Below are 56878 nucleotides of genomic sequence, written 5' to 3'. Positions count from 1 at the left end.
AACGGCAGGGGAGCGTAAAGTTACGTTTACCGGGGCGGTCGTATGAGAACCGAACCGTTGCGTATTGCCGTATTCGCCTCGGGAGGTGGAAGTAACTTCCAAGCGATTGTGGATGCGGCAGCAGCAGGCCGGCTCGATGCGCGCATCGAGCTTTTGGTCTGTGACCGGCCAAATGCAGGGGTAGTTGAACGGGCCAAGCAGGCCGGCGTGCCTGTTCATACGTTTCGTCCGAAGGACTACGATTCGCGCGAAACGTATGAGCGGGAAATTTTGACGATGTTACAGCAAAAGCAAGTCGAGCTTGTCGTTCTTGCAGGGTATATGCGCATTGTTACGAATGTTCTGGTGGACGCGTATTGGGGACGCATGCTGAATATTCACCCTTCGCTGCTGCCGTCGTTCCCGGGGCTCGATGCCGTAGGACAGGCGCTGCGGCACGGGGTCAAGGTGACCGGCGTAACCGTTCATCTTGTCGACGGGGGCCTCGACAGCGGACCGATTTTGGCGCAGCGCGCCCTGGACATTGAACCTGGCGATACGGAGACTTCCGTCGCCGAGCGAATCCATCGAATCGAACACCGATTGTACCCGGAAGTGATACAGGGGATTGCCACGGGAAGCATCCGTTTGGAGGATGCCGCCAACAAATCTAAGGAGGACGGGACCGCACCATGAGCCAAACGACGAATCAAACGCAAGTATTGGAGCTCCGTTACGGAATGAACCCGCATCAAAAGCAAGCGAAGCTGATCGGGGAAGGGACGCTGCCGATCAAAGTAGTGAACGGCGACCCCGGCTTCATCAATCTGCTGGATGCTTTTAACGGCTTCCAGCTCGCTCGGGAGCTGCGCCGCGCAACGGGGCTGCCTGCCGCTGCCTCGTTCAAGCATGTAAGCCCGGCCGGAGCAGCCGTAGCTGCGCCGTTGACGCCCGAGCTGAAGAAGGCTTACTTCGTGGAAGGCTTGGAGCTGTCGCCACTGGCTACCGCTTATGCACGGGCCCGCGGCGCCGACCGCATGTCCTCGTTCGGCGATGCCGCCGCGCTCAGCGATATTGTGGACGCCTCGACCGCACAGCTGTTGAAGCGTGAAGTATCCGACCTGGTCGTGGCCCCGGGATATACCGACGAAGCGCTGGAAATTCTCCGCGCCAAGAAAAACGGCGGCTACCTGATTCTCCAAATTGATCCGGATTACGTTCCGAATCCGGTCGAAACCCGTACGCTGTTCGGCATGATGCTGCAGCAGGAGCGCAATGACGCCGTCATCGACGAAACGGCGCTGGAACGCATCGTGACGGACAACAAAGAGCTTCCGGAGAACGCGAAGCGCGATCTTCTCATTGCGCTCGTGACGTTGAAATATACGCAATCCAACTCGATCTGCTACACGCTGGACGGTCAAACGATCGGGATCGGCGCCGGCCAGCAATCGCGCATTCACTGTACCCGTCTGGCCGGAGACAAGGCGGACCGCTGGTTCCTTCGCCAGCATCCGACGGCGCTGAACATGGCTTTCCGTCAAGGGCTTTCCCGCGCGGAGCAAAACAACGCCATCGATCTGTGGCTGGAAGAAGAGCTCACGCCAGTGGAGCAGGCGGCTTGGGAAGCTTGCTTCGAGCAAGTGCCGGCGCGTCTGACGCGTGAAGAGAAGCGCGCATGGTTAAGCAAGCTGCAGGGCGTTTCCTACGGCTCCGATGCCTTCCTGCCGTTCCGCGACAATCTGGACCGTGCCAGCCGCAGCGGCGTTAAGTACGTCGTGCAGGCAGGCAGCTCGATGCGCGACGAGGAAGTCGTGAAAGCGGCCAACGATTATGGCATGGTGATGGCTTATTCGGGAGTTCGTTTGTTCCACCATTAAGAAACGAAGCAGGCATTGCTCCGTAATGTCCTGAGCTTGTTCAGAAACCCGCTACGCGTATAAAATTCTCAACATACGCCGGTGGGGTATATCCCTCCAGCCGCTCTTGAAACCCGCGAACTTGATTAGAATTAGCTGTATTTTCGCGGGTTTCAAAGGCGGACGTAAACTCTTACGGAATATACCCCACCTCTATTTTGTCTGAGATTTTCTACTCAAGGGTTTCTCAACACTCTGCAGGCATTACTACGTACTGTCCTAAGCCTATGCTTACGAAGTGAACATTGCTACGCAATGTTCTGAGGAGGAATATTCAAGTGTCGACGAACAGAGCCGCGCAAGCGGAGCAATATTTTCAAAGTTTGCGGGAAAATGCCTACCCGGGCCGCGGCATCGTGATCGGGCAAACGCCGGACGGTACCCGACTCGTCCAGGTGTACTGGATCATGGGGCGCAGCGAAAACAGCCGCAACCGCGTATTTATCCAGGAGGCCAACGGATTTGTCCGCACCGAAGCGAAGGACCCGGCGAAGCTCACCGATCCGTCGCTCATCATCTACTACCCGGTGAAGCACGCGAACGGCGCGCATATCGTCACGAACGGCGATCAGACCGATACGATTCATGAGGCGCTGCTTTCCGGCAGCACGTTCGAAGCCGCGCTGGCCACCCGGACGTACGAGCCGGACGCGCCCAATTTTACGCCGCGAATCAGCGGTTTGATCGATGTGAACGACGGACAATTTGCCTATAAGCTGTCGATCCTGAAATCGAGCGGCAATACGGAGGATCAGACTCTTCGTCATACGTATACGTACGAGAAGGCGCTGCCGGGCTACGGTCACTGCATCCATACGTATGCGGGCGACGGGAACCCGCTGCCTTCGTTCCAGGGCGAACCGGCGCTTGTCCCGATTGCCAGCGACGACGTCGGGCAGATCGCGGATGCCTATTGGCAGGCGCTCAACAACGAGAACCGCATCTCGCTGCTCGTCAAAACGGTACGGATCGGAAGCGGAGAAACCGAGCTGCTGATCGTCAACAAAGAATAGGAGGAGCCTCAACGTGCGGATACTGGTTGTAGGCGGCGGCGGCCGCGAGCATGCGATATGCTGGGCGCTGAAGAAGAGCCCCAAAGTCACGGAGCTGTACTGTGCGCCGGGGAACGGGGGCATCGCATCGGTTGCCGAATGCGTCCCGATTCAAGTAAACCAATTCGAGGAAATTGCGCAGTTTGCGATCGACCATACGATCGATTTGGTCGTCATCGGTCCGGACGATCCGCTGTCCGAAGGCATCGTCGATCACTTGGAAGCGAAGGGGCTGACTGTGTTCGGACCCCGCCAAAATGCGGCGATTATCGAAGGCAGCAAAGTGTTCACCAAGCAGCTGCTGAGAAAATACAACATCCCGACGGCCGCTTACGAATCGTTCGAGCGGCACGAGGACGCGGTCGCTTATCTGCGCCAGCAACAAGCGCCTATCGTGATTAAAGCGGACGGCCTCGCGGCAGGCAAAGGGGTCGTCGTGGCGCAGACGCTGGACGAAGCGGAAAAAGCGCTGCACGACATTATGGTCGCCAAAGTGTTCGGCGAATCCGGCAACCAAGTCGTGATCGAGGAGTTCCTTACCGGCCAGGAAATGTCGATTCTCTCGTTCGTCGACGGCGAAACGGTATGCCCGATGGTTCCTGCACAGGACCATAAGGCGGTTTATGATAACGACAAAGGACCGAATACCGGCGGTATGGGCACCTACAGCCCGCTGCCGCACATCCCGCAAGCCGTGATTGACGAATCGATCGAGACGATCATTAAGCCGACGGCCAAAGCGATGGTTGCCGAAGGGCGGCCGTTCCGCGGTGTCCTGTTTGCCGGTCTGATGCTGACGCCGAACGGACCGAAGACGATCGAGTTCAACGCCCGCTTCGGCGATCCCGAGACGCAGGTCGTGCTGCCGCGGTTGAAAACGGATTTACTGGACATTTTCCTCGCCGCAGTCAATGGAAGGCTGGATCAAATGGAGATCGAGTGGAGCGAGGAAGCTGCCGTTTGCGTCATTTTGGCGTCTGAAGGCTATCCGGCTTCGTATCCGAAAGGACTTCCGATCGAAGGCTTGGAGGACGTGCAAAATTCGATCGTATTCCACGCGGGAACGGCCATCAAGGACGGTGGAGTCGTGACCAACGGCGGCCGCGTGCTGGGCGTAACTGCGCTTGGCCGCGATATTGCCGAGGCCCGCGCCAAAGCGTATGCGGATGCCGATCGCATCCGTTTCCAAGGCAAGCACAATCGTACGGACATTGCGAAGAAAGCGCTCGTGTAAAATACGAACCGGGGTAAGGAAGCGATTCCTTTGCCCCGGTTTTTTGCGTGCGGCGAAGCCTTGTCTACTTACGTCCGCTTCCTTTAATCATGATTTTGTCCCAATTTCGATAAACATAAAAAACAGCCCCTATCGCTCCGACGACCAATATCCCCGATAACCAATAGTTATGTACGTAATAGGAAAAAGCGCGCAAGGCTATTCCTCCCTGTATATTTTCGAATTAGTATTCCCTGATCGCGGAAAAATAAAGCGCCTGACTCCTTTTTACAGGAGAGGCGCTTATTCGGTATCTTTATTACTTCCCGGCAACCGCGAGCTTTGGAGCTGCCAGAGGCTGCTTGCCTCTGCCAAAAGGAACGACCATCGGTGTGCCGAACAGCGGGTCCTCGACGACTCGCGATTCCAGATCGAACACGCTGCGAATCAAGTCTTCGTTGACGATATCCTGCGGTCGGCCTTCGGCCCAGACTTTACGGTCTTTGATGGCTACGATGTTATGTGCATAACGGCAGGCAAGGTTAATGTCATGAAGCACCATGACGATGGTGCGCTGCTCGCTTTCGTTCAGTTCGTACAGCAGATCGAGCACTTCGATTTGGTGCGCCAGATCGAGGTACGTCGTCGGTTCGTCAAGCAGAATCGTCGGCGTGCCTTGAGCCAGCGTCATGGCGATCCAGGCCCGCTGCCGCTGGCCGCCGGACAAGGAATCGACCGTCCGCTCGGCCAGCGGCTTCATGTGGGTCAGCTCAAGCGCGCGCTGCACCATGGCTTCGTCTTCCTTGGACCACTGCTGGAGCCAGCTTTGATACGGGTAGCGGCCTTGCTTGACAAGCTGCAGCACTGTCAAGCCTTCCGGAGCTGCCGGGCCTTGCGGAAGAATCGCCATGCGTCTGGCGACTTCCTTGGTGGACATCGTCGCAATGTTGCTGCCGTCGAGCACCACTTGTCCGCTTTGCGGCTTGAGCAGCCGGGCCAGAGAGCGGAGCAGGGTCGATTTGCCGCAGCCGTTGCCGCCGATAAACACCGTTATTTTACCTTTCGGAATTTTGATGTTCAGCTCTTGAAAAATGCACGTATCCCCATAACAGAGGCACAGGTCGTTCGATTGGATGGCAGTCATAAAATCTTCTCCTTCGGTCTCGAAGCCCGCCGATAATCAGACATGGCGCAGACGGAACGGTGTCGACAGTTTGGTCGATTAGGCCGTTCCGCTTGGCATAGGCCGGGCTTCTCTGTTTTACATGGTGTCCGTGACAAGGCTTCGCATCGATATCGACAGGTTACTAACGAAATTAACGGTTGCGGCTGCGGTACAGCAAATAGACAAAGAACGGCGCGCCGATGCAGGCGGTAAATACGCCGGCAGGAATATCGAGCGGCGCAAATAGCGTCCGGCCGGCGAGGTCGGACAGCAGCAGCACGAGCGCTCCGATGAGTGCGGATACCGGCACCAGCGCGCCGAAGGCCGGGCCTACGAGCTTGCGGGCCATATGCGGCGCCATCAAGCCGATGAAGCCGATCGCTCCGCCGAACGCTACGGCGGCTCCGCCCAAGGCGACGCTGAGCAGCAGCAGCAGGAACCGCTGGCGCTGGACGGCGCTGCCTACGCTGCGGGCGACCTCTTCGCCGAGCTCCTGGATATTGACATGCCGCGAATAGACGATAATCAGCGGAAGCAGCACAATAAACCAAGGCAGCAGCGGCGTAACGGATTTCTCCCAAGATACGCCGTAAATGCTTCCGGTCATGAAGGTAAGCGATTGGTTCGCAAGAACGACGGGACCGGAGATTAGCATCATATACGAAATCGAGCTCATCGCCGCCGCGAAGCCGATGCCGATCAGCACGAGCCGGAGCGGGGTAACGCCGTCTCCTTTCCATGAAAGGGCATAGACGACGAACGTAGCGATGAAGGCGCCGGCGATGGCGAATACCGGCAGCAGATGAATCGTAATTTTATCCGAGAAAAAGAAAAAGAACGAGACGGCCCCTAGCGTTCCGCCGCCGGTCATGCCAACCGTGTCGGGCGAAGCCAGCGAGTTGCGCACGACGCCTTGCAGAATGGCACCGGCTACCGCGAGCGACGCTCCGACGAGCACGGCCATCAATATCCGCGGCAACCGAAGCGAGCGGACGATCATTTCGCTCGAATCGTCTCCGAAGCCGAAGACCGAACGCACGACTTCGCCGGGCGGGATGTAGACGCTACCGATGCCGGTGCTGAGAATGATGACGGCAATCGTGATAAAGAGCAGCAGGAACGTGACGGCTAGCGCTCTTTTACTGACAAGATACGAGAAAGCTTTTCCGCGGACGGCAAAGTATCGGCTGGATTGACGGCTCATGACAGCTGCCCTCCTCTGCGCGCAATATACACGAAGAAGGGGACGCCGATCAGGGCGGTCGTGACGCCGACGGGAACTTCCTTCGGCATGGCGATGAACCGCGCCCCGATGTCGGCGCTAACCAGCAGCAGCGCGCCAAGCACCGCGCAGTAAGGAATCAGCCAGCGGTGGTCGATGCCTACCAGATAGCGGACGATATGCGGCACGATGATGCCGACGAATACGACCGGCCCCGCTACGGATACGGCGCCGCCGGCCAGCAGTACGATAACGACGGCCGCCGCGGCTTTGACTAGCAGGGTGCGTTGGCCGAGCCCTTTGGCGACGTCCTCGCCCATCGCCAGCACGTTGATTTGCGGCGAGAGGAGCAGGGCTCCTACTAAGGCTGCGAGCATATAAGGCAGAACCGCGTTAAGCATCTCCATCGTCCGTCCGGCTACCGAGCCGACGAGCCAGAACAGCACTTGATCGAACGCTTTGCCGCTGCCGAGCAGGATGCCTTGGGTCAGCGACGCGAAGAAGGCGGTGACGGCCGATCCGGCGAGCGTAATCTTGATCGGGGTCAGGCCGTCGCGCCCGATCGAACCGAGAAAGTAAACGCCCCCGGCGCTGACGGCCGCCCCCAGAAACGCGATCCAGGTGTACCGGGTCATGCCCGAGACGTCGAACAGGGCAACGGATAAAACAATGGCAAACGCCGCTCCGGCATTGACGCCGAAAATACTCGGCGATGCGAGCGGATTGCGGGTAATGGCTTGCATCAGCGCGCCGGCTACGGCGAGGCCTGCGCCAACCGCGGCGGCGATGAGTGCCCGGGGCACGCGCGCCGTCTGGATAATAATGTGCTCGTTGGAGCCGTCAAACTGCGTATAGGACGCGATAACGCGGTCCCAAGAATAATAGTTAAGGCCGAACATGACGCTGGCCGCCATAGCCAGAGCGAGCAGCACGAGAGCTGCGATCAGGCCGATAATTTTGGAAGAGCGACGATGAAGTGGATTGCGCATAAAAAGATAGCCTGCTTCCTGTCTTAACCTATAGTATAAACCCTTTATTTCATTGTATGAGAACCATTATCAACTGTCAATGAATCTGAGAATCATTATCATAAAATAGTTGACAAGTAAGCCGATGCTCAGTAATATTAACCAAGTAAATGATAATGATTATCAATTGTTTACGGCATTCGCAAAGATAATGAAGACATCAAGAACAACCAGAGATCAGGAGGTCCCACATGTTTTCCCTTAATCGGTCATTTCGTCTGAAATCGGCGGCGCTGCTCGCCGTCGTCTTATTATTATCCGTCTGGCTGACGGCCTGCGGGCAGAAACCGGCAGCGCAGCCGGATACCAAACCCGGAAAAGCTGCAGCACCGGCCCAAGCGGACGGTAAGCGCAAAGTCAAGCATGCCATGGGCGAAGCCGAGGTTCCGGCCAACCCGCAGAAGGTCGTCATTTTGACCAACGAAGGGACGGAGGCGCTGCTCGCGCTCGGCGTAAAGCCGATCGGCGCAGTGCAGTCGTACACCGGCAATCCGTGGTTCGATCATATCAAAGCCGACATGGAAGGCGTTAAAGCGGTCGGCGGCGAGCAGCAGCCGAATCTGGAGCTGATCGCATCGCTCAAGCCGGATCTCATCATCGGCAACAAAATGCGCCACGAAAAAATTTACGACCAGCTCAAAGCCATCGCGCCGACCGTTTATTCGGAAACGCTGCGCGGCGAATGGAAGGATAACTTCAAACTGTACGCCGAAGCCTTGAACAAAAAAGCCGAGGGCGAGAAGATCATCGCCGCCTTCGACAAGCGGATCGAGGACTTCAAACAAAAAGCCGGCAGCAAGCTGAGCGAGAAAGTGGCCGTTGTCCGCTTCATGGGCGGCAAAACCCGTTATTACTACGGCAATATGTTTACCGGCGTGATCTTTAAGCAAATCGGCATTGCCCGCTCCGATGCCAAGAACGACGAGAAGGCGTTCGAGGACATTACGAAAGAACGGCTGACGGAGCTTGAAGCCGCCGACCGGGTCATTTATTTCACTTATGAGACCGGCGACGGCAAAGGAACCAAGCAGGAAGAGGAATGGATGAACGATCCGCTCTGGAAAAACTTGAAGGTCGTCAAGAACAATAAAGTGTTCAAAGTGGACGATGTCATTTGGAATACGGCGGGCGGCGTGAAAGCTGCCAACCTGATGCTGGACGGCTTGTACAAAATGTATGACGTGAAGCCTTAAGCACCCATAGCAACACCCGGACCGGCCGTCGAAGCAGACGGCCGGCTTTTTTGCATTCTGTAATTTATTGGTGCTATCCCCTTGGAAGTTCGTGTATAATGATGTCGAATATGTGGGGCAGGAGGAGCAACCAATGATTTCATTTGAAAGGCCGATGGGGATCGGTGCGATTTTGGACAGGAGCTTTCAGATCTACCGCAAGCATTTTACGGTGACGTTCCTGCTGATGCTGCTGTTTTTCGGCCCGATTTATCTTTTGCAAAACTTAGTGCTCTTCGATGTGAGCAGCGTTTCGCTCCTTCCGGAATCCGGGGAAACGATTGCCGATTCGCTTGACCGCTTCGCCGAAGCCAGCGGATCAGGCGACGAACTGCGTATAGGGTTGCTATTGTTTTCATTCTTGCTGATGCCATTATACATGCTGGCAGTGTTTCCGGCAGCGGTCTCGTCGCAGCTTCACCTGGTCCGTGCCGCGGCCGATGGAGCTTCCGTGGGCTTCAAGGAGCTGTTGAGAAGCTCATTTTCCCGTTATTGGCCGATAATAGGCAATACGCTGCTGTTCGGATTGATTCTCATGGGCGTGTATATGGCGGTCTCTATCGTTGTTGTGTTCGGGGTAATCATTGTTCTCGTAGTAACCGTGGGAATCGGCACCGGCATTACCGAGATCGGTTCCGACCCGTTCGGCAGCAGCATCGTGCTGGTTGTTTTGCTGGTTTTCTTGTATTTGTTTGTCGCGCTGCTGATGATGGCAGGGATCGGTTTTTTCGCCATCCGTTTCGGCTTTTATTTGCCGGTTATAGCGCTGGAGGGCGCCCCTTCGTCGTTAGGCCGGAGCTGGCGGCTGACCAGAGGGAACTTTTGGCGTATATTCGGTATTTACTTCGTCTTGTCGATCATTTACGGCGTCTTTATGATGGGGACTTATGCGCTGTTGATCGCGGTATTCAAATTGTCTCTGCTCGGCCAATTGATTTATATCGTGCTGACGCTGCTGATCACGCCGATCTATTTGATCCCTTATGCGGTGACGTACTTCGACTTGCGGGTGCGCAACGAGGGAGCCGATCTGGAGCAGATGCTTGCCGCCGGTCAGTCGTACGGGACATACAGCGGTCAGCCGGGAGAGGCGGGATATACGGGCGGTTCAACGCAACCCGGCGGCTCTGCCTATGCTGCGGAAGCCGGGGCAGGGCATGCTGTAGAGCCTGTGCAGACAGATAGGTTTGCGCAGGCTGTAGGGGCAGAGCGACCGGATAGGACGGCCCAAGCTGCTGCGGGAACCGTGCAAACGGACGAAGCGGCACGAGAGGCGGCAGCGGGGCACACGAGCGGAGCTCAGCAGGATCGGGCCGGATCTGTCGGGGAAGCCGTTCGCGCTCCGGGAATGAATACGTCTGACGGACAGGAAGACGGAAGTCCCGTGAACCCGTCGCCGGGACGCGAGTCTGCCGACGCCAACGGTTCGAAGGAGCCGGAGAAGAAAGATGAATAGCGACGATTGGAAAGCGGACAAAAAGCAGCTGGAAAGCATTCTGGAACGCGACGAGTATACGGCGTATTTGCAGGGCGACGGGCGGAACCCCGTCCTCGAGTGGCTGGAGCGGATGTGGCGGAAGGTGCTGGACTTGTTCCCGGACGTGTCCGCTCCGCCCGGTACCCCGAAGGTGCTCGCCTACGTCCTGCTCGGCATCCTGCTTGCCGTCCTTGTGGCGGCCATCGTTTGGCTGGTACGCAGTCTGATCCTTCTTCGCCGCAGCCGACGGCGCAGCGTGTTCCGCAGCGCCGCAGAGCTGGACCGCTCCTTCGCCGCATTGCTCCGGGAAGCGGAGGAATGCGCGGCGGAGGGCAACTATCCGGAGGCGGTGCGCCGGACGTTTCTGGCGATGCTTCTGCTGATGGACGAACGCGAATGGGTGCGGGCGGAGCGGTGGAAGACGAACCGCGAATATGCCGAGGAGTTGTACGAGCGGCAGCCGAGCGCGGTCGAGTCGTTCAAGCAGGCCGCTTCTTTGTTCGAGCTCGTCTATTACGGAGGCGGCACGGCGGGAGCGCACGAATACGGACGGATGACCGAGCTGTTGGCGCCGTACCGGCGGGAGGAGGCGGGCTATGCTTAAGCGGAACAAGCTGCAGATCGCTTTGGCGGTCAGCGTCGTCGCCTTTCTGCTGTTCGGATACGTTCTGGTAAAGCCCGATCTGCCGGATCTTCCCCCGTATTTGTCAACGTCCGCTGATCGTGACGGCACCAAAGCCGTGTTCACGCTGCTGAAGGAGCAGGGCGTACCCGTCAAGGCGTGGAAGCAGCCTTGGCGCTCGCTGCCAAGCGGGGGGCGCCAAAAGCTGATCGTCATTCAGCCTTATGCGCCACTGGCCGCCAAGGAATGGGAAGAGATCCGCACATGGGTAAGCGCGGGCAACGAGCTTGTGCTGTTCGATGACGCTCCGACAGATTTGGAGGCGTTCCCCCTCACGAGGACGGGACAGGCCGAATCGGGCCCAGCGGCGATCACCGACTTGACGAAGCAGTCGGGCGCAGGACATAGCGGGAAGGTCGCCTCCGCCTATCGTCTGAAGGAAGCGCCGGGCATGAAGCCGCTGCTGAAGGATGCGCGCGGCATTATTGCCGGACGCGCCGCGGTCGGACAGGGCAGCGTTACGCTGCTTCTCGTCCCGGACTGGATGCAGAACGATAGCATTTTGGAGCATTCGCATTTTGAGCTGATCCGGCCGTATCTGCAGACAAGCCCGGAGACCGGGGCGCTGTGGTTCGACGAGTATCATCACGGGCTTTACGAAAAACCGGGCCTGCTTGCGGTATATCCCGGCTGGCTGCTCGCCGTGCTGCTGCAGCTGACCCTGGGAGCGCTGCTGTGGCTCTGGATGAAGGGCGTGCGCTTCGGACCGGCTTACACGCCGCGCGAATGGACGGTCCGGCGCGGGGACGAGACGCTGCTCGCCGCCGCAGGGTGGTACGAGCGGCGCGGCCTGGCGCGGGAAGCGCTGGCGCATCAAGCGAGATATGTCCGCGGCCTCATGCGCGAGCGGTGGGGCGTACGCCTCGATGCGACCGTCACGCAGGCGCTTGCGGCGGCCAAGCCGCATTTAAGCAAGGAGGAGTTGGAGCAGCTCGCGGCGCTGATGCGAAGTTGGCAGGCCGCCGAGGAAGCGGCGGGCTATTCGCCGAAGCAGTTCGAGAAAGACAGCCGGATGGCCGATGGCGTGATCCGTAGACTGGAGAGGGAGTGAGCCGATTGCAGCAGTTGCTGGAACAGATGGAGAAGAGCGTGATCGGACAGCGGCACAATATACGTCTGCTGCTGACCGCTTTTTTGGCCGGGGGGCATGTGTTGCTGGAAGGAGTTCCCGGGCTAGGAAAAACGAAAATGGTACGCACGCTTGCCGAATTGACGGACGGTTCGTTCAGCCGGGTGCAGTTCACGCCCGATATGATGCCGAGCGATATTACCGGCAGCGTGATTTTCAATATGAAAGACAACGAATTCCAGACGGTGCGCGGCCCGGTCTTTACGAACCTGCTGCTGGCCGATGAGATTAACCGTACGCCTCCGAAAACGCAAGCCGCTCTGCTGGAAGCGATGGAGGAACGGCAGGTGACGATTCAGGGCACAACGTACCGTCTGCCCGATCCGTTCTTCGTCATCGCGACGCAGAACCCGGTGGAGTACGAAGGCACGTACCCGCTGCCTGAAGCGCAGTTGGACCGCTTTTTATTCAAACTGACCGTATCGTACCCGAATATGGAGTCGGAGCTTGCGATTTTAAAAGAACACGTTCCTTTCTTCGCCGCTGCGGAGAGGAAGGAGAACGCCGTGTTCTCGCTGGATCGTCTGAAGCAGCTTCGTGCGGAGCTGCAAGAGGTAGTCGTACAGGATAGTCTGATCGAATATATTGCCGTGATCGTCCGCAAAACCCGCGAAGACAAGCGGCTCTTGCTCGGCGCGAGCCCGCGGGCGGGGATTGCGCTCATGACAGCGGCCCGCGCCTGGGCGCTGCTGGACGGACGCAGCTTTGTCACGCCGGACGATATCAAGACCGTAGCCGTTCCGGCGCTGCGGCACCGTCTGCTGCTGACGCCGCAGGTTGAATTGGAGGGAGAGACCGGTGACCACTTCATCCAGGAAACGCTGGCGACGATTCCGGTCCCTCGCTGACGCGATTGAGAAGCGGCTGATCGTGCCGACGCCGCGCATGGCCCTGCTGACAGGCGCCGGAGCGGTTCTAGTAGGCGTGGGCTTTGCCGCCGGGAACGGGGCCGGAGCCGCCGTGCAGTGGCTGGTTTGCGGCGTACTGCTCGGTCTGAGCGCGCTCGATCTGTCGCTGCTTCCAAGGCGGCGCAGCTTGCGCGTCAGCCGCAGCCTGCCCGAACAGGCCGATATCGGGAGCCCGTTCGAGGTGACGGTGCGCGCGGAAGCCCCGCAGCTGATGTCGTTGAAGCTGACGGTCGCCGACGACCTGCCGCAGACGTTCCGTTCCCCGGCAGAGCCGTTGACGATGGCCTGGGAAGGGAAAACGGCGGAAATCCGCTACACGACGCAGGGCCGCGAGCGGGGAGAATATCGTTTTCGCTCGGTATGGCTCCGCCTGAGAGGGCGGATCGGGTTGTGGGAGAAGCAGGCGCGCGTGGAGCTGGAGCAGACGATCCGCATTTATCCCGATATGTCGGCGGTCCGCGGCATCTTATCTTCGATGCAAAATCAGCTGACGCTGGAAGGAAGGCGGATTTACCGGAAGGAGCGGTCCGGATCGGAGTTCCACGCGATTCGCGAATACGTCCCCGACGACGACCCGCGGTTCGTCAACTGGAGAGCGTCGGCGCGGTCCCGCACGCTGATGACGAACGTGTTCCGCCCCGAACGGGGCAAGGTCGTCACGATCCTGCTGGACTGCGGACGGATGATGGGGATTGAACTGGACGGCCGGACCAAGCTGGACGTGTCGCTCGAAGCGGCGCTGGCGCTGGCCGCCGTAGCGCTCAAGCAAGGGGATAAGGTGGGGCTGCTCGCCTTCTCGAGCCGGGTGAAAACGTATGTGCCGCCGGGCAGCGGACTTCTCCATCTGCAGACGCTGACGGCGGCGGTCTACAACCTGCAGAGCGATTTTGTGGAGGCGAGCTACAGCACGGCCCTGCAGCATTTGCTGCGCGTGCAAAAGAAGCGGAGCCTGACCGTCCTGTTCTCCGATATGGACAATTATATGTTCGAGGAGGGGTTGCGTCCGCTGCTGATGCGGCTGAAGCGCCAGCATCGGATTTTGCTGCTCGGGCTGCGGGATGAAGTGCTGCAGCGTTGGGCTTCGACCGAGACGGCGGGCAGGCGCCAGGCTTATGTGAAAAGCGTGGCGCACAAGTTCGCCGTCGACCGGCAAACGGTCGCTGCCGAGATGGCGGCCGGCGGGATCGACATCGTGGACGTTCCCGTCGGGCAGCTGGCTTGGACGGCGGTCAACCGGTATCTGGATCTTAAATCGAACGATTCGATATAGATTTCGGGGAGGAGAAGAGGTCCGCCGTCGTCGTCCCGGCTTCGTCCTTCGGGACGGCGCCTTCGGCCGCAAGTCGCTTATGCCTGCGTTCGTTCAAACGGCCGTAAGCGACATACAGCGCCAGGGCAATCAGTGTGGCGCCCGCGACGATATACTTCGTTTCCAGCGACAAGCCGGAAGGCGTAATATAGCCTTCGATCATCCCGGCGATGACGAACAGCGGAATCGTGCCGACCATCAGGAGCGCCGATTCCTTGACGGAGCGCAGAAGCATATATTTTCGCGTATACGGCCCGGGATTGATCATCCGGTAGCCCATATACAAGCCGGAGCCTCCGGCAATGAAGATGGCGGTCAGCTCGATGACGCCGTGCGGCAAAATGTACGCCCAGAACACGTAGCTTTTGCCGGACTGCCAAAAGACGGCGGTTAACGCGCCGATCAGGATGCCGTTGTAGAACAGCACGTAGACCGTCAGCAGCCCGAAAGTGATGCCGCTCACGAACGCAAGAACGGCGACCCGGATGTTGTTGGTCATGATGGATGTAGACATGACGGCGCTCTGCACTTCGCCGTGGTTTTTGCCCACCGCATCGGGATTGATGCCGTCGGCCATCTCGGGGGATACGAGCGCATACAAATTCAGCGGGTCCTGCCAGACGGCGGCGAAGCCGGACAGCGCTCCGACCATAAACAGCAGAAACGCCAGCGCAATGAACCGTCTGCGTTCCAGCACGTAGCCGATAAACCGGCGCTTGAAAAAATCGCCGAGCCGATGGGACGTTTTCCACTGTTCGGCATGCAGGGCATGGTGTGCCCGGGCTACGAGCTGATTGAGATAAAGCCCGATCTCGTCGCCGGGGTAGTACGTTTGCGCATAGGCCAGGTGAGCCGAGGCCGTTCGGTACAAGAAGGTCAACCGGTCGACCTGTGGCGCCTGCACCGTGCGACGTTTTTTCTCGAATAAGGCCAGCAATCCGTCGAGCTCGGTCCATACGGGCTTATGCTCGCGGATAAAACGCTGAATGTTCATGGGGTGGGACGATCTCCTTCCGTCTCTCGAATAGTTCAATATTACCACAAAAATGGAAAGAAGGAGCGGGGAAATGAACGAGGTGAATATCAGGGAAGCGTCGATCGTGACGCCGGAGCATGTCCGGCTCCAGTTTCGGACGGCGGGCATCGGCAGCCGGACAGCCGCTCAGCTCATAGACAATCTGCTGCTGCTGGCAGCCTTCGGGGCCATCAGCCTGCTGGTCGGTCTGATCCTGATGCTGCTGGACATCGGCCTGGACGATGCGCTTGGGGAATATGCGGCCGCTTTCCTGATCGTGCTTAGCTTTATATTGATCGGCTGCTACTACGCGTTGGCGGAATATTATATGGGCGGGCAAACGTTCGGCAAAAAATGGCTGGGCCTGCGCGTCATTCAGGAGAACGGCCAGCCGGTTACGCTGCTGTCGGCGATCATCCGCAACTTTTTCCGGTTGATCGATTTTCTGCCGTCCTTTTATTTTGTCGGCATGCTGTGGATGTTCTTCCATCCGATGGACAAACGGATCGGCGACCTGGCCGCAGGCACGCTCGTCATCCGGGATATGCAGCATGAGCGGCTCATCCTGCGCAAGCGGACCCGGAAGTGGCTGGACAAGAATCGCATTCGCCTGCCGTATGAGCTCAAGCTGTCCGAAACGTTCCGCTGCCGGATCGAGCGGGAAGATTGGCTGCTGCTGTCCACGTTCGTGGAACGCCTGCCTTCGTTGGATAAGTTCAAGCGCGAGGAGCTCTCCAGGCAGGTTGCCGAGCGGCTCGGAACCAAGCTGGAGCTGGAACGGGAGCTGTATGCGGCCCAGTCGACGGCTTTTTTGATCGAGCTTTACGTGCAGTTGTCGGAGGAATGGACGCTGTAAGCGAGGCGGGAAGTTTTTTTGCGTAGGGATGAATAAGGATGAAAAGGAGCATGCATACTAAAATGGGCTAAAGAAGAACCCAACCATTTCCAGAAAGCATGCCAAGGAGGAATTCCATCCATGTTCAACGCTACGCAGCAATTGAACCAATGCCAGCAAATGATTCAACAATTGATCCAGCAAACGGATCAAGCGAGCGCGAATTACCAGCGTCTGCTCCAGCAAGAGCAGCAAAATGCGCAGCAGCTGCAAATTTTGTCGCAGCGCGAGCAGCATGCGGTGCAAGTGATCCAAACGGCGCTGCAAGGCCACCAAACGGCGGTACAGCAAATGCAGCAAATGGCGCAAATCTGCAATCAGCTGGAGCAAACGGCCGCACAGTTGAATCAAGCAAGCTTTCAATCGCAGCAAAATCAAAACTTCGCCCGCGGCAATTTCTATCAATAATCGGGCGTAAGCGGACAGAGCCGATTTCCGGGAAGGGGCGGCTCTGTTTTTGTCGTTCGGGGAACGGTGCATAAGCGGATTTGACAAAAGTAACTGTTATTATTATAATTACAGTAAGCGAACGGAGAGAAGGGAGCCGCCCGGTGAACAGCGAATTTACGATTGCCGTCCACAGCCTCGTGCTGCTCGCCTATCGGCCGGATCATATGGCTACCAGCGATATGATCGCCCACAATGTGGATACGCATCCGGCCCGTGTACGCAAGGTGATGGGCTGTCTGCGCAAGCAGGGGTATGTGACGACGAAGGAAGGCAGCGGCGGAGGATTTGCGTTAAACTGCCGGCCGGACGAGGTCACGCTTGCCGAGATTTACCGCGCCACGTCGTTCGGTTCGATTAAGCCGTCCTGGTGCTCGGGGAATGTGGAGGAGGACTGCCTCGTCGCTTGCAATATGACCGAGGTGATGGATCATATATTCACGGAGGCCGAGGAGCAGATGCTGACGTACCTCCAGCGGCTGACGATTCAAGACGTGCTGGAACGCGTCCTCGCGAAGCAGCAGAGAAAGAGCTAATTTTTTTTAACGCAACTGTTATCAAAATAGTTTCAGTCGTTTCAGAGGCTTCATAACCGTTTAATGGTGTTAAAAAGGGAGGGTGATCAACATGGCAGCTGCAAATCATGGGCTGATTCGGGAAGGCGACTGGGTTAGCGGGACTTCCTGGAAGGACGAAAGATTTATCGGATACGTCGAATGGACGGATGGAAATGGCGCGCTGCGGGTTCGGATTACGCAATGCGACCGCGCCGAAGCGGTAGGCTTTGTGACGGAGGCCCGGCAGTCGAAAGTAACCCGGCTGCCCGAGCCCGACGGACTGCCTGCGGACGAAGCGGCACTGCACGACCTGATCGAGCTGGCGCTGCAGACCCGGGATCAGGCATGGTTTGAAGAATTGAGCGCCATGCTGCCCTCGGCGTCCGCGCAAGCGGCGGGAGGGCGGAAGCCGAGCCTTCCCGGACCGAGCGGGTGGAAGGCCCCGGCCTCCCGGTTTCCGTTCGGATTCAATATGGAAAATCTGCGTTAAACCTAAAAATTAAACGAAGGAGTGGTTGAGATGGCTATTGTCAATGTCAAAGATGCGGAGTTTAAGGATACGATTCAAGAAGGTGTCGTGCTGGTCGATTTCTGGGCGCCTTGGTGCGGTCCTTGCAAAATGATCGCCCCTATCCTTGAGGAGCTGAACGGCAAGCTCGGCGATTCGGTGAAGATCGCGAAGGTGAACGTGGACGACAATCCGGAAACGGCCGGACAATACGGCGTGATGAGCATTCCGACGCTGAAGCTGTTCAAAAACGGCGTCGAGGTCGGTACGCAAGTAGGCGTCCGTCCGCTGACGGAGCTGGAGTCTTGGGTGCAAGCGCAGCTGTAATGGTAACGATAAAAAGGCCCCTTCGGAAAAACGAGGGGCCTTTTGAGCTTGGTGAGAAGCAATAGAGTGTACGAGTGGGTGGGGTATCTACTTTCGGTCGCTCTTGTCTGCAGGAAATTTTTATTGGAAGCCGCTTAGCAGCGGGTATTTCCCGCAGACAAAGGCGATCGCTATCGCTCCTCCAGTAGATACCCCACCTACGTATGTTTCTCTATTTAAGACAAAAACCTCTTTTCAACACCTTGAGGCCCCTTCGAAAACAAGGGGCCTTTTGCTTTAGCTGGAGCCCCGATCTAGTCTTCCGAGTCGTCTCCGTAAATAAATCGCTCGACCTGTTGCAGCTTTTCTTCCGAGAGCGGGCCTGCGTTATCGAACGGGAGAATCGATGAGGCCGGCAGCTTCCACCGGACTTCCCGAACCGCAAGGGAGCGGCTGAATTCGCTCCAGTTCTCCAGCTTCCATGCATCCAGGGCTAAGCCTCTATCCCGGATGCGCCCCCGGTAATGCTGCTCGCCGGGAAGCGATACGAGGATCGCTTTGACATCCACGTCGTGCAGCGACGCGCCGATCCGCTGCAGTTCTTTCTCCGGCCATACCGGATCTTCGAGCTCCCGGGTAAACGGGCCGATGACGAAGGCGTTCACGCCGAGGTCCACATTCTCCAGGGCGGCGTCCATCGTGATGCGGTAGCCCAGATCCCGGCAGCGTATTTTGTAAACGTCGGAATCGCGGTCGTTCGGGTCAAGCCCGGAGAGGGTCATAATCGCCTCCGATGCGGGGCGGGACAAGGTGTCCATATCGAATAAGGCCGCATGGCGTCTGCGGGCCAGGGCTTTGGCCAAGGTCGTCTTGCCCGCGCCGGCGGGACCCAGGAAAAATACGAGCTTGCGCATGTCATGCCTCCTGTCCGTCCGATGTCATGCCTTGCAGTCCTGATCCTTCTGCAATCTATGGTATCATAAAAACGGAAGGCAACGGTAACGGCCGATTGTCTTTAACAAGATACGGATTATTTAGGGTGCAATTGGCGTAGCATTCAAATAAATGGAATTTTGGGGATACAGGGTTTACGAAACGATGCGCTTATACTATAATAAAAATCACAAGTAAACAGTTTTGCTGTGAGAAGATGAGAACAGCCATCGTCCAAAGTGGAGCTTTCCACATTTCGGATCATGGCTGTTTTTTGTCTTATCCTGGAAAGGAGGGGCTCTTCATGCAAGGGCTCGGGTGCAAAACTTATTGACCTATGATCAATTTAAACGGGGAAGTCTTTCTTTAAAGCGAATGTTTGAAAGGGTTTACAAAACAAAACATAATGCCGGGAGGTAGGCCGATGACTCCGTTTATGGGAGAATTGCTGGGGACGATGCTTTTAATTTTATTCGGCGATGGGGTATGTGCCGGAGTGAGTCTGAACAAATCCAAAGCGCAAAATTCGGGCTGGATTGTCATTGCGATGGGCTGGGGGCTCGCGCTCGCCATTGCGATTTTTGCGGTCGGCCGGATCAGCGGCGCGCACTTGAATCCCGCCTTTACCGTCGGGCTGGCCATGGCCGGACAATTCCCTTGGGAGAAGGTCCCGTCCTATATTGCCGCGCAGTTCATCGGGGCGTTTTTGGGAGCGTGTCTCGTATGGCTGCAGTACTTGCCGCACTGGAAAGCGACCGAGGATACCGGGGCGAAGCTCGGAACCTTCGCGACAGGACCTGCCATCCGCAGCCCGTTCGCGAACCTGATCAGCGAAGTGCTGGCTACGTTTATTCTGTTTGTCTGCATTTTGGCGATCGGCGCCAACAAATTTACGGACGGCTTGAACCCGTTTGTCGTCGGCTTCCTGCTGGTCGGCGTCGGTCTTTCGTTCGGAGGAACGACCGGCTACGCGATGAATCCGGCCCGCGACCTAGGTCCGCGCATCGCGCATGCGGTGCTGCCGCTCGGGAAGAAGGGATCTTCGGACTGGGGCTATGCCTGGATTCCGATCGTCGGTCCGCTGGTCGGCGGTTCGCTCGGAACGCTATTTTATTATGCGGTTTTCGGAAGCTGACGCATAGGCTACATGTATATCCAACATTTTAACTATACAGGAGGGCATCATCATGGATAAAAAATATGTGCTTGCGCTCGATCAAGGAACGACCAGCTCGCGCGCCATTTTGTTCGATCATAACGGCAGTATCGTCGGCTCCGCGCAAAAAGAATTTACGCAAATTTATCCCAAGGCCGGGTGGGTCGAGCATGACGCGATGGAAATTTGGGGAACGCAAAGCGGTGTTGCGCGCGAGGTGCTGGAAAAGGTAGGCGTACGCCCGCAGGAAATAGCCTCGATCGGAATTACCAACCAGCGGGAGACGGCGGTCATCTGGGACAAAAATACGGGAAGACCGATTCACAACGCCATCGTCTGGCAGGATCGCAGAACGGCCGAATTTTGCGACGAGCTGAAGGAGAGAGGCTTGGAGTCTTACATCCGTGAGAACACGGGGCTCGTTGTAGACGCTTACTTCTCCGGAACGAAAATCAAGTGGATGCTGGACCACGTCGAAGGGGCGAGGGAAAAGGCGAACCGCGGAGAGCTGCTGTTCGGCACCGTCGATACTTGGCTCATCTGGAATTTGACGCGGGGGAAAGTGCACGCGACGGATTACACGAACGCATCCCGTACGATGCTCTATAACATCAAGCAGCTCTGCTGGGACGAAAAGCTGCTGCAGGAACTGGACATTCCGCATTCGATGCTGCCGGAGGTCAAGCCGTCGGTAAGCGTATACGGCTCCACCGATCCGCATACGTTCGGCGGCGCGGAAATCCCGATTGCTGGCGTGGCGGGAGACCAGCACGCGGCGCTGTTCGGACAAACGTGCTTCGAATCGGGGATGGCGAAAAACACGTATGGCACCGGCTGCTTCATGCTGATGAATACCGGCACGAAGGCCGTCGAATCGAAATCCGGGCTGCTGACGACGATCGCCTGGGGCATGGACGGCAAGGTGGAATACGCGCTGGAAGGAAGCATCTTTATCGCCGGTGCGGCAGTCCAATGGCTGCGCGACGGGCTGAAGCTGTTCGACTCGGCGTCGGATTCCGAGTATTACGCGAGCAAAGTGAAGGACACGGACGGGGTCTATGTCGTGCCGGCCTTCGCGGGACTCGGGGCGCCATATTGGGATATGTACGCCAGAGGCGCGATTTTCGGCTTGACGCGCGGAACGAAGAAGGAGCATCTCATCCGGGCTACGCTGAATTCGCTGGCCTACCAAACGAAAGACGTATTAGGGGCAATGGAGATCGATTCCGGCCTGAAGCTGCAATCGCTGCGGGTCGACGGCGGGGCGACCGCAAACAACCTGCTGATGCAATTCCAGGCGGACATTCTCGGGGTTGCCGTACAAAGACCGCAAATTACCGAAACGACTGCGCTTGGCGCCGCTTACATGGCGGGAATCGCCATCGGCTTCTGGGATAAAGCGGAAATCGCGGCGCGCGCCGGTTCGGACACCGTATTCGAGCCGGGCATCGACGAACCGACCCGTGCGAAATTGTACCGGGGCTGGAAAAAAGCCGTGGATCGTACGATGCTGTGGGAGAAAGACGAAGAATAAGCAGTGACCGGGCCGTGTTGTGGCATCCTTCTTCAGGAGAAGGGCCGCAGCACGGTTTCGCTTGTTTTCCGGTCCCCGACGGGGTATGTTAAAAAGGATCGTAACGTCTGCACTTGAAGAGAATTCCTATTTTTATCGAAGGAGGATTTTATGTTGAAGCCGAACACCATGATTCCCGCTGTCCGGGGATTCAAAGAATTGGAGAAGGCGCTCGCTTCGCCGCACGAAGTTATTTTTTTGTTGGAGGGGGAATTGATCCAATTACAAAGCATCGTAGGGGCGGTCAAGCAAGCGAACAAAAAAATATACCTTCATTTGGAGATGGTGAAAGGGATTAAAGATGACGAGGCTTCGATTCATTTTTTATCCAAGGTGATTAAAATCGACGGGATCATCAGCACCCGGACGTCTTGCCTGCTCCACGCCAAAAAATACGGACTGAGCGCCATTCAGCGCGGCTTCATTATCGACTCCCACTCGATCCGCACGATTATTAATTCGGCCGCTCAAGTGAAGCCGGACTATATCGAGATTTTACCGAGCTTCTCTTATCCCAAACTCAACTTGATCAAAAACGAAACGGGGCTCGATATCATTTTGGGCGGATTCGTCGAAAAGAAGGAGGAGCTGCCCGTTCTGTTCAACGCCGGCGCGATTGCCGTATCGACCAGCCGGATCGAGCTCTGGAGCTGAGTAGAATTGGCGCCTCTCCGTCAGCGGATGAATACGATATAACAGATCTGGCGTTCCGGAGCAGCTCATCGAAAAGGAGAATGATGCGCGAATGTACCCGTCCTTTTTTCTCGCTCATGGCCTGCCGACACTTGTGACGGAGCCGCATAGCTATTCCCGTTTCTTGAAAGCGCTCGGGGCGCAGCTGCCGAAGCCCGCAGGGATTGTCGTATTCAGCGCCCATTGGGAAAGCGAAGTGCAGACGATCGGCGCGGCGGCCGAGCCGGATACGCTGCACGATTTTTTCGGGTTTCCGGAGAAGCTGTACGGTATGTCTTATCCGGCGAAAGGGAATATTTTGCTCGCGATGGGCGTTCGACGGCTGCTCGATGCCGAAGGGATCGCCTGCGCGCTGGACGATACCCGGGGACTCGATCACGGCGTATGGACGCTGCTCTCGCTCATGCATCCCGCGGCGGACGTGCCTGTCGTCCATCTGTCCGTGAATCCGCTGTTGGTACCGGAAGAGCAGTACCGGATCGGCCGGGCGCTCCAGGCTTTGCGCAGCGAGGGGATCATGATCGTCGGCAGCGGCGGAACGGTGCATCATCTTGGCAGATTGCATTGGCAGGACGATGCCGCCGAGCTGTGGGCGAAGCAATTCGACGCCTGGCTGTACGACCGGATTACGGTATGGGATTCGGATGCCTTGTTCGATTACGAGCGGCGTGCGCCGCATGCTTCTCTCGCCGTGCCGACGGCAGAGCACTTCGCGCCTTTGCTGATTGCGATGGGCGCGGCAGACCGCGGCCGGAGAGCGAAGCTGCTGTACCAGAAATATCAGTACGGAACGCTCAGTCTCGGCGCGTGGATGTTTAGTTAGTCTATTCGTGCGCCGAATGAATCAGAAACGATACTTCGCCGCTGTTCGTATGAATTACATAGTTGGCCCCGAGCCCTTTATAAATCAAGCGCGGATGATTCGATTGCGTAATGACATACAGCGGTTCCGAGGTCCAGGTGCGGCAAATGCGGATATAGCGGCAGCACAGGGTCAGGCTGTTCTCGAACAAAAACACTTTGCCGACAGGCCATTCGGGGACGAGCCACGTATTCTCCTCGTTCGTATCCACCATCACAATTCGCTCGGCCCCAAGCTCCTGCAGCCGGGTCTGTTCGGCTTTGTTGTTGACGATGACCGCAAACGGAATGCTGCCGAATTTGAGCTGCCGGATAAACGCTTCCCCGGGCTTATTGGGGGCTGAGACCAAAATAGTTTGCTGTTCCTGTTCCATGATTTTCTCCTCCTAAGGGATATGAGGAGAGAAGGCAATACGAAAGAAGCCTGCGGGGATAGACGAGCTCCGCCGCGGCTTCCTAAGGCACGGAACAAGCCGTGTCCTACGCGTGAAAAGCGATGCCTCTCTCGACTGCGCTGACGAGGTTAGCTGACGGGTTCGGGCGGTGAGAGTCGCCCTACTCTGGCGCATGTGCGGTATGCGCGATTGAGATTCACCCCAATGCGATGGGCGGCACGGCTCTCAGTGTGCGCCGTATCGCTTGTTTTGGTTCCCCCGCTTTCCTGGTAAGGAAATTAAGCGATGTGATTGGATTTTCGAATCAACTTGAGTCGTATCATACGCCTGCGATTTAGCCGGTGTAAAGAAACGCCGCAGCGCGTATTCGGCCTTAGGATATATTTGGAAGGAGAAAGGTGATGCCGATCTCCTTTATTCTGCATGAATCTCTGTATTTCTTCGATTTTCTTGAAAAAGGTGAAAAGCGACGAATTGCGCAGCTTTTGTATCGATAATCAATGCCGGCTCTATATGAATCCGTTTTCACATGCCAAAAAAGCGAAAAGCTCAAAAATAGCGTGCGGTTTCGGATTTTACTTTGCGCGTCGACCGGCGTATGATTCTTGTCAACAACTTGATATTCCAAACCAAACGCTGAATTCCCGAACCGGGAAGCGGGGGAACCAATCGAAACCGCCGATGAGAAGGACGGTTTCATGGGGTGAATCCTTTCGCGCTTGTTTTGCAAGCGCTGGGGTAGGGCACTCTCAAGCCCGAATCCGACAGCTAACCTCGTAAGCGGATTGAGAGAGAACGACGATCGTGCCTCTGCAGCCTGTGTGAATTCCTGTGCTAGAAGCCCGAGAGTAGAGTTTCTCTGCTCTTGGGCTTCTTTTTGTTTTTTTATTGTCCCAAAATACCCCATTTGTATCAGAAAAAGGAGAAATTGTTCATGTTGAAATTAAGCGATCCCCTGCCCGAAGTTAACGAAGGTATCTTGTCGACGAGCCGGATCGGGCTTATTGAGGTCTACCGGTTCGATTGCCGGCTGATTGAGGCCCGCATCGCGGGCAATTGCCGCGACTGCAACTGCGGACTGCTGAAGCTGTCCTCCCACGGCGTGAACGGATGGTCGGAATATATCGTGCCGAACACGCAGCCGTACGCCGATATCGTGCGGTGGACTTCGGTCTTTCTGAAGCTGAAGGGACTGTCCGTTTGCGAAGCCGTCAGCTACGTTCGGAGTCATGCCGCGGCGTGGGGACCAATGCGCACGGACATCGCGGAAGTCGCTCTGGCCGATTTGACCGCGCAGCTGCTTAACCCGTCGGCGGGACATGCTCATGAGGGGACCGCCTTCGAGCGCTCGCGCTTGATCGACCGTTCGCAAGCCTACTGCTCATTCTGAGATCGTGCTCGACCGCACGGGCAAAATGATCGTGAAGGTCGTCCCGGCTCCCTTCTCGCTGTGCACTTCGGTTCGACCGCCCATGCTTCCGATAATGCCGAGCGCGACCATGGTACCGATGCCGGTGCCTTTTTCTTTGGTCGTATAAAACGGGGTGCCGAGCCGGTCGATCTCCGCCTGGGTCATGCCGATGCCTTGATCCGCTATTTCAATCAACAGCTTTCTCTGCCTCCGGTACGCTTTGATTTCCAAGGTTCCCCCGTCGGGCATCGCTTCAATGCCGTTCTTGACAATGTTGATCAGCGACTGGCTGAGCCGGGAAGCATCGGCCTTGAGCTGAAGGCCCTGCTCGATGGAGCTGGCCATGCTGACCGTATTCATGAGCGCGTAAGGGGACATCAATTCGATGATTTGCTTCAGCAACGGCTCCAATTGGATAAGCTGGATCGAATCGGTTTTCGGCTTGGCAATCGCCAAATAATCCGATATGATCGCCTGGGCCCGCTCCAATTCGGTGATCATCACACGCAAGTAATCGGGTTTGGCTTCTTCCGCAATCTGATTTTTGCCCATCAATTGCAAAAAGCCGCTGACAACGGTGAGCGGATTGCGGATTTCATGGGCGAACGAGGCGGCGAGCTCTCCGACAAGATACATTTTTTCTGCGCGCTCCACTTCTTTGCGCAGCTTCATTTTTTCATAAATTCCCTCCACAATGAAAAGCGACATGGCCATCGTGAAGGTCGTGACAAGGATTAAGTACATCAGAAACCAACTGATGAGAAGGTCTTCCCTTCCGGTGCGCAAGCTGGAGAACACGACGGCTGTAAGTGCCCAGACGAGGGTTAAACCGGTGCCGTGGAGGATGCGCTTGATTTTGCGCTGGGCGGGTCGAAAGGGACCGAAGATGATCATCAGCGGAAACACAATCGCGTACACGATCACCGCTGTCACCATCCCTTCTCCGCCGAGCAGCGACCGGAAGCCGAGATAAGCGATGGAAATATAAAGCAGGTTGCGGTGACCACCGTACAAGTAGCAAAGCAGAATCGGCACATAGCGGAGGTCGAAAATATGCCCGGAAACCAGGTGAATCGGAAAAGCCATGCACATCGCCATTGCTACGATGGAGAACAGGAGCAGAAACCACCGGCTGGTGCGTTCCGGCCTGTCTTTGTCGAGACAAACGATTTGATAAAAAAAGATAGATAGAATAATAATAAAGGTGTTCAGCAGCAGGGGAAGAACTTCAATCATAAGACACCTCCTGATGGCGATGGACTATCGAAACCGCAAACGTAATCTTCTGATCCAACCGATCGTTACGATTTCGGACAACGGCGGCATCGTAAATGGTTATTTTCGACAATTTTTCCTTTTTCCCTGCTGTGATTTGTTTGGAGATTCGGAGGTCGTTGGAAACCTTTGGGAAGAAAATGCGTTAAATATATTGAAAAGCGCCGATTTTTCGTCTTTTTGCGCGAAATCGCTTCTAAATCAAGCCTCGCTAGAATACAGATTACTAGAGGACATGCAGATGAGGTGACGTGTATGAAACGAAGAGGATGGAGAAGATGGAGCCGGTTCTGGCGGCGGGGGAGGCTCGCGCTGCTGGCGGGCTGCCTCGCCATGACGGCGGCGGGCTGCAGTCTGACGGGCGGCGGGCAGCCGGACAAGCCCGTCGCTGCGCCGGTCGAGTCGGAGAAGCCCGTTGCGGACCCGCCGCCGACGCTACCGGTTCAGCCGCCGACCTATCAGGCGCCGCTGACCGGGATGATGCTGCCGCAGCCCAGCGACGCCCGGCCGGTGATGGTCATGATCAATAACCATCCCGCGGCGCGGCCGCAAAGCGGGCTGACGCAGGCGGACGTTTTGTTCGAAGTGTTGGCCGAAGGCGAAGTGACGCGGCTCGTGGCGCTGTTCCAGAGCAGCGCGTTCGCGGAGCCGATCGGTCCGGTGCGCAGCATTCGGCCGTATTTTATCGATATCGGCAAAAGCTTCGGGGCCATCCAGGTGCATGCGGGCGGCAGTCCGGATGCGTACGAGCAGCTTCGGAAAGAGAAGATCGCCGATCTGGACGAGATTACGAATGCCGGGCCTTATTTCTGGCGGGAGAAGTCGCGGAAAGCTCCGCACAACCTGTATACGAATCTGGAGAACATCCGTACAGGCGCGCAAAAGCGGGGGCTGGACGAGCAAGGCCCGACGGGAACGGTATACGCCTTTGCGAAAAACGAAGCGGAAGCGGTCGGGACGATGGGGACGACGGCGCAGGATGCGCCCAAGGTAGACATTACCTTTCTGTGGAAAAGCTATGTCGTCTCTTACGAATATGATCCGGCCGGCGGCAAGTACCAACGCTCGATCAACGGCAGCAAGCATACCGATCTTAACAACGATCAGCCGCTGAGCGCTTCCAATGTGGTCGTGATGGGCACCGATCACAAGGTGCTGGACAAGGAAGGCCGCCTCGACGTTCGGCTGACCGGCAAAGGTCCCGCGCTGCTGTTCCAGCAGGGCAAGGTGAAGTCGCTGGAGTGGAGGCGGGATAAGGCGAACGATCCGGTCCGCTATTACGAGCAAGGTCGCGAAGCCGCGTTCCGGCCGGGGCAGACGCACATTATGATCGTACCGCTGAACCCGTCGTTTGAGAGCCACGTGACGTATGGCGCCTCCGGCGGCGGCTCGGGAAAGCCGGACCCCGCTTAGCGGGGCCGGAATGGACGTTACAGCAGTGCCGGTTTCTCCAGAAGGACGCGCCAATCGTCAATTTGCAGCGATTGCAGCGCCCCGTCCGTGCCTTCGTCGGCCTGCACGGAAAAGTATTCGCGTCCGGAAGCGGGGCCGCCAAGGATAAACTGCTCGACCAGCCGCGCCTGATCCTCCGTATCGGCGGTCCGCCGCACCCAGGACGGAAAAGCGTGCCGCTTGCGGCCCATTTGCTCGTGAACGACGCGCAGTCCGGACGCTTCTGCAAGCGCCTTCCATTCGTGGACCGGCAAGCAGCGGACGTGGCTTGGGTCGCGCATCGCCTCGAAGCGGTTCATGAAAGCGGCCAAGGCGTCGTCCTCCGGGGCGACGTTGTCGATGAACATAAACCGTCCGCCGGGCTTTAGCACGCGCGCTGCTTCCTGGATAAAGAGCGAGGGGTTCGGGAAATGATGCGCAGCGATCCGGCAGGCGACTGCATCGAAGGCGGCGTCCAGAAACGGCAACTGCTCCGCATCCGCGACGGTGTACAGAATGTTATCGCATCCCCGGCCCGCCAGGTGAGCGGCCGCCGCGGCCAGCATGGGCCGGGTCAAATCGGTCGCGACAACGTACCGGACACAGGGAGAAAGCTTCCCGGCCGCATGGCCTCCACCGGTCGCGATATCGAGCACCCGCCACTCGGGGCGGGGTTCGAGCCACTGAAGCATTATCTCAAGGTCGTCTCCTTGCGCGTGTCCCTCGCTGGCCACATATTTCTCCGCATGCTTGCCGAATTGCTCCTGAACGCGTGCTTTAACGCTCCGATCCTGATCCATCGTCATCCCTCCTTTTATTTCATTTGATGAAACTTAATATCATATAATGAAATTTGATGGCTTTATTTTATCATAAACCGGTCAGAAGACAAGAGGAGCTGCGCTCTGGGGGCCGTTACGCGCCAAATGACGGGCAAGCGTCCGATAAACGAGAGGCGAGCCGCCGGTGCGGACACCAAACGGCTCTTGAGAGAAGCAATCTGCGGATCGACCTTGCGGCATCCATCGTTCACAACCTGACGGAAGCCGGCGTATTATGCTTCTTGCGATATATCACAGCTCCGTAAAAAGCCCGGTGCGTCACTCGGAAGATCGAGGCTTGCGCACCGCCTTTGCCAGAAGCGAGGCGTAATATTCAGCGCCTTCGGCGTTCAAATGGACGCCGTCGGCAGCGAAGAAGGAAGCTTTGCCCGCGCTTGCGGCATGCCAATCGACGAGCGTCGTGTTGGCGAAGCGGTCGGAGGCTTCCTTCAGCATGTCGTTCACCGTACCTTCCCATGGACGGGGAACGCGCGTATTTACCAGCACGATTTGCCTGGCATCAGCCAAGGAGTGCAGCAGCGATTCCAGCTGTTTCTTGGAGAACGCTCCGTTCGTGCCCAGCTCGATGATGATCCGGGAGCCGAGCTTTCCTTTCGACCGGAGACGGTCAGCGACCTCCTGCGCCTGAGCCAATTGTCTTCCGACCTTGCCGTCGATGACGATACCGGGCAGCTGCTTCTCCAGCTGCGCAGCGGTGCCGAGCAGAACCGAATCTCCGATCGCGGTAACCCCTGTCCCCGCTTCTTCTTCAGGAGCGGCCTCCGGGGTAACGGGAGGGGCGGTTTCAGCAACGGCTTCGGCGGCTTCATCCGTCTTCGGACCCGACGCTTCCGTCACCGTGCCCGTCCCGTTTCCTTGATCCGGCTGGGGCGCCGGTGCTGGGGCGGGCACAGCGATCCCTTCACTTCCCTCGGCCAAGGCATTGGTAACGGTGGGGGGCTGCGGGCTTTCTCCCAGGCAGGAAGCGCAGATGAACAAAATGAGCAGCGCCGATACGATCCATCGCATGTCTGGCTGGGGGAGCCGTTTCCGGTACCGGCCGAACAGCTGCGCTCCCCAAGCTTTCACACCTCTCCGACGAATAGGCTCCTCCACGAATTTCCAAGATAAAGCCGCAAGTCCGATGGTAGCGGTCAGCTGCAGGGCGGCGCGCGCCAAGCTGATTCCGTCGCTGCCGCTTGGCGGACCGGTCAGAACGATAACGGGATAATGCCACAAATAAATGCCGTACGATCGTACGCCGAGCCAGCGCAGCGGTTGACAGCCCAGGATGCGTCCGAGCTGGCCGGACGGGTGGGCAAGCGCCGCTACCGTGACTGCCACCGCCAGAGACAACAGTACAAATCCGCCCTGATATAAGAAAGCGTCGTACTGGCCGCTTCGGACGATCATCAGCAGAACGGCGAACAGTCCAGCCGTCCCAGCCGAATCCACGATCCGCCTGACGCGGACAGATGTGCCGGTGGAGAGCTTTCCGCTCGGCCAGACGACCGCGAGCGCGGCTCCGATCAGCAGGCCGAAGGCTCTGGTGTCGGTTCCGTAATAAATCCGGCTCGGATCGGTGCCGGGCTCGTATAGCAGCGCCATGGCGGCCGCCGAAGCGGCTGCGCCGACCAGCATGGCTCCGGCAAGCCAGCCCCGCCGGGGCTGCAAGCGCAGCCCGAGTGCCAAAAGCAAGGGCCACAGCAAATAAAACTGCTCCTCCACCGCAAGCGACCAGAAATGGCCGAGCGGGGAAGGGGGGCCGAGGCTTTCGAAATAAGATACCTCGCGGTACACCAGCCACCAGTTGCTGACATAGGCCAGTGCCGCCAGGAAGTCTCCCTGAAGCGCCGGCAGCCGGGAGCGGTCGACCAGCCATATCCACGCCGCAACCGCCGAGAGGAGGACCAGCATGGCCGGAAGCAGCCGCCGGAAGCGCCGCAGCCAGAAGCTTTTCAGATTCAGCCGTCCTTCTCTCCGCCATTCGGCGATCAATAAATCCGTAATCAGATAACCGGACAGGACGAAAAATATCCCGACACCGAGCAGCCCGCCGGGCGCCCACCCGGGGTGAAGGTGATAAGCGATGACGGCCAGTACGGCCAGAGCCCGCAGGCCGTCGATTCCGGGCATGTACCGGCTTTTTCCTTCGATCGGTGATGGCATTGCTTTTCCCTCTTTCCTTAGCTCGTAGGACTTCATCTTATAGCGAAAAGAGGCGGATTTTGTAACAAAAAAGTTACATCTGTGCTGAATCGAACTATTTCCGTTTTCAAAGCGTATTTACTGTGAATACGGGAACCGGAGGATCGTTCATTGAAGGAATATTTGATCTCGGAAGAGCAATCGCGGGCATGGTTTGAAGAACATTCTCCCTACGTCTACGGGATTGCCCTCATGATGACTAAGTCTGCCATGCTGGCCGACGACATTACGCAGGAAACCTTTTTGCGCGCTTACCGGAAATTTCATTTGTACGATCCCGCCAAGCCTTTGCGTCCGTGGCTGTACCGGATTACGTTAAATATGGTGCGGAGCACGCTTCGCAAGCAGCGCTGGCTTACCTTTTTCGGTCAACTGCCGGTTGAAGCCGGGACGGATTCCGTAGAGGATCTGATCCTAAAAAGCGAAAGCGAGCATGAACTATGGCAGGTGGTGAACCGCTTGTCTCCGAAAAGAAAAGAGGTCCTTATTCTGGTCTACTATGTCGGGTTGTCTTTGCAGGAGACCGCCTCCCTGTTGAACATTCGTCTGGGAACATGCAAGTCAAGGCTGCATGCGGCGCTTGAGCAGCTAAGGAACGACGATGCCGAGAACTACCAACTGACGTCGATCAAGGAGGGGCTTAAATGACTTTGCATTTGGATCAAAAGGGAAGAGAGAAGGATGGGTCCATGGAATCGTCGGAGGCTGTGCAAAGCCGTTTGAAGCGGCTGTCGCCTTCCTTTACGTTCGAGGAGCTGTGGGAGCTTCACCAGCAATCCGCCAGAGGGGGCATGACGCTGCGGAAAAAGAGGATGATTCTAGGGTATGCGGTTATTCTTTGCGCGATCCTGCTGACGGGAATCGGCCTCTATTCTCCAAGCGTAGGCGCTGCTCTGCAAAAAGTATTTTTTATCGATTTATTCTATAAAAATGTACGAGGCGGTATGAACAGCGGGCTATATCAGATTGAGAGGCAAAATCTTGGCACGGCAACTGACGTATCGGTTACGGATCAGAATATTCAGCTTACCGTTGCCGAGGTGTTCTACGACGGGATTCAATTTGTGGTCAACTACCAAGTGGACTATCTCAAAAAGAAGAAGATTACAGAAGAAGACGCGGCAGTGTATTATAATTACAAATTTAAAGATGCTCACCCCACGATGATAGGCACGCATGCATTTACAATTACCAGTGATCATGCCTTCATCGGGACGACGGTGTTCAATACCGAACCGCTGCCGGAGAATGCGCGGCTTCAGATCGAGATCCGGCGAATCGGGACGACGGACGGGAATTGGGATGTTACGGTTCCGGTATCGCTGAACAAAGCCAAACCGCTAACCAAAATCGTTCGGCCTCAAATTGCCGGCGATTATGAGGGCAAGAAATTTATGGTCGATCAAATTACCTTTACTCCAGTGGGCACCCAAGTTGTCATCAAGACAGACCATTCGGGAAGTTTATCTTATTTCTTGGAGGATGATCTGGAGACTCACTTCGATGGAGGAGGCGGGATGGGAGGAAATGGGGAGGACCGCAATAATTTTAGTCCGCTTTCCGAAATTAATCCAAAGCCTGCTTATGTTACTTTACTGGTAAAAGATTTGACAAGCGAGCAATCCAATACGCTGCAGCAGCGGGAGGAATATGCGGACTATACCGGTCCCGGAAGCTTGCCGGTCACGTTAAAGGGAGCACGGGGAGGAAAAGTTACGATTACCGATGTCCAATTTCTGGAGGACTCTGCGGTCGTCTATTACGAAGCCAGCGATGCCGTCAATCAGAGACCTTTCCTCATTTTGGAAGATTCGTCGGGTGAACGTTTCACATCCCAAAAAAAAGAAGTTCGGACTTCGAGAGATTCGTTCGCCTACAAGCTGCAATATCCGAAGCTTCCTTCAGACCGGTTTACATTTAAACTGATCGTTAACGAGTATTCCCAAGAGCCTAAAGAACCGGTGAAAATAAAAATTCCGATCGATTGGGAATGAGTCGATATAACACAGCAAGTCCGGTTCCCGGGGCATGATGCCTCCGGAGACCGGACTTGCTTTCGTAAAGGATGCGAAGTAAGCGCGTTCAATGCTTATTGGTTAACTTACTGCGGCTGCAAGTAAGTTTTCACCTGCCGCTTCCACAGTTCGACATAAGAGCCCATGGCCCATTGAATCATGACGACCGATTCCTTCGGCTGGAGCGGCAGCGTCATGAGAGGGATCGGAATCCACTGGTCTGCATACGGGTAGATGATAATATTTTGCTCGGTGACGACGGCGACCATATCGCGGTTCGGGGAGGAGAAGGCATCCACCGCCCCCGGCTGCACCCGCACGATATCGCGCCAGGGAACGGCCAGCTCGTCGTGCGAGACGACCGATTGGGGCAGCGCGAGCGGCACTTCCCGCAAGCGGTACGCTGTGCCTTCTGCTGCGCCGTTTGCCGGGCCGTCATAGGAAGCGAGCTGCGCCGTCCATTTCCCTTGCTTGCGGGCGATGGTCCAGCTCTCGCCGGAAAGATCGGCTGCGGCGAGCTCCGCGTGTCCCGAGCCTGCCGGCGGCGGCGCAGGCTTCAGCTCCTTCAGCACGGGGACGGCCGCAGCGGCGAATACGCTGCGCAGCGTGACGTGCGGCTCCGAGAGCGGGGCGGGCGCCCGCCGGCCCGGGGCGATCTGCTCCAGCTCTTTCACCCACACATAGTCCTGCTGCGCCGGGGATGGGGCTGCGCCGCTTTTGCCCGCCGTCGTTTGCGCCACGGCAACGTAGCGGTTGCCGGCGAACATCAGCTTCTCCGCCCGGACGATAGTCTGTGCCGGCTTTCCGCGGTCTGTGCTGCCGCTTGTCTTCGGCTTGGCCGAGGCCAAATGGGCTGTCAGCGTATGCGTTTCCTGCGAGCCGGTTGCTTTCGGCTCGTTTTCGATTTTCCAGAAATCAAGCTTATACGGCATTAGAATGCCTTCGCCTTCCGCCGTCTTTTGCAACCGGTTCCGGTCCGGTGCGATAAGCACGGTGCGATATGTGCTGGGAGCCTGAGGGTTTTCCGCTGCGGGCGCATCGGAGCGCAGGCCGATCAACAGCGCCGACCGGACGGTGGCTTCCCAATCCGGGCCGTGGGGCGCGGGAGCGGCTGCGGAGGGCTGCTGCAGCTCCGGCTTCTCCGCCGCCTCCTGCTGCATGAGAGGGAGAGGGCGGTTGTCCGTCACGAACAAGAATAGAAGAGCCGACGCCAGTACGGCGGAAACGCCGGTACTCCAGGCGCTCCACCTGCGAGGCCTGCGAACGGCGACCTGGTTATCGATGCGTTCTTCGATGCGCTTGCGCAAGCTGTCGTTGAACCCGTTTTGGCTGAACGGCCCGCGGGCCAATTCTTTCTTGAGCTCATTATCCATCGGATCCAAGGCTTCGACTCTCCTTCATCTTCGATATTTTCCCCCGTGCGTGGAACAGCCTCGATTTAATCGTTCCTTCGCTTACGCCGAGCACCTCCGCCATCTCTTTCATAGACAGCTGATGGTGAGCATACAGGATCAGCACCTCGCGGTATTTGACGGGCAGCTTCAGCACCATATCCCACATCTCGTTCAAGGCCATTTTGCTGAGCACCTCGTGTTCCGTAGAAGCGGCGGCCTGCTCGTACTCCCCGCGCGAGGCGATGAAGTCGACGAGCGTCACCTTGCGGTAGAAGGCCGACTTGCGGTAATCGAGCGTCATGTTGCGGGTGATGGCGAGCAGCCACGTCTTCACCGAGGATTCGCTGCGGAACGTGCTCAAATTGCGGTAAACCTTGATGAAAACCTCTTGGGTTATATCGTCAGCCTGATCCCACTTCCGTGTGATGCTGTAGGCGTAATTCCAAACGTCTTTTCCGTACGCGTTCATCAGCTCGTTCAAAATGGCTTTCTTGTCGGAGCTCGCGGACAGGTATTTCAAATAGTCAAAATTGACATTCGATTCCAAAGCTGCCACCTCTAATTTTAGACGATCTCCCCGACGTTACGGTTCAATCGGAACGGAGCAGGACCCGCAAAGGGGCCCCGGCCCGTACCTTCTCTACCCAGTGTACTTCGATCGTCCGACGAAAGAAAGGGGCAAAATGCGGCTGACGAAACATCAACCGCTTCCAGCTCGCCGGTTACCCGGCCATATTGTTTTTCGCGTCCTGCGGACTGAACACGGAAATGTGGTCGACCTTGCCGGTGGCAGCCGGAATGACGAATTTCAACTCGAACTGCTCGCTTGCTTGATAGACGTAGATCTGATCGTCGCCGTTCTTCGACGTCTCCTTCGGTTTGCCGAACGTCTTCTCGATGGCGGGCAGCGTCAGCTTGTGAAGCTCCGGATCGTAGGAGCGGACATCGAAGATCAGCTCGCCTTTGTTGAAGCCGAACGTGATGCCGCGTTTCTTGTAGGTGGCGTATAACCCTTTGCCGGCCGAATCGATCTGATCCGCCTTGCCCCACTTTTTCTCGACTTCGTCAATCAGACCCGTGTGTGCGGCGAATTCGCTGCCTTTCACCAGACCTTTGCGCGCGAGGACCAGCATATCCTTGAGCTGCGTTTCGACAGACGCGGAGTCTGGCTCCGCGTTCGAAGGCGCTGCGGGAGAAGACGGCGCAGGCTTGACCGGGGCTTCCGGCGTTGTGGCCGCCCCCGGCTGCTGCGATGGAGCTGCAGCTTCGGACGGTTTGGACGTCCCGGACGATGCGGATGGAGCACCGGACTGGCAGGCGGTCAGCGCAAGCAGACCGGCGGCCGCTGCGGTGAGCAGCTTCATTCTCTTGATCGTATGCATGCGGCAAGCACTCCTTTGCTGAGAGATGAGTTGCGGCTTGACCGAATTGGTCATGCAAGCCTTACTCTTTCTTTACCCCAAGCTCGGGCACCGTAACGAAGGCATACCCGTCCTGCTTCAGCGCTTCGATCATGTGCGGCAGCGCCTCTACCGTATTGTCCAGCTTGCCGTTTTTCCCGCCGAAGCTGTGCATCAGGATGATGCCGCCGTTCTTCGTCCGATTGCGGACGAGCTCTACCATGTCGGCCGGGGCGGCTCCGCTCCAATCCTTCGTATCGACCGTCCAAAAGACGAGCTGACGCCCCGCGGAGGTCAGGCTGCGCTTGATCGAAGCGTTGACGGCGCCGTAAGGGGTCCGAACCATCGGGGTGGAGGAGCCGATCACTTTTTCGATCGCTTCGTCCGTGCTCTTGATTTCTTTTTGAATCTGGTCGGATGACAGCTTGGTCAGGTTGGCATGATCCCAGGAATGATTGCCGATGGAATGGCCTTCGTCATGAATGCGTTTCAGCACATCCGGGTGATTGACTACCTGCCTGCCTACGACGAAGAAGGTGGCCTTCACTTCATGCTGCTTCAAAATATCCAGCACCTGCGGCGTATACTTGTTATCCGGGCCGTCGTCGAACGTCAGCGCTACTTGCTTCGTCGCTTTGACCGGCCCGGAATTTTCTTGCTGCACGGCGGCTCCCGGCTTACTCTCCGGCGTCCGTCCGTCGGAAGGCTGCACGGCCGGCGCAGTCGGCGAACCGGCCTCTTGAGAGGATTTCGGGTCCCCCGTATATTTTGCGTGGGTCGCCTGCTCGGGGATTACCCCTGCTGCAGACGCGTTGTCCGGCGTTCGGGTCTCGTGCTGGCCGGGAGATAGCGGCTGCCGCGTCTCCGCCGCATGGATGCCGAACATGACAATCGTCGTGGCGCTGAGCAGCGATGCGCCGAGTACGACGAGTTTTCGGTCGGATAGGATTCGTATGGCCATGTAGCATTCCTCTTTCACAGGTTCGTGCTTTACAGATCATTTGACGAGTCGAATCGACAAAAAGTTTAAAGTAAGTTCTCCCATTTCGACAGAAATTTTGCGCGCCTGTCCGCTGCTCCGACAGGTGCCGGGACCAACCCCTCCTCCATGACATAAACTGGTGCAAAACCTTGCAAATGGAGTTGAAGAGATGTCTCTCGCCCCCCTTCGTTCCCGAAGCGGTAGGATCAAAATCGATGTTTTGATCCCTGCCATTGACAAAGATCTGGAAACCTTGCCGTTCGTCATCGACGCCATCCGGAAGCAGGTCAAGCATCCGATCGGCAAAATGATGATCGTTTCTCCGAATAGCCCGAGAATCAAGGCGCTGTGCGCCCAAAAAAAATGCACTTTTGTTCATGAGCGGACGGTGCTGCCGATTACCAAAAAACAAATCCGTTACCGTTCGAATCGATGGGAACGCTCCGGGTGGCTGCTTCAGCAGCTGCTTAAGCTGAGCGGCGACAGGCTGGGTTCGAGTCGGTATTTTTTGACGATGGATGCCGATACGGTGCTCATCCGCCCGCACGTCTTCTGGCAAAAGGGGAAGCCCGTGTTTTATTGCCGCAGCTGGAGCCATCCCGAATACTTCAGAGTCAGCCAGAGACTCATGGGCCGCAAACGCGCCGCCCCCTCGTCGTTCGTCGCGCATTACATGCTGTTCGAGAAAGCGAAGCTGGCCCAGATGAAAAAGAGAATGGAAGCCAGACACGGGACGCGCTGGTACCAAGCCATTCTTCGCAGCATTGACAGGTCGAAGCAGTTCGGCTTCTCGGAATTCGAATTGTACGGCAACTTCGTCTATGCCGCCAATCCCAAGGGCGTCGTGCTCAAACGATGCTTGAACAAAAGCTTGAACCAAAGCGTGAAGAGCATTTCGCCGAAGCGGATAAAAGCTTTGGCCAGCACCTTCCGGTCGCTTTCCTTCCACAAGCGCAGAGGGTATTCGCTCAAACCGAAGGGGTTGAGGAAATGACATCATATCAGGTCACATGGAAGGGCCCTGTTACAAGGTACGGCGGGATCGGAAGAGCCAGCCGGGAATATGCGCTTGCCTTAAGCCGACAAGGCGTGGACGTCAGGGTAGAGGCAGGAAGGTCCGGGAAGAAGAAGCCGGCAGCAGGCAGCGCCTTGGCGCGTCTGCTTCGCAAGCCACATGCCGCAGGCAAACGCAAAATTTTGATTTACCATTATTTCCCTTATATGATACAGATGCGGAAGGAACGCCAAAAATATGACCATATCATATTGAATACCGTCTGGGAGACAACGCGCGTGCCCCGGAAATGGTTCCCGAACTTGAACCGCTTCGACGCCGTGTTCGTTCCCTCCCGGCATAACAAAGCCGCCCTGCTCCGCAGCGGGGTGAAGGTACCGATCTATATCGTGCCGCATGGAGTCAACACCAAGCAGTTTACGCCACGGAACAAGAAGCTGGCAGTCAAGGGGACGGCCGGAAGGTTTGTTTTCGTCTCCGTCTTCGGCTTCCAGCACCGCAAAAATCCGGAGGGCTTGCTAAGGGCTTTCTGGGAAGAATTTGGTCCGTCCGAGAAGGTCGCGCTGGTGATCAAGACGAACGGATACGGTTCCCGGGAAACCGAGAAGTGGATCAAAAATAAAATCAACGGGTACAAAAAAAGGCTCGGGTTTCGGAAAACGGCCCCGGTGATCTTAATTTCCAGCCGCATGCCGGAGCATCGGCTGAAGGGGCTGTATACGCTCGGTTCCGCGTTCGTGCTTCCGACGAGGGGAGAGGGGGTCGGACTGCCGTTTCTCGAATCGCTGGCAAGCGGCGTGCCGGTCATCGCGACGGGCTGGGGCGGACATATGGATTTCGTCAAGCGCCGCAATTCGTTCCTGGTCAAGTACCGGCTGCAAAACCCGGCCGTCAGTATGAGAAGCAAGCATGCGATCTCACGCCTCTTCCGCAGTTTTTTTGCGCAAAAGGGGCAGCTCTGGGCCGAACCGGATATCGGCAGCTTGAAAAAGCAGATGAGAACTGCTTTTCGGCAGCGCGCCGTTTGTCGAAGGAAAGGAAGACAAGGCAGGCAGGACGTGCTGAAGTTCACATGGAACCGTGCCGGGGCCGGCATGAAGCGGGTGGTAGAGCAAACGATCCGAAAAAAAAGCCGCCGTTAACCATCGTGCTTGTGGCCCGCAGGCTGGAAAAAGAAAAGAACCCCATTGCCAGGATAAGCAGGCAATGGGGCTCTGTGTGTAGGAAAGGCTGGTCCAATAGGTTAGTTAATCAAGCTGCCGTTCTGCAGCAAATTGTACAGGACGGTTGCGGCGGCTTCCCGGGTCGTCGGGTCGGCCGGATGGAAGTGCGGCGTTCCGTCGATCTCGTCGCCGCTCATCAAACCGCTTTTTGTAACCGCATCGATGCTGTTCATGGCGTACTCGGCAAATTCGGAAGCATCCGCATACGGCTTGCGCGAAGGATTGCTCTTCGGCGTAAGCTGGATCAGGGACGATGCCCGGGACAGCATCACGGCCAAGTCTTGGCGGCTGATGCTGGCATGCGGAGCGAATCGCCCTTCTTCGACGCCGTTCACAAGACCCGCTTCATAGGCGGCCGCAATATCGTCGGCAAACCAGTCGGAGGCGCTCACGTCCTGGAACGGAGCTTTCGAGCCGGCATGCAGACCGAGCGCGCGGACCAGCATAGCAGAGAATTGCGCGCGGGTTACCTGTTCTTTCGGCGAGAACGCCGAAGCCGAGGTTCCGTTCAGCAGCAGCCTGTTGGCCAAGGCCTGGATGTGCGATTGCGCCCAAGACGTATCGATGTCCGTAAACGCAATAGAGCGTGTTGCAGCCGCATAGGTCGAGATGCCCGGGCGGTTGACGGTTACGGTGCGCGTGCCGTCTTTGTTCAGAGCGACGCTCGCCGGAACGGCATACACCTTTCCGTTGTCGAGATACAAGACGCCCAGCGTGTTAGCGTCGGTATTGCCGCTCACGGTAAAGGAGCTTTTCAGGAAATCGCGGTTGGATACGGCAAGTGGCTGCGTATCGCTGCCGTTTACTGTGTTCACGGCAAAGGAAACCGGCGTACCGGTCACTTTGGCTCCCGGGAATCCGTCGGCGAAGGCCGATGCGCGTTCTGCGTCATACCGGACGGCCACGTTCAGTCCTGCCGCCGCCGGTACGCTCTTCAAGACCGAAACGGGGAGCGCAATCGACGCGTTTCCGTTGTTGACGACAACGGAGTTTTGCTCGCCCGACGCTTTCAACGTATTCACTTGATCAGGCGTCAGCTTGACGATGACTTGCTGGGACGCCGTTGCATAGACGGAGACGACCACGGCAACCGGCGTGCCGGACTCCGTTTTTAAAGCGGCTTTCAGGTCTGTGTCCGTAATGGTCGCCGTCAGCGTGTTGCCGTCTGTCGTTACCGTCCGTTTCAGTGAAGCGGAGGTTTGTCCCTGATTCACGACCGTGTCGATGGAAGGATTGCTGGCGGATTGCTCCGTGCTGCCGCTGACAGATCCGCCATAATAGAAGCCGCTGCCGCTGTTGTTAATCGGCGTGCTGCTGTCGTCCGTGCTGCTGACGCGGAGCGTTTTCCATGCGACATATTGAATAAGTTCGTTGTTGGCGTCCCGTTTCGGCTGTCCCTTCGCATCCAGAATGAGGGCGCGGACCATGAGTTTATACGTGCCTTCCTTCAGGCGCTGGACGATCGGCTTTCCGTTGCCATCCACTTTATCGTTAATATAAGTGCCGTCGATGTTCTGGAACGTATACGTCCCCGGAGCAAGCAATTGCGGTTTCCCGCTTGCGTCTTGCTTCAGAATTTGTCCCATGGTGCCGACGTATTTGTCATCCACGCCGTAAACGTTCAGATCCAAATAGTTCGCGTCCTTCGCCGTCAGGGTCACGGAGACGTCCGTCGACTTGCTTGGCGTAATGACCGTTCGGGTCAGCGTCACGTCCTGCAGCCCGAAGCCGTTGTCCGGCCGTTTTGTGCCGACATGCACGACGAACGGCAGGTGCAGCGAAGGCAGTCCGGCGCTTTCCAGCAGCACTTCTCCCTCATACACGCCGTCTGCGGCTGTAGCCTTCGGCGCTACGGAAAGGGAGAACTTCTGTGTCGACTTGGCTCCGGCGGAAACCGTATTGCCGCTGCCGAGACCTTCCAGCGTCGCGACGATGTTGTTCACGTCAGGCGTCTTCACCGGGCTGTTCGGATCGGAAGTGACGTTCGGATGCAGCTTGATCGACGCTTTGTACGTTACCGCTTTGTCCGAAGTGTTTTTGAGCTGGAGCTGCTCTTTCTTCGCATTGCTTCCGGCAGCCATCAACCCGAAGCTGGTGCTGCTGCCGTAGTTGACGACCTCTTGCGGATTCAGGTTCTTGTCAAGAATGGTGATCTGATCCACCGTCTGGAGCACGGCCGGCGTATAGACCGCTTGGGACACATTAATGCGGCCTGCGCCTTGAGAATATACATCGTATGGCGTTTCCTTAGAGTCTTTGATCCCGTCGGCGGTATTGGCCATCGCCGCGCGAATATCGAACGGCGTCCAATCCGGGTGCTGCTGCTTCAGAAGCAGGGCGACGCCCGCTACGTGCGGTGTGGCCATGCTGGTTCCGCTGCTCCGCTTGTACGCTTGCGCGTAAGAGGCGCCGGGAATGCTTTTGCCGTAGGCCGGATAAGTCGACAGCACGTTCACGCCCGGCGCGCTAATATCCGGCTTAATGCTCAGCTTGTCGTCCGACAGAGGACCGCGAGAGCTGAACGTTGCCATCGTATCGCCCTTATCGATCGTTTGCGGATAGCTTGGACCGAACGTCAGGCGGAACGGCTTGGCCGGATCGGCCAATACGGCAGAGGCCAATGCGCGTCCCTGCTGACCGGACATGTCGAAGGTGGGAATATATTCGAAGTCGTCCCCAATGAAGGAGTCGATATGCCCGTTCCGTCCGTCTATGCTGGGGGAGAGATCCGGTATGTCCTTGCCACTGGCATCCTTCGTGATATTGCCGTTAAAAATCACGATGGCTTTGGCTCCGCCCTTTTTCGCATTTTTAATTTTGTCTACAAAGGCCAGCGAACCGCGCGATACGAAGGCGATCTTGCCTTTCACTTTATCGTTAGCGAAATCTTCTTCTTGCCCAAGCCCTGCATATACAGCTTCGATGGGGTTCGTGCCGAGGATCGTTTTAAAGTCCTCCTGCCCGGTCTTCCAGGCCATGACGTTCAACGGATAATAAACGGCTTCGTACACGGAGCTGGTAACCGAAGCCTTATAACGGTTGGACGGGCTGGTCACCGCGCCGACGGAGATCGCAAGCTGCGAAGAAGCCGGCGAGCCCATCGAGTAGAAGTACGGCCCTTTATCTCCCGCATTGCCGCTGGCTACGACGGCGACGATGCCGCCGAGAACGGCATTGTTGATCGCGATCGAATCCGGGGAGTTCGGGTCCTTTTCCTCGTCCGAGCCGAGCGACAGGTTGATCACGTCCATTTTGTCCTTGACCGCGCGCTCGATTCCGTCGATCACTTGGGCCGAAGAGCCGGACGATCTGCCGGTTTTGGGGTCGCGGGACAACACTTTATAGACGTAGAGGTCCGCTTCGTAGGCCACGCCTTTTTGGACGATATCGGTGTTCGTATTTTTGGCCCGGCCGGCGATCGTACCGGATACGTGCGTGCCGTGAGACGTGCCCTCGAAGCCTTTTCCAAACGGGTCCTGAGCCTTCGGAATCGGCGGTTCCTCATAAGGATCGGGCGTATTGAATGAAGAGTTGTATCCGCCCTTATAGGCATCCTTCAAATCCGGGTGCAAATAATCGACGCCGCTGTCGATGACACCGACCTTCAAGCCTTTGCCGGTCAAGCCCTTGGCCCAAGCGTCCTGGGCTCCGATTTGCTTGATGGGCGCGACATCGTAGCTGCCGGTCACGGCATCGACCGGCTGCGGAGCTTCGACGGGCAAAGCATAATAGGTCCGGTTCTCATGAATCGACTTGACGCCGGGGATGGCGGCCAGCTCGGGAATCTGGTTGGCCGGCAGCGTAATTTCCATGCCGTTGAGCACGGTATTGTATTGGTAGTTGACTTTCAAATCGATGCCTTCGGATTTCGCCAAGCTGATCATGGACGACTGCTCGCTATTGACAGCGCTTTCTAAAGATTCTGCAGAAAGCTGCTGCTGGCCCAGCTCGGCAGCGTATTTTCCGACGGAAACCGGCTGTCCGCTCAGTTGGACGATGACGTTCACCTTGTTCGTGGAGGTGGTGTCCAGCTTGTCGGAAATAAAGGCATTGGCATTCGGATGAAAAGAAAGAGTGCGGATGATTTGCGCATCGACGATGCCGGACGGGGTACCCGATACCGATGTCAAAGGCGCCGCCTGTGCAACGCTTTGCATCATTAAACCTGCGGTTAATAGAGTAGACAGCAGTGAGAGACGCGAAAACTTTGCTCTTCTCATATCAAAACTCCTTTTCACTATGATTTTGAGAGCTGAAGTGAATCGTCACCCCCGATTCGACTTGTGTTTACAGCATTTACAAGAATTTATTGTATCACCTATTTCAAATATATACCATATATTATAGTAAAATCTTCTAATAGAAATGTATAGAATTCGATAGATTTATTTGAATTTGGTGATGGATAAGTGTTGACTATTAAGTTAACTTGAGTTAATTTATTTATTGGAGTTTACAATGGAACAAAAGTAAATTGTGTGAGGTGATTTCGCTCTATGGACGCGCAATCGATCCCGCTGCGGGAACTCAAAAAAGCGCGGACCAAGCTGGCGCTGTACGAGGCGAGCTTGGAGCTGATCGGCGAACGTTCGTTTCGCGAGCTGCTGGTAGATGACATCTGCCGCAAGGCGGAAGTGTCGAAGGTGACGTTTTTCAAGTTTTTCCGGCAAAAAGAGGACGTGCTGGTCTACTTCATGCGGGTATGGCTGACCTTCCGGCGGATCGAGCTGGCGGAGCGGCCGCTGCGGGGAATGGCGGCCATCCGGCATATGCTCGGGAAGGTCGTCGAAGAGGCGGCGACGAAGCCGGGCTTGATGCTGAGTCTGATTGGTTTTTTGTCGGAAATGAAGATGCACCCGTGTATGCCGGAGTTAAGTGCGGCGGAAGTCCACTTGTTGTTCCCGGGCCAAGAGGAGCTGGGGGCGCAGGAGCCGGATTTGCATCAGGAATTTACGAAACGGATGCAGGAAGCGGCCGAGGACGGGGAGCTACGTCCGGGAGTATCCGCGGAATCGGCGGTAGTACTGCTGCATACGATTTTTTACGGCGCTTATTTGACCGGGCATTTGTACGGTAGCACGGATTTGATGGGAGTCTACGAAACGCATCTGGAGGTGCTGTGCGCCGACCGGGAGAAGGGGAGATAAGGGATGAGCAAAGTGGTTAATGGCCGCTATACGGCCGAGATCGACGGGGATTTCGTCGTATTCCAGATCGGGATGAGGATCAACAAGCCGTGGGCGGTCCATAAGTGGCTTCCGGTATTCAAGGCGATGCCGCCGATGATCCGGGAGCTGTACGAGAACCCGGAGCTCGGGTTCCTGCACGCCAATTACTATGTGACGCTGCGGGGGCCGGTCATCCTGCAATATTGGCGTTCGTTCGAGCACCTGGAACGGTATGCGCGACACGGCGCCGTGCATTTGCAAGCTTGGCGCGAGTTCAATCGGAAGGTGGCGGCCAGCGGGGCCGTCGGTATATTTCACGAGACGTTCATCGTCCAGCAAGGGCAGTACGAGTGCTTGTACCATAACGTGCCTGTCTTCGGACTGGCGAAGGCCGGCCGGCACGTGCCCGCCACCGGGCGCCGGGAAACCGCCGCGCGCAGGCTCGGACGGGATAACGACCCGGCCGTACCGACGCCTCCGGCGCCATCCATGTAGAGGCAGCGCAAACAAGCACCTGGCCAAGGAACGGCTTGGCAGGTGCTTGTTCGGACGCGGTCCGGTCCTTCCGGAGGCGGCTCCCCTAAACGAACGGGTACGCGTAGTTTTGCGGTGCTTCGAAGAAATGGCTGACGTTGACCAATCGGCCCGGATCGAAGCTTATACGGACGGGGCCCTCGGCATAAATGTCGAGCTCGCAGTACCCGTGAGGCCAATCCAGCATTCCCGTCAGACGATACAGATAAGGGCTCCGGGGGGTGAATCCCCGAATGGCCCATTCTTTGGCCAAGGAAACCTTGCTGCCGTCGGCGGTTCGGACAAAATCGTTGTTTTGCTCCAAAGATTGATACAGAACGGTCGAAACGCTTACTTTCGACACCTGATGGAACTCGAGCTTCGCCATGCCGGCCAAATAAAAATGACTGCCTTCGTCCGGCCTATGAATCCGATTCCGGACGCACCAGTCTTTGCTGATATCTATTCCCCAGGCGCCGATGCGCAGGGTGTCTTCCGTAAGCGGAACGCTGTTGAAAAAAAGATGCGACTCGCGAAAACCGATCGATTTAAAAGAGTCGTTTGTAATATCTCCCTCAAATATCATATCCAGTAGTCCTTCCATGCCAGAATTCAGTTTCTCTAACCGCTGCCGAGCGGCAGCACAAGCCCTTGCTTTCTCTCCTCTCTCCGGAACTTACCTTCCGGAAAGAACGAACCAGGTCCGGCGAAAAACCGGATCGTCCAATCGCCGATGAATTTCATTAAGCAGCAAACGAATAAATTTCGGATCAAGCTGAAGCTGGACTGCGTCGGTGTAGCAGTCCAAGAGCCAATCGTTTTTAAGAGAACGCATGCTTGCCATTACTTGCCTCCACTCAAACCGTTTCCATATTTATACTAAAATGATAGTATTAGTTGGTCGCGTGTGCATCACATTTTGTTTTTCGTCCGATGGCAAAAAGGATTGCAATATATGGAAAATGAACGCAAAATCAAAAACATAACGTTGACAGCGGCGTAACGTTTATACTATTGTGCAGGATCTTCAAGCTTACGTACTCGATTCACCGCTGCCTACGCAGGCTTTTTTCGCGTTGATCGATGCGACGGCACATTTAGTAGGGGCTTCCTTGTTAGCCCGGAGAATCGGGGTACGAAGCCGAATATCAGCATTCTGCTTGCTCCGCTTGAGCATGACGGCTATATCCGCCGCTCCGGCCATCCGGAGGACGGCAGGAAGACGGTGATTTCGATAACTGCCGAAGGCCGGGAGCTGCTGCAGCGATACTTTCCGGGCAACCGCGAGGAAATCGCGGAACGTATGAAACCTGTCCGGACCTAAGCGGCCGGTATCTGATCGTCGGAGTGATCTCGATGTTTACGCTGCAGATTTTCGAGAGCATTATGATGCATGCGGGAATGATGCCTTTGACGGGCATTGCGCTTCCATTCATTAGTTAGGACGTCAGTTCGCTGATGACCAACATGATTTCGATGGGACTCGTGTGAGCGTTATGGCGGATAGCGGAGCGGGGGAGCTTTCCTTCGCGCAAAAGGCATCTCATGGCGAGATGCCTTTTTTCGTGATTACTCCCCGGCAACCGTACCGTTAAGCTCATGGATATGAGCCATCATGGCTTTGACCTGCCGGTTCAATTCGGTCATCTGCTCGAGCGTCATACCGCTGGAGGCGAACAGCGCTTGTGGAATGCAGACCGCTTTGTGCTGGAGCGCCAAGCCTTTGTCCGCGATCCGGACAATCACGACGCGCTCGTCCTCGCTGGAACGCTTCCTTTGCACCAGCCCGGCCGATTCCATCCGTTTCAGCATCGGCGTCAAGGTTCCCGAGTCGAGATCGAGGATTTCGCTCAGCTCTTTGACCGTGCTTTCTTCCTTTTCCCACAAAACCAATAACACAAGATATTGGGGATAGGTCAGCCCAAGCTCGTCGAGCAGCGGCCGGTACATTCGCGAGATCGCTCTCGAACAGGCGTACAGACTGAAGCATAGCTGATTGTCGAGTTTCAAATATTCATTATGACTCATGGGAGGAACCTTCTTTCCTCAATCCTGTTCATGTCTCGGAAGGATTGATTGTGCACAAGTTAATTTGGTCAAAATTATATCATTCTCTCCCGGTCTCCAACAAGTCTGCGGAACAGACCAAAAAGGCTCCTGCGCTGCGCGTTTCGTACGGCACAGCGTAAGAGCCCGGAAAGATAAGAAAAGGATGGCGAGGTTCAATTCGCATAGAGAACGGCGCCAGCCGCAGCCTTTTGCCCCCATAGAGAGTGGGAGACGGCCATCCACATTCGGCGGAAAGCGGGATTGGTTGAACGTCTATGGATTTCTTCTAGCAGCAGATCGATAAATTCGGGATCGAGCTGAAGGTGGACCGCATCCATGTAGCATTGAATGAGCCAATCGTCTTTGAGTGTGCGCATCGGTTATCCTCCATCCTTGGGATTCGTTGCTGTCGGTTATCCCAAATCCCTGATTGAAATTCCATAATTATACTAAAATTGTAGTATTCATGGTGGCAAATCGCATCACATTTTGTTGTTTATTGAATGCAAAAATTGTTGCATCATATCGAAATAGAGCGCAAATTGGCTTTTTGGCGCTGCGAACCGGGCGAAAATCCCGTTTTATGGGGGTTGCATAAAGAACATGCCGTATGCAACGCAGTGCAAAAAAAATGAACGAATATCCAACACGAAATGCAAAAAGAACGATTCAAGCTACAAAGATTTCACCCGGCAACCGCGCTATGATAACGGTAATCGCAAAATGAAAACGCTTACCTATTTGAAGGCAATCAAAAGGCTTGCTTCGACCTTCCATTCTATCCGTTAGGGGGAATTGCAATGAAGGAAATGCAAGAACGGATACCCGGCGATGAACATCGGGCAGACGAGGTTCAAGGACAGGACATGGCTGCAGCGCCGCCGCAGCCGGGCGGCCCGATGCTTAGCCGGCGAAAGCTGCTCGCGTCGCTTGGCATGGCCGGAGCGGCAGCGGTCATGTACGGCGCGGCGTTCGGCTCGGCGAGCGGGAATGGCAGCAGCTCGGTTACAGGTTCGGTGTACGGCTTAACCGGGTACGGAAACCCCGACAGCCTGTTCGAGAAGATCAAGCGGCTGGCGGCGCTCCAATACGTCGTACCTGCGACGGTCGCGGAGCTGCGGTCAATGACGGCGCCGGATGCGTCTTTCGTCTATTTGGTAACGGACAAAGGGCAGGAAGGTCATTTTGTCGTCGATCCGGACGACCAGACGACGGCGGACAACACGGGCACGGTGCTCGTAGCCGCTTCCGGCGCGAGATTGAAGCGGCTGCTGGAGTCGCCGTATTTGAATGTGAGATGGTTCGGGGCGAAGGGCGACGGAGTAACGGACGATATGGCAGCCATCCAGAACGCGATCAATACGGCGTTTGCATTGGGCGGGGGGACGGTATTCCTTCCGAAGGGGACGTACATCGTATCGCCGTCGGGGAGCACCAAAATCAATTTGCGCGACAATGTTCATGTGTTAGGTGAGGGGACCGCTTCGGTGATCAAGGTGAAGGACAACGCCGGGGACTATGGGATGATTTTCGGGGCCGCCTCGTCGGGGGTGCCGCTGCGGAACGTCCGCATCTCCAACCTGCGCGTTGATCAGAATACGCAAAACAATTTGACGTGCAACGTCGATTTGCGCCGGAAGGACCCGTATTTCTGGCAGTTCGTGATCGGCCTGTACAATTATGAGAACGTGTTCGTCGACAACGTCGCGTTCGATCCGACCTGCGGGATCAACACGATCACGATGAACAACGAGCGGGGAACCAACGCTTCGGTGACGAACTGCCGGTTCAACTTCGTCATGGCGAAGAGCGACGATTCGGCAGGGTACGATAATTCGGCGATCTATTTGAACGGTCGCAACCATACGGTGTCCAATTGTCTGTTCTATGCGGCGGCGGGTCAGAAGGCGCGGGGCGCGATCGAGACGCACGGCGGACAAAGCGTCGTCTCGAACAACGTGAGCGACGGGTATTACACCGGCGTCAACATTCAGGCGAACAGCCTCGACCAGCACGGCGACATCACGGTCAGTAACAACACATTCAGCAACGCGAACCAGGGCATCCAGCTATGGCCGTGGAAAAATTACGCGCTCCGGAATGTGACGATTGCCGGCAATACGATTCATCTGGCCAATACCGTACATAAGCGGTATACGACAACGGGCATATCGAGCGCCGGCGGCCCGGAAGAGAAGGGGGCATTCGAGAATATTACGATTACCGGCAACACGATCGTGTTCCAGGAAGAGCGAACGCAGCGGGCTACCTTCAACGATGCGGCTTACGGCATCGGTCTGGTCAAGGACATCGATATGACGAATGTCGTCATCAGCAACAATACGATCAAGAACGCCCCCGTCTCGGGCATCCGGATCGGCAGCACGTCGAAGGTCGGCGTCTCCCGCAATATCCAGATTACCGGCAACGTGATTGAAAATGCCGGTCACTATCCCGCGCTGCCCGCGTACGAGCCATACCGCGCCGGTATTCTGCTACGTTCGACGGTCGAAGGAGGGAACATCTCGGGCAACTTCATCACGGACACGTACGATGAGGCGCAAGGCATGTTCTCGATCCGGGTCAATGATGCGGACGGCACGTTCCGCGGCGTATCGGTGACGAACAACTTGATCGCGTCGAAGCAGGGCGGTCTGTGGCTGAGCCTCAGTCCGTCGGTGGCGACGGATGCGCCGCCCGTGAAGACGGCGGCCTCGTATCCCCCGGATGCCGGCACGTTCTACCATGGAGAGATCGTGCTCGTCACGGGCACGGACGTGACTTCCGGCCAGACGGCCGCCGGCTACAAGGTGAGCGCAACCGGCACAGCGGGCACGCTTACCGGCGTAACGGCGACGGGCATCGGCGGCGACCCGACGATCGTCGTCAACGACGCTTCGTCCTTGAAGCCGGGGCAGTGGATCCGCATCCAGCCGGGCAGCCAGTCCTATCGCATCGTACGCATTTCCGGCAACAAAGTGCGCCTGCATGTCGGCTTGGCGGCCAGCGTATCCGTGCCGAGCCCGGTTGTTTTTGCCGCTCCCGAATTTATACCGTTCGGTCCGATCGGGAAGCTGCCTGGCATTGCCGACACGAGCGGCTTGACGGTCGCCGAGCTGGAAGGGGAGGTAAACCGGCTCAAGCAGGCGATGCGCAGCTACGGGGTGCTGGCCTAAATCGCGCAGCGGAGTTGGCAGCGTGCAGGTTGAACAACAGATCACGGATAAAGGAGCATGAAGCGGCCATGATGAATTTGAAGCGTCACAAGCGTTCCGCAGCGATCTGGATGGTGATCCTGCTGGTTTCGCTGATCGTATCGGCATGCAGCGCTTCCGGCGGGGAACCGGGCGGCAGCCCTTCCGGTACGGGGGGCGAATCGCAGACGACAACGGCAGACCCGGCTTCCATCAAAGGCGAGGTCGTCTGGCAGTATGGCAATACGACTTGGCCCGAGGCGGAGCTGCAAAACTTGATCGCCGATTTCAACAAGACGTACCCGAACATTACGGTGAAGCCGGTGCTCGGACAGCTTGAGCCGATGATTGCGGCGGGCAATCCGCCGAATGTCGCGACGAACCACCGGCTGGAAGCGGGCTGGATCATGGACGGCTTGTTCGAGGAGCTGACGCCTTATTTCAAGCAAGACCCCGATTACAAGCCAGAGACGCTGTTTCATCAGGTGCTGTATGAAATTCCGCAGTTCGAGAAAGGCCAGTACGGCATTCCGATGTACTCGAACCCGACGTACGCGCTCATCGTCAACAACAAAATCATGAACCAGTACGGCGAGAAATCGATTCCGAACCTGCAAGGGTTGAAGGATACTGACGAATTTTTTAAAAAGTTCTGGATGATGAAAAACGGGCAGTACGAAATGACCGGGGATAACCCGCTGTTCTATTACGGCAATCTGTCAGGTTTGTTCTTTGTCTCCTATCTGAACGGCGCAGAGCCGTCCACGTTCTGGAATCCGGAGACGAAAAAGGTCGGCTTGAACGATCCGAAAATCGTCGACGCGCTCGATTGGATGTTCAAGTTCAACCGCGACACGATCAACCAGCAAGCCTATACGCAATTGAAAGCGCAGCTGCCGAAAAACACGCATCCGTTCGTAGCGGAAAAGCAAGCCATGCTGATCGTGACATCTAATCATGTGAAGGATTTCCGCAAGGCAAAGCCGGACCTTGACATGACCGTCCTGCCGGCGCCGCAAGCGAGCTTGTGGAACGGCGGCTCGAATCTGGCGATCGTCAAGGCGGCCAAAGACAAGGATGCCGCTTGGGCGTTCATCAAATGGATGACCTCGACCGAGGCCGGAGCGGAGTCGCTCTATAACCGGCTCGGATTGCTGACGGCAATGAAATCGAGCCGATTTCTGGAGGAGAAAAGCAAAAGCGACCCCGATTTGAAGGTGTTTCTGGATATTAGCCGGCAGGCTACAAAATGGATTCCACAGTTCCCGGTGCCGTACGACACCGAGTACAAAAAGCTGTTCCCGGACTTCATGGCGGGCAAAATAACGGCCAAAGAAATGATGGACCACGTGAACAAAGAAGTGCAGAAGCGGATCGACGACTTTTACGCAAGCAAGAAAAAATAAGCGAGGAAGCAAACGGTTCCGGACAGGCGGAATCGTTTGTTCTCGTTATGGGCGGGAAAAGGCGGCGGGCGTCCCTTGTATGCAACGAAGCTCCCGATTCGCGCGATAATGAAAGGGAGTGCAAAAGAAGCGGAATATTGTGTAAACGGAAATGCAAAAAGTACGGCAGATCGGCTAAAGCTTTTCTCGACTCCGCCCTGTATCATGTAGGTATAATGCGAATGAAAACGCTATCAATTTGATTTCTATGCTTGGTGCGCGAATCCGACACAAAGGAGCTGGAATCCGTATGGCAGGGGTATCGCTGCGACATCTGTTCAAAAGCTACGGCAAAAATAGTCCGTTCGTCGTCAAGGATGTCAGCCTGGATATCGAGGACGGCGAATTTATGGTGTTCGTCGGACCGTCCGGCTGCGGCAAATCGACCACGCTGCGCATGGTAGCGGGCCTGGAGCGGGTCACCCAAGGGGAGATTTACATCGGCGGCGAGCTCGTGAACCATGTCCCTCCGAAGAAGAGGGACATTGCGATGGTGTTTCAAAATTACGCGTTATATCCGAATATGAGCGTGTTTGAGAACATGGCGTTCGGGCTCCGGCTCCGCAAGACGGAGAAGCATCTCATCGACACGTCGGTGAAGCAAAACGCCAGAACGCTGGAGATCGAGCACCTGCTCGGCCGCAAGCCCCGGGAGCTTTCCGGAGGCCAGCGCCAGCGGGTGGCCTTGGGGCGGGCGATCGTCCGTCACCCGAAGGTGTTTCTGATGGACGAACCGCTGTCGAACCTGGATGCCCGCCTGCGCGTGCAGATGCGGACGGAAATTATCGAGCTGCACCGGCGCCTCGAGACGACGATGATCTATGTTACCCACGATCAGACGGAAGCGATGACGATGGGAACGCGCATCTGCATTATGAAGGACGGCATCATCCAGCAGGTCGGGGCGCCGGAAGAAGTGTACATGAGACCGGCCAACATGTTCGTTGCCAGCTTCATCGGCTCGCCGCCGATCAACTTCCTCGAAGGACGGCTGCGGCTGGGCAAGGAAGGGGGGCTCGTGTTCGATACGCCGCGTTTTGCGCTCCCCCTGTCGCCGGAGAAAAGCAAGGCGCTGCTGGAGCAAAGCTATGTGGACAAAGTGGTCGTCCTTGGCATTCGCGCCGAGTACGTGCACCGAGCGGAGGACGTGCCGGGACTCGGGCTGCCGACGGAAGCGCCGATCCGGGGCGACGTGTACTTCAGCGAGCTGGTTGGAGCCGACCGGTTCATCCATGTCAAGGTAGGTGAAGACAAAATCGTCATGCGGGCGGCTGCCTACGAGCGCGTTGCGGACGGGACGAAGCTGGAGCTGACGCTGAACCCGAAGTTTACGCTTTTCTTCAACCGCGATACGCAGCAGGTCATCGCATAAACGGCTAAAAGTGGAGAGGATTGCCGATGGGAACGAAGACTGTAACCGTTACGAAGCTTGCGCTTGCCGGATTGCTGCTCGCGCTGCCTGCGGCCGGCCCGTTCGGAAGCGGAACCGCAAAGGGCGAGCGGTCCGGCCCGCTCATCCTGCCGCCGGTCCGGAAGCTGCCCGAGGCGTATGCGTCGCTTTACTCGCAGACGCTTCTTGCGTGGCACGAGCAGGGCTGGAAGGATGCGCCCTCCGATGCGGACCGCCTGCCGGGCAGCCGGTATAAAAGCGCGTCCCCGGACGTCACGGTGCGTGCCGATGCCTTGGAAGGGAAGAACGGCGTCGTGCAGGTACCGCAGCCAAAAGCCTGGGTCGAGTACGAAATCGACGCGCCGCAGGACGGCCTATACCAGCTCGAATTGACCGTATTGCCCGGCGAAGGCTCGTCCGGCCCGGTACAGATCGGGGTGAAGGTCGACGGCGAGTTTCCTTATTTCGAAGCGAAAACTATTCAGATCCCGCGCAAATGGAAAGATTCGGTCTATCCGCCGAAGCTCAACGAGCACGGCGACCAAATCCGGCCGTCGCAGCAGGAATTGTCCGAATGGGGCGTTCGCTTGCTGACGGACGCCAAATTTACGAGCCCCGACCCGCTTCGCTTCCGGCTGGCCAAGGGTCGGCATACGATCCGGCTGGAGTCGGTGCTCGAGCCGTTCGCCTTGGCGGAAATCGCCGTGAAGGCTCCGCGCCCGCTGCCGGCGTACGAACAGGCCGCGGCCGGCTGGAAAGCTCTGCCGAACGGCGCGGAGCCCGGCTGGCTGCTCACCGTCGAAGCGGAGCAGATGAGCGCCAAATCGGACCCTTCCGTGCAAGTTCAGGCGAGCAACGACAATCTGGCGAGCCCGGCATCCGACGGCAGGCAAATCTACAACACAATGGGTGGAGCCCGCTGGAGCCGGGGCGGCCAATCGGCGGAGTGGACCTTCGACGTTCCGAAAGACGGACTGTACTACATCCACTTCAAATATTTGCAGAACTTCACGAAGGACGTCATCAGCTTCCGGGAAATCCGCATCGACGGTCAGGTGCCGTTCCGCGAGCTGCAATCGTATCCGTTTCCGTATTCGCGGAAATGGAGCGTGGAGGCGCTGCAGGACGACAAGGGCGAGCCGTTCGCGTTTTATTTCCGCCAAGGGACGCACCGGATCGGGCTGACCGCCGCTCCGTCGGCGACGACGCCCGTCCGCGAGTCGCTCCAATCGATTGTGGACGGCTACCAGGAGATCAATCGTCAGGTGGCCATGGTCACCGGGATCAAAAACCGCAACATGGTCGATCAGAACCGCGATTGGAACTTGGCGGAGACGATGCCGGACGTGGCAAGCAAGCTTCGCGCGCTGGCCGACCGTCTGCAGGAGCAGGTCGACCGGCTGCAAGGGCTGTTTGGCAATTCGCTGCAGGGCGCGGAAGGGCTGCGCTCGGTCATTTTCGATCTGCGGAACATGGCGGAAAGCCCGGATTTGCTGTCAAAACGTCCGCCGGAGATGCATGCCCAGAACCTCGAAAAAATCACGTCGTTTATCGACAGTCTCGGGCGTCAGCCGCTGACGCTCGACCGGTTCTTTATTTCCTCGTCTCCCGAGCGGCCGGTCGAGCCACCGGGCACGCTGACCGTCGTCGGCGATCTGGTCGGCAACTTCTTCCGCACGTTTTCGCCGAACTACCATTATTACGGCAGACGCGATCCGGACGGAATCGACGTATGGGTCAACCGGGGCCGCGATTATGTGGCGCTGATGCAGCAGCTTGCGGACGAATCGTTTACGGCGAAGACGGGGATCAAGGTCAACGTCAACCTGATGCCGAATCCCGGTCAGCTCATCCTGAGCAATTCCGCGGGCCGGGAGCCGGACGTCGCTCTCGGCATCGCCGAAGGAACCCCGGCCGATTTCGCGATGCGGAACTCGCTGGTCAACCTGAGCGAATTTCCCGATTTTGCGAGCGTGTCCGAACAGTTCCAGCCGGGGACGCTCATTCCGTTCACCTACGACGGAAGCGTGTACGCGCTGCCCGAGACCGTGGCGCTGAACGTGCTTTTTTACCGTACGGACATTCTGAAAAGCATCGGGTTGAAGCCGCCGGACACGTGGGACGACTTGTACGCGATGCTGCCGACGCTCCAGCAGAAAGGGTACAATTTCTATTTTGCGAAGCTGAACTATGTGCCGATTTTCCTGCAAAACGGAGCTTCCTTCTATACGGAAGACGGGCTGAATTCGGGACTCAATTCGCGCGAGGCGTTCAACTCGTTCAAGCAGTGGACGGAGCTGTTTACGGTATACGGGCTGCCGACCGAGGTGCCGAGCTTTTACATGCACTTCCGCAGCGGCGATATGCCGGTTGGCATCGCCGACTACAACACGTATATGCAACTGCTTGTCGCCGCGCCCGAGCTGGCCGGGTCGTGGGAGATCGCCCCGATTCCGGGAGTGAAACAGAAGGACGGCACCGTCGTCCGCTGGTCCGGGGGCAACCTGTCCTCCGGGATGATCTTCCGCTCGTCCGAACGCCAGCAGGACGCCTGGGAGTTTCTGAAATGGTGGACGTCGACCGAGACGCAATCGCGGTTCGGAAGCGAGATCGAGCTGCTCAACGGCGTCGAATTCCGCTGGAATACGGCGAATGTCGAGGCGTTCAAAAAGCTGCCGTGGCCTGAGAAAGAGAGCAAGGCGATTTTGGACCAATGGAAATGGTACAAAGAAATGCCGAACGTGCCCGGCGGCTACTTTACGCCTCGCGAACTGAACTTCGCCTGGACGCGCACCGTGCTGCAAAACCAAAACTACCGGGAAATGCTCGAAAAGGCGGTATTCCAAATCGATAGCGAGCTGAAGCGCAAGCAGCGGGAATTTGGATTCGTCGATAAGCAAGGCAGCATCGTGCGCAAGCTGAAAGTGCCTGACATCACGCAGCCATCGGAAGGAGCGGGCAAGCCATGACGAATCCGTCTCGCCATACCGGGGCCGCGATGGCCCCTGCTTCCAGCGTCGCCCGCAAGAAGCCGAAGGCCGCCGTCTCGCTGCGGGAGCGGGTCCGGGCGGCTGCGGCCGATATGAAGCGGACGTGGGTTTCCTACTTGTTCGTGTCGCCGTTCTTCCTGCTGTTCCTGCTGTTCATTGCGCTGCCGACGGCCGCGGCAATTGCGCTTTCGTTCACAAGCTTCAACGCCATCGAGCGGCCTGCCTTTATCGGTATGTTCAACTATCAGGCGCTGCTGACACAGGACCTCGTCTTCTGGCAATATGCGCTGCCGAATACGTTCCTGTTCGCGGTCATCGTCGGCCCGGTAGGGTATGCGCTGTCGTTCGCCCTCGCCTGGCTGATCGCTCAGCTGCCGCACAACATCCGTGCGTTCTACACGCTGGCCATGTACGCGCCCTCGATGACGGCCGGCATCGCCATGTCCGTCGTCTGGCTCATTATGTTCAGCGGCGATCGGCTTGGATATTTGAACAATTTCCTGCTCAACATCGGGTATATCAACGAGCCGCAGCTCTGGACGACTTCGCCGCTATACATCATGAAAATCATGATCGCCGTCTCGCTCTGGTCGAGCATGGGCGTCGGTTTTCTGGCGATGCTGGCCGGCATCCAGAATGTGGACCGGCAGCTATACGAAGCCGGCCGGATCGACGGCATCCGTTCCCGGCTGCAGGAGATTTGGTATATTACGATCCCGTCGATGAAGCCGCAAATGCTGTTCGGCGCCGTCATGTCCGTTGTCGGCACGCTGAAGGCGGGAGCGATCAGCGTCGAGCTGACCGGCTCTAACCCGTCGCCCAACTATGCGGGGCATCTGATGATCAACCATATCGACGACTTCGGCTTTATCCGCTACGAGATGGGCTACGCTTCGGCGGTGTCGGTCGTGCTGCTCGTCATTATTTATTTGTCCAGCAAGCTGTGCTGGAAGCTGTTCGGCTCGAAGGGGGAATGACCGATGGCGAACCTGCGGTTCCGGAAAAAGAGTAGGCTGAACCGGACGATGCCTTTCCAATGGGCACTGACCGTACTGCTGACGCTGCTGGCGGCGTTCATGCTGCTGCCGATGGTGTACTTGTTCAATCATGCGCTGAAGCCATACCACGAGCTGTTTCTGTATCCGCCGACATTTTTGGCACGTCAGCCGACGTTCGAGAACTTCTACGATCTGCTTGTCGTGACGAAAACGGCGGTCGTACCGGTCAGCCGCTACCTGTTCAACGGGGGCATCGTCGCTGTCGCCACCATCGTGCTGGGAACGCTGATCAGCGCCCTGTG

At 57.0% G+C, this 56878-nt stretch carries 53 protein-coding genes and 2 riboswitches (2 of these 55 cut by a window edge); of the genes, 35 read left to right on the top strand and 18 right to left on the bottom strand.

Going from position 1 to position 56878, the window contains the following annotated elements; translation table 11 throughout:
• From purM to purD, 5 genes are all read left to right on the top strand, one after another.
• Window positions 1-46 carry the final stretch of a phosphoribosylformylglycinamidine cyclo-ligase gene (purM, locus tag KQX66_RS07655; protein ID WP_216791623.1) on the top strand. 995 nt of this gene lie to the left of the window's left edge, so 46 of the gene's 1041 nt are visible here — the last part of the coding sequence; the start codon falls outside the window, past its left edge; its stop codon occupies window positions 44-46.
• The gene (gene purN / locus KQX66_RS07650) at window positions 43-675 is read left to right on the top strand and encodes a phosphoribosylglycinamide formyltransferase (protein WP_216791621.1); all 633 of its coding nucleotides are present in this window, start codon (window positions 43-45) and stop codon (window positions 673-675) included. The genes purM and purN overlap by 4 nt, the downstream gene beginning before the upstream one ends.
• Complete coding sequence (locus KQX66_RS07645; RefSeq protein WP_216791619.1) at window positions 672-1859, top strand: phosphoribosylaminoimidazolecarboxamide formyltransferase; 1188 nt, start codon at window positions 672-674, stop codon at window positions 1857-1859. Before purN ends, KQX66_RS07645 begins: the two co-directional genes overlap by 4 nt.
• Before the next feature lie 317 nt (window positions 1860-2176).
• The gene (locus tag KQX66_RS07640; protein ID WP_216791617.1) at window positions 2177-2911 is read left to right on the top strand and encodes an IMP cyclohydrolase; all 735 of its coding nucleotides are present in this window, start codon (window positions 2177-2179) and stop codon (window positions 2909-2911) included.
• 13 nt (window positions 2912-2924) lie between these two features.
• Complete coding sequence (gene purD, locus KQX66_RS07635) at window positions 2925-4184, top strand: phosphoribosylamine--glycine ligase (RefSeq protein WP_216791614.1); 1260 nt, start codon at window positions 2925-2927, stop codon at window positions 4182-4184.
• A 298-nt stretch (window positions 4185-4482) separates the two neighbouring features.
• On the opposite strand, the gene KQX66_RS07630 is transcribed toward purD, so the two are convergent.
• From KQX66_RS07630 to KQX66_RS07620, 3 genes are all read right to left on the bottom strand, one after another.
• Window positions 4483-5307: an ABC transporter ATP-binding protein gene (locus tag KQX66_RS07630; RefSeq protein ID WP_216791612.1), complete on the bottom strand. Its 825-nt coding sequence runs from the start codon at window positions 5305-5307 to the stop codon at window positions 4483-4485.
• Window positions 5308-5479: 172 nt separating this feature from the next.
• Window positions 5480-6532, bottom strand: coding sequence for a FecCD family ABC transporter permease (locus KQX66_RS07625; protein ID WP_216791610.1), 1053 nt, complete (start codon window positions 6530-6532; stop codon window positions 5480-5482).
• Entirely contained in the window at window positions 6529-7539 is a 1011-nt protein-coding gene (locus KQX66_RS07620) for a FecCD family ABC transporter permease (RefSeq protein WP_216791607.1), read from the bottom strand. Before KQX66_RS07620 ends, KQX66_RS07625 begins: the two co-directional genes overlap by 4 nt.
• Before the next feature lie 230 nt (window positions 7540-7769).
• Here KQX66_RS07620 and KQX66_RS07615 point away from each other — a divergent pair, with 230 nt between their 5' ends.
• The 6 genes from KQX66_RS07615 (at window position 7770) to KQX66_RS07590 (ending at window position 14276) form a co-directional block, all read left to right on the top strand.
• Window positions 7770-8771, top strand: a complete 1002-nt coding sequence (locus tag KQX66_RS07615) for an ABC transporter substrate-binding protein (RefSeq protein WP_216791605.1) — start codon at window positions 7770-7772, stop codon at window positions 8769-8771.
• 133 nt (window positions 8772-8904) lie between these two features.
• A complete protein-coding gene (locus KQX66_RS07610; RefSeq protein ID WP_216791603.1) occupies window positions 8905-10266 on the top strand; it encodes a DUF7847 domain-containing protein in 1362 nt (453 codons plus the stop codon).
• Window positions 10259-10891: a DUF4129 domain-containing protein gene (locus tag KQX66_RS07605; RefSeq protein ID WP_216791601.1), complete on the top strand. Its 633-nt coding sequence runs from the start codon at window positions 10259-10261 to the stop codon at window positions 10889-10891. Before KQX66_RS07610 ends, KQX66_RS07605 begins: the two co-directional genes overlap by 8 nt.
• Entirely contained in the window at window positions 10884-12020 is a 1137-nt protein-coding gene (locus tag KQX66_RS07600) for a DUF4350 domain-containing protein (RefSeq protein ID WP_216791598.1), read from the top strand. Before KQX66_RS07605 ends, KQX66_RS07600 begins: the two co-directional genes overlap by 8 nt.
• A gap of 5 nt (window positions 12021-12025) precedes the next feature.
• Entirely contained in the window at window positions 12026-12946 is a 921-nt protein-coding gene (locus KQX66_RS07595) for an AAA family ATPase (RefSeq protein ID WP_216791596.1), read from the top strand.
• Window positions 12897-14276 (top strand): DUF58 domain-containing protein, encoded by a 1380-nt coding sequence (locus tag KQX66_RS07590; RefSeq protein ID WP_308647180.1) that lies wholly within the window; start codon window positions 12897-12899, stop codon window positions 14274-14276. Before KQX66_RS07595 ends, KQX66_RS07590 begins: the two co-directional genes overlap by 50 nt.
• On the opposite strand, the gene KQX66_RS07585 is transcribed toward KQX66_RS07590, so the two are convergent.
• Window positions 14254-15309, bottom strand: coding sequence for a stage II sporulation protein M (locus KQX66_RS07585; RefSeq protein ID WP_216791594.1), 1056 nt, complete (start codon window positions 15307-15309; stop codon window positions 14254-14256). The genes KQX66_RS07590 and KQX66_RS07585 overlap by 23 nt on opposite strands.
• Window positions 15310-15382: 73 nt before the next feature.
• Between KQX66_RS07585 and KQX66_RS07580 the strand changes: the two genes are divergently transcribed.
• The 5 genes from KQX66_RS07580 to trxA all read left to right on the top strand — a co-directional run bounded on the left by KQX66_RS07580 (window position 15383) and on the right by trxA (window position 18064).
• Complete coding sequence (locus tag KQX66_RS07580; protein ID WP_216791592.1) at window positions 15383-16186, top strand: RDD family protein; 804 nt, start codon at window positions 15383-15385, stop codon at window positions 16184-16186.
• Between the two features lie 120 nt (window positions 16187-16306).
• Window positions 16307-16633, top strand: a complete 327-nt coding sequence (locus KQX66_RS07575) for a hypothetical protein (RefSeq protein ID WP_216791590.1) — start codon at window positions 16307-16309, stop codon at window positions 16631-16633.
• 143 nt (window positions 16634-16776) lie between these two features.
• A complete protein-coding gene (locus KQX66_RS07570; protein ID WP_010497602.1) occupies window positions 16777-17208 on the top strand; it encodes an RrF2 family transcriptional regulator in 432 nt (143 codons plus the stop codon).
• 91 nt (window positions 17209-17299) lie between these two features.
• Window positions 17300-17719, top strand: a complete 420-nt coding sequence (locus KQX66_RS07565) for a hypothetical protein (RefSeq protein WP_216791588.1) — start codon at window positions 17300-17302, stop codon at window positions 17717-17719.
• 30 nt (window positions 17720-17749) lie between these two features.
• Window positions 17750-18064 (top strand): thioredoxin, encoded by a 315-nt coding sequence (gene trxA / locus KQX66_RS07560; protein ID WP_216791586.1) that lies wholly within the window; start codon window positions 17750-17752, stop codon window positions 18062-18064.
• A gap of 293 nt (window positions 18065-18357) precedes the next feature.
• Here the strand turns inward: trxA and KQX66_RS07555 are convergent, their stop codons facing one another.
• Entirely contained in the window at window positions 18358-18957 is a 600-nt protein-coding gene (locus KQX66_RS07555; RefSeq protein ID WP_216791583.1) for a P-loop nucleotide/nucleoside kinase family protein, read from the bottom strand.
• 443 nt (window positions 18958-19400) lie between these two features.
• On the opposite strand from KQX66_RS07555, the gene KQX66_RS07550 reads away from it, so the two are divergent.
• From KQX66_RS07550 to KQX66_RS07535, 4 genes are all read left to right on the top strand, one after another.
• The gene (locus KQX66_RS07550; protein WP_054977575.1) at window positions 19401-20111 is read left to right on the top strand and encodes an MIP/aquaporin family protein; all 711 of its coding nucleotides are present in this window, start codon (window positions 19401-19403) and stop codon (window positions 20109-20111) included.
• A gap of 52 nt (window positions 20112-20163) precedes the next feature.
• Complete coding sequence (gene glpK / locus KQX66_RS07545; RefSeq protein WP_216791581.1) at window positions 20164-21666, top strand: glycerol kinase GlpK; 1503 nt, start codon at window positions 20164-20166, stop codon at window positions 21664-21666.
• 150 nt (window positions 21667-21816) lie between these two features.
• Window positions 21817-22359, top strand: coding sequence for a glycerol-3-phosphate responsive antiterminator (locus KQX66_RS07540; protein WP_010497591.1), 543 nt, complete (start codon window positions 21817-21819; stop codon window positions 22357-22359).
• Between the two features lie 91 nt (window positions 22360-22450).
• On the top strand, window positions 22451-23221 hold the full coding sequence (locus KQX66_RS07535; protein ID WP_216791578.1) for a DODA-type extradiol aromatic ring-opening family dioxygenase: 771 nt from the start codon (window positions 22451-22453) through the stop codon (window positions 23219-23221).
• 1 nt (window position 23222) lies between these two features.
• On the opposite strand, the gene KQX66_RS07530 is transcribed toward KQX66_RS07535, so the two are convergent.
• Complete coding sequence (locus KQX66_RS07530) at window positions 23223-23633, bottom strand: hypothetical protein (RefSeq protein ID WP_216791576.1); 411 nt, start codon at window positions 23631-23633, stop codon at window positions 23223-23225.
• A 123-nt stretch (window positions 23634-23756) separates the two neighbouring features.
• Window positions 23757-23949, bottom strand: a riboswitch (cyclic di-AMP (ydaO/yuaA leader).
• A gap of 329 nt (window positions 23950-24278) precedes the next feature.
• Window positions 24279-24453, top strand: a riboswitch (cyclic di-AMP (ydaO/yuaA leader).
• Between the two features lie 135 nt (window positions 24454-24588).
• Between KQX66_RS07530 and KQX66_RS07525 the strand changes: the two genes are divergently transcribed.
• Window positions 24589-25044, top strand: a complete 456-nt coding sequence (locus KQX66_RS07525) for a hypothetical protein (protein WP_216791574.1) — start codon at window positions 24589-24591, stop codon at window positions 25042-25044.
• Here the strand turns inward: KQX66_RS07525 and KQX66_RS07520 are convergent.
• Window positions 25036-26301: an ATP-binding protein gene (locus KQX66_RS07520; RefSeq protein WP_216791572.1), complete on the bottom strand. Its 1266-nt coding sequence runs from the start codon at window positions 26299-26301 to the stop codon at window positions 25036-25038. The genes KQX66_RS07525 and KQX66_RS07520 overlap by 9 nt on opposite strands.
• Before the next feature lie 294 nt (window positions 26302-26595).
• Between KQX66_RS07520 and KQX66_RS07515 the strand changes: the two genes are divergently transcribed.
• Window positions 26596-27753, top strand: coding sequence for a DUF3048 domain-containing protein (locus KQX66_RS07515; RefSeq protein WP_253956987.1), 1158 nt, complete (start codon window positions 26596-26598; stop codon window positions 27751-27753).
• 17 nt (window positions 27754-27770) lie between these two features.
• On the opposite strand, the gene KQX66_RS07510 is transcribed toward KQX66_RS07515, so the two are convergent.
• Both KQX66_RS07510 and KQX66_RS07505 read right to left on the bottom strand, forming a co-directional pair.
• Entirely contained in the window at window positions 27771-28571 is an 801-nt protein-coding gene (locus tag KQX66_RS07510) for a class I SAM-dependent methyltransferase (protein WP_216791569.1), read from the bottom strand.
• A gap of 300 nt (window positions 28572-28871) precedes the next feature.
• A complete protein-coding gene (locus KQX66_RS07505; RefSeq protein ID WP_216791567.1) occupies window positions 28872-30761 on the bottom strand; it encodes an acyltransferase family protein in 1890 nt (629 codons plus the stop codon).
• A 150-nt stretch (window positions 30762-30911) separates the two neighbouring features.
• On the opposite strand from KQX66_RS07505, the gene KQX66_RS07500 reads away from it, so the two are divergent.
• Window positions 30912-31448: an RNA polymerase sigma factor gene (locus tag KQX66_RS07500; RefSeq protein ID WP_216791564.1), complete on the top strand. Its 537-nt coding sequence runs from the start codon at window positions 30912-30914 to the stop codon at window positions 31446-31448.
• Entirely contained in the window at window positions 31445-32794 is a 1350-nt protein-coding gene (locus tag KQX66_RS07495; protein ID WP_216791562.1) for a DUF4179 domain-containing protein, read from the top strand. The genes KQX66_RS07500 and KQX66_RS07495 overlap by 4 nt, the downstream gene beginning before the upstream one ends.
• A 107-nt stretch (window positions 32795-32901) precedes the next feature.
• Here KQX66_RS07495 and KQX66_RS07490 read toward each other — a convergent pair whose 3' ends face one another.
• From KQX66_RS07490 to KQX66_RS07475, 4 genes are all read right to left on the bottom strand, one after another.
• A complete protein-coding gene (locus KQX66_RS07490; protein WP_216791560.1) occupies window positions 32902-34197 on the bottom strand; it encodes a hypothetical protein in 1296 nt (431 codons plus the stop codon).
• Complete coding sequence (locus KQX66_RS07485; RefSeq protein ID WP_216791557.1) at window positions 34181-34756, bottom strand: sigma-70 family RNA polymerase sigma factor; 576 nt, start codon at window positions 34754-34756, stop codon at window positions 34181-34183. The genes KQX66_RS07490 and KQX66_RS07485 overlap by 17 nt, the downstream gene beginning before the upstream one ends.
• A 175-nt stretch (window positions 34757-34931) precedes the next feature.
• Window positions 34932-35591, bottom strand: coding sequence for a YjgB family protein (locus KQX66_RS07480; RefSeq protein WP_253956986.1), 660 nt, complete (start codon window positions 35589-35591; stop codon window positions 34932-34934).
• A 61-nt stretch (window positions 35592-35652) separates the two neighbouring features.
• Entirely contained in the window at window positions 35653-36570 is a 918-nt protein-coding gene (locus tag KQX66_RS07475) for a polysaccharide deacetylase family protein (protein WP_216791555.1), read from the bottom strand.
• A gap of 190 nt (window positions 36571-36760) precedes the next feature.
• On the opposite strand from KQX66_RS07475, the gene KQX66_RS07470 reads away from it, so the two are divergent.
• Both KQX66_RS07470 and KQX66_RS07465 read left to right on the top strand, forming a co-directional pair.
• Complete coding sequence (locus tag KQX66_RS07470; protein WP_216791552.1) at window positions 36761-37585, top strand: DUF6492 family protein; 825 nt, start codon at window positions 36761-36763, stop codon at window positions 37583-37585.
• The gene (locus tag KQX66_RS07465; RefSeq protein WP_216791550.1) at window positions 37582-38748 is read left to right on the top strand and encodes a glycosyltransferase family 4 protein; all 1167 of its coding nucleotides are present in this window, start codon (window positions 37582-37584) and stop codon (window positions 38746-38748) included. Before KQX66_RS07470 ends, KQX66_RS07465 begins: the two co-directional genes overlap by 4 nt.
• A gap of 101 nt (window positions 38749-38849) precedes the next feature.
• Here KQX66_RS07465 and KQX66_RS07460 read toward each other — a convergent pair whose 3' ends face one another.
• A complete protein-coding gene (locus tag KQX66_RS07460) occupies window positions 38850-43049 on the bottom strand; it encodes a S8 family serine peptidase (RefSeq protein WP_216791548.1) in 4200 nt (1399 codons plus the stop codon).
• 276 nt (window positions 43050-43325) lie between these two features.
• On the opposite strand from KQX66_RS07460, the gene KQX66_RS07455 reads away from it, so the two are divergent.
• Together KQX66_RS07455 and KQX66_RS07450 are read left to right on the top strand one after the other, a co-directional pair.
• Complete coding sequence (locus KQX66_RS07455; protein WP_216791546.1) at window positions 43326-43976, top strand: TetR/AcrR family transcriptional regulator; 651 nt, start codon at window positions 43326-43328, stop codon at window positions 43974-43976.
• 3 nt (window positions 43977-43979) lie between these two features.
• Window positions 43980-44492, top strand: a complete 513-nt coding sequence (locus KQX66_RS07450; RefSeq protein WP_216791544.1) for a DUF4188 domain-containing protein — start codon at window positions 43980-43982, stop codon at window positions 44490-44492.
• Window positions 44493-44577: 85 nt separating this feature from the next.
• Here KQX66_RS07450 and KQX66_RS07445 read toward each other — a convergent pair whose 3' ends face one another.
• Together KQX66_RS07445 and KQX66_RS07440 are read right to left on the bottom strand one after the other, a co-directional pair.
• Window positions 44578-45096: a hypothetical protein gene (locus tag KQX66_RS07445; protein WP_216791541.1), complete on the bottom strand. Its 519-nt coding sequence runs from the start codon at window positions 45094-45096 to the stop codon at window positions 44578-44580.
• A 90-nt stretch (window positions 45097-45186) separates the two neighbouring features.
• Window positions 45187-45354: a sporulation histidine kinase inhibitor Sda gene (locus KQX66_RS07440; protein ID WP_306665865.1), complete on the bottom strand. Its 168-nt coding sequence runs from the start codon at window positions 45352-45354 to the stop codon at window positions 45187-45189.
• 512 nt (window positions 45355-45866) lie between these two features.
• Here KQX66_RS07440 and KQX66_RS37310 point away from each other — a divergent pair.
• Window positions 45867-45953, top strand: a complete 87-nt coding sequence (locus KQX66_RS37310) for a hypothetical protein (protein ID WP_253957002.1) — start codon at window positions 45867-45869, stop codon at window positions 45951-45953.
• A gap of 126 nt (window positions 45954-46079) precedes the next feature.
• Here the strand turns inward: KQX66_RS37310 and KQX66_RS07430 are convergent, their stop codons facing one another.
• Both KQX66_RS07430 and KQX66_RS37980 read right to left on the bottom strand, forming a co-directional pair.
• Complete coding sequence (locus KQX66_RS07430) at window positions 46080-46538, bottom strand: MarR family winged helix-turn-helix transcriptional regulator (protein ID WP_216791539.1); 459 nt, start codon at window positions 46536-46538, stop codon at window positions 46080-46082.
• 194 nt (window positions 46539-46732) lie between these two features.
• Entirely contained in the window at window positions 46733-46936 is a 204-nt protein-coding gene (locus KQX66_RS37980; protein ID WP_216791537.1) for a sporulation histidine kinase inhibitor Sda, read from the bottom strand.
• 423 nt (window positions 46937-47359) lie between these two features.
• On the opposite strand from KQX66_RS37980, the gene KQX66_RS07420 reads away from it, so the two are divergent.
• The 6 genes from KQX66_RS07420 to KQX66_RS07395 form a co-directional block, all read left to right on the top strand.
• Window positions 47360-49735 (top strand): glycosyl hydrolase family 28-related protein, encoded by a 2376-nt coding sequence (locus KQX66_RS07420; protein WP_216791534.1) that lies wholly within the window; start codon window positions 47360-47362, stop codon window positions 49733-49735.
• 68 nt (window positions 49736-49803) lie between these two features.
• A complete protein-coding gene (locus KQX66_RS07415) occupies window positions 49804-51159 on the top strand; it encodes an extracellular solute-binding protein (RefSeq protein ID WP_216791532.1) in 1356 nt (451 codons plus the stop codon).
• A 289-nt stretch (window positions 51160-51448) separates the two neighbouring features.
• Window positions 51449-52570 (top strand): ABC transporter ATP-binding protein, encoded by a 1122-nt coding sequence (locus tag KQX66_RS07410; RefSeq protein ID WP_216791530.1) that lies wholly within the window; start codon window positions 51449-51451, stop codon window positions 52568-52570.
• A gap of 26 nt (window positions 52571-52596) precedes the next feature.
• Window positions 52597-55557: an extracellular solute-binding protein gene (locus tag KQX66_RS07405; RefSeq protein WP_216791528.1), complete on the top strand. Its 2961-nt coding sequence runs from the start codon at window positions 52597-52599 to the stop codon at window positions 55555-55557.
• Between the two features lie 113 nt (window positions 55558-55670).
• Window positions 55671-56555, top strand: coding sequence for a carbohydrate ABC transporter permease (locus tag KQX66_RS07400; protein WP_373952512.1), 885 nt, complete (start codon window positions 55671-55673; stop codon window positions 56553-56555).
• Between the two features lie 3 nt (window positions 56556-56558).
• A protein-coding gene (locus tag KQX66_RS07395; RefSeq protein WP_216791526.1) for a carbohydrate ABC transporter permease crosses the window boundary here: on the top strand, window positions 56559-56878 show its 5' portion. The gene runs 559 nt beyond the window's last position; only the first 320 of its 879 coding nucleotides appear in the window; the start codon lies at window positions 56559-56561; its stop codon lies beyond the right edge, outside the window.

It is taken from the genome of Paenibacillus oleatilyticus, assembly GCF_018998565.1.
In the GTDB taxonomy this organism is placed as follows: Bacteria; Bacillota; Bacilli; order Paenibacillales; family NBRC-103111; genus Paenibacillus_G; species Paenibacillus_G oleatilyticus.
The sequence above is the reverse complement of the archived record's forward strand: the minus strand, read 5'-3'. Positions and strand labels throughout refer to the sequence as shown.

Excerpts from the sequence above, each read along its gene's own strand:
- purN (WP_216791621.1), top strand. The coding sequence starts at position 43 with ATGAGAACCGAACCGTTGCGTATTGCCGTATTCGCCTCGGGAGGTGGA.
- KQX66_RS07645 (WP_216791619.1), top strand. The coding sequence starts at position 672 with ATGAGCCAAACGACGAATCAAACGCAAGTATTGGAGCTCCGTTACGGA.
- KQX66_RS07630 (WP_216791612.1), bottom strand. The coding sequence starts at position 5,307 with ATGACTGCCATCCAATCGAACGACCTGTGCCTCTGTTATGGGGATACG.
- KQX66_RS07625 (WP_216791610.1), bottom strand. The coding sequence starts at position 6,532 with ATGAGCCGTCAATCCAGCCGATACTTTGCCGTCCGCGGAAAAGCTTTC.
- KQX66_RS07620 (WP_216791607.1), bottom strand. The coding sequence starts at position 7,539 with ATGCGCAATCCACTTCATCGTCGCTCTTCCAAAATTATCGGCCTGATC.
- KQX66_RS07615 (WP_216791605.1), top strand. The coding sequence starts at position 7,770 with ATGTTTTCCCTTAATCGGTCATTTCGTCTGAAATCGGCGGCGCTGCTC.
- KQX66_RS07610 (WP_216791603.1), top strand. The coding sequence starts at position 8,905 with ATGATTTCATTTGAAAGGCCGATGGGGATCGGTGCGATTTTGGACAGG.
- KQX66_RS07605 (WP_216791601.1), top strand. The coding sequence starts at position 10,259 with ATGAATAGCGACGATTGGAAAGCGGACAAAAAGCAGCTGGAAAGCATT.
- KQX66_RS07600 (WP_216791598.1), top strand. The coding sequence starts at position 10,884 with ATGCTTAAGCGGAACAAGCTGCAGATCGCTTTGGCGGTCAGCGTCGTC.
- KQX66_RS07585 (WP_216791594.1), bottom strand. The coding sequence starts at position 15,309 with ATGAACATTCAGCGTTTTATCCGCGAGCATAAGCCCGTATGGACCGAG.
- KQX66_RS07580 (WP_216791592.1), top strand. The coding sequence starts at position 15,383 with ATGAACGAGGTGAATATCAGGGAAGCGTCGATCGTGACGCCGGAGCAT.
- KQX66_RS07575 (WP_216791590.1), top strand. The coding sequence starts at position 16,307 with ATGTTCAACGCTACGCAGCAATTGAACCAATGCCAGCAAATGATTCAA.
- KQX66_RS07565 (WP_216791588.1), top strand. The coding sequence starts at position 17,300 with ATGGCAGCTGCAAATCATGGGCTGATTCGGGAAGGCGACTGGGTTAGC.
- trxA (WP_216791586.1), top strand. The coding sequence starts at position 17,750 with ATGGCTATTGTCAATGTCAAAGATGCGGAGTTTAAGGATACGATTCAA.
- KQX66_RS07555 (WP_216791583.1), bottom strand. The coding sequence starts at position 18,957 with ATGCGCAAGCTCGTATTTTTCCTGGGTCCCGCCGGCGCGGGCAAGACG.
- KQX66_RS07550 (WP_054977575.1), top strand. The coding sequence starts at position 19,401 with ATGACTCCGTTTATGGGAGAATTGCTGGGGACGATGCTTTTAATTTTA.
- glpK (WP_216791581.1), top strand. The coding sequence starts at position 20,164 with ATGGATAAAAAATATGTGCTTGCGCTCGATCAAGGAACGACCAGCTCG.
- KQX66_RS07540 (WP_010497591.1), top strand. The coding sequence starts at position 21,817 with ATGTTGAAGCCGAACACCATGATTCCCGCTGTCCGGGGATTCAAAGAA.
- KQX66_RS07535 (WP_216791578.1), top strand. The coding sequence starts at position 22,451 with ATGTACCCGTCCTTTTTTCTCGCTCATGGCCTGCCGACACTTGTGACG.
- KQX66_RS07530 (WP_216791576.1), bottom strand. The coding sequence starts at position 23,633 with ATGGAACAGGAACAGCAAACTATTTTGGTCTCAGCCCCCAATAAGCCC.
- KQX66_RS07525 (WP_216791574.1), top strand. The coding sequence starts at position 24,589 with ATGTTGAAATTAAGCGATCCCCTGCCCGAAGTTAACGAAGGTATCTTG.
- KQX66_RS07520 (WP_216791572.1), bottom strand. The coding sequence starts at position 26,301 with ATGATTGAAGTTCTTCCCCTGCTGCTGAACACCTTTATTATTATTCTA.
- KQX66_RS07515 (WP_253956987.1), top strand. The coding sequence starts at position 26,596 with ATGAAACGAAGAGGATGGAGAAGATGGAGCCGGTTCTGGCGGCGGGGG.
- KQX66_RS07510 (WP_216791569.1), bottom strand. The coding sequence starts at position 28,571 with ATGGATCAGGATCGGAGCGTTAAAGCACGCGTTCAGGAGCAATTCGGC.
- KQX66_RS07505 (WP_216791567.1), bottom strand. The coding sequence starts at position 30,761 with ATGCCATCACCGATCGAAGGAAAAAGCCGGTACATGCCCGGAATCGAC.
- KQX66_RS07495 (WP_216791562.1), top strand. The coding sequence starts at position 31,445 with ATGACTTTGCATTTGGATCAAAAGGGAAGAGAGAAGGATGGGTCCATG.
- KQX66_RS07480 (WP_253956986.1), bottom strand. The coding sequence starts at position 35,591 with ATGCATACGATCAAGAGAATGAAGCTGCTCACCGCAGCGGCCGCCGGT.
- KQX66_RS07475 (WP_216791555.1), bottom strand. The coding sequence starts at position 36,570 with ATGGCCATACGAATCCTATCCGACCGAAAACTCGTCGTACTCGGCGCA.
- KQX66_RS07470 (WP_216791552.1), top strand. The coding sequence starts at position 36,761 with ATGTCTCTCGCCCCCCTTCGTTCCCGAAGCGGTAGGATCAAAATCGAT.
- KQX66_RS07465 (WP_216791550.1), top strand. The coding sequence starts at position 37,582 with ATGACATCATATCAGGTCACATGGAAGGGCCCTGTTACAAGGTACGGC.
- KQX66_RS07460 (WP_216791548.1), bottom strand. The coding sequence starts at position 43,049 with ATGAGAAGAGCAAAGTTTTCGCGTCTCTCACTGCTGTCTACTCTATTA.
- KQX66_RS07455 (WP_216791546.1), top strand. The coding sequence starts at position 43,326 with ATGGACGCGCAATCGATCCCGCTGCGGGAACTCAAAAAAGCGCGGACC.
- KQX66_RS07450 (WP_216791544.1), top strand. The coding sequence starts at position 43,980 with ATGAGCAAAGTGGTTAATGGCCGCTATACGGCCGAGATCGACGGGGAT.
- KQX66_RS07445 (WP_216791541.1), bottom strand. The coding sequence starts at position 45,096 with ATGATATTTGAGGGAGATATTACAAACGACTCTTTTAAATCGATCGGT.
- KQX66_RS07440 (WP_306665865.1), bottom strand. The coding sequence starts at position 45,354 with ATGGCAAGCATGCGTTCTCTTAAAAACGATTGGCTCTTGGACTGCTAC.
- KQX66_RS37310 (WP_253957002.1), top strand. The coding sequence starts at position 45,867 with ATGTTTACGCTGCAGATTTTCGAGAGCATTATGATGCATGCGGGAATG.
- KQX66_RS07430 (WP_216791539.1), bottom strand. The coding sequence starts at position 46,538 with ATGAGTCATAATGAATATTTGAAACTCGACAATCAGCTATGCTTCAGT.
- KQX66_RS37980 (WP_216791537.1), bottom strand. The coding sequence starts at position 46,936 with ATGCGCACACTCAAAGACGATTGGCTCATTCAATGCTACATGGATGCG.
- KQX66_RS07420 (WP_216791534.1), top strand. The coding sequence starts at position 47,360 with ATGAAGGAAATGCAAGAACGGATACCCGGCGATGAACATCGGGCAGAC.
- KQX66_RS07415 (WP_216791532.1), top strand. The coding sequence starts at position 49,804 with ATGATGAATTTGAAGCGTCACAAGCGTTCCGCAGCGATCTGGATGGTG.
- KQX66_RS07410 (WP_216791530.1), top strand. The coding sequence starts at position 51,449 with ATGGCAGGGGTATCGCTGCGACATCTGTTCAAAAGCTACGGCAAAAAT.
- KQX66_RS07405 (WP_216791528.1), top strand. The coding sequence starts at position 52,597 with ATGGGAACGAAGACTGTAACCGTTACGAAGCTTGCGCTTGCCGGATTG.
- KQX66_RS07400 (WP_373952512.1), top strand. The coding sequence starts at position 55,671 with ATGAAGCGGACGTGGGTTTCCTACTTGTTCGTGTCGCCGTTCTTCCTG.